The following is a 57,671-nucleotide window of genomic DNA, read 5'->3' as shown; positions in this document are numbered from 1 at the left end:
GAGCGTGGTGGCTTGTGCCGGGGCTGGCCGTCATCGGGTCGCTGTTTTCGGCGGCCTATTCCTTCCGCCTGATCAGCCACGTGTTCCTTGGCCCAAAGCGAGACGATTACCCGGCCAAGCCGCATGACCCGCCGTCGGGTCTTTGGCTGCCGCCCGCATTCCTTGTGGTCCTTGTCGTTCTGATTGGTGTTGCGCCGTTTCTGGCGGAACCGCTGGTGCGCCTCGTCACGGCGTCGGTCATTGGCGACGCGGCCGAAATGCCCACCGCTTACCTCAAGATCTGGCATGGTTTCGTTCCGGCCCTCTATATGTCGATCGTTGCGGTTGTTGGTGGTTTTGTTCTGCTGAAGTTTTACCTCCCCGCCCTCAAGTTCTGGGATTCACTGCCCCGGCCCGAGGCCAAGACGATTTTCGACGCGATCATCGCGGGTGCAGTGAAGCTGACGCAGGTTCTCATTCAGGGATCGCATAACGGGTCGTTCACGCGCTATGCGGCCATCGCGGCGCTGACGATTGTCGGGGCCGGTTACTATGCCTGGGCCACCGGTACAGTGGCTGCGGCGACGTACAGCATGCAGCCCGTGACACCTGTTTTGGTGGGGGGCTGGGTGATGCTTGTCGCAGCAGTCTGCGCCTTGGTGTTCCTGCATCGCAATCGGCTGTTGTCGCTGATCCTGATTGGTATCGTGGGTTTGATGGTATCGATCGGGTTCGTGTACTTCAGTGCCCCCGACCTTGCCATGACCCAGATCACCGTCGAGGTCGTCACGATCATCCTGCTGTTGCTTGCGCTCAACTTCCTTCCGAACAAGACACCGGTCGAAAGCTCCGTTCTGTTGCGCGTACGCGATGCAGGGATCGGCGTGATTGCAGGCCTCGCCGTTATGGGTCTTTCGTTGCATTACCTGTTGCGAGATAGTGTGGCCCCATCGATTTCCGAATACCACCTCGCAAATGCTTACAAGGGCGGCGGCGGAACGAACGTCGTCAACGTGATCCTGGTCGATCTGCGGGGCTTTGATACCTATGGCGAAATCATCGTTTTGGGGATCGCGGCGCTTTTGATCTACGCGTTGACGGAAACACTTCTGGGCGGCCCCGTGCGCGCGCGTCTGTTGAACCGCGAACCGGATCAGCCGCGGTCGGGCGATATGCACCCGATGATGATGGTTGTCCTGACCCGCGTCCTGATGCCTGTGGCCCTGATGGTCGGCTTCTATATTTTCCTGCGCGGGCACAACGAGCCGGGCGGCGGATTCATCGCGGGGCTGATCGTGTCGATCGCGGTGGTGATGCAGTACATGGCCAGTGGTTCGAACTGGGCTTCGGCGCGACTGCGCTATCCGTATCATGGGATCATTGGTGCGGGGGTCTTGATTGCGGGGCTCACCGGGATTGGTTCGTGGTTTGTGGGCAAACCTTTCCTGACATCGGACTTTACCTATGTGCGCATCCCGCCCTTCGAAAAATTCGAGCTGGCCACCGCCGCCCTGTTCGATCTGGGTGTCTTTCTGGCCGTTGTGGGCGCTGTGATGCTGTCACTGGAAAGCTTTTCGCGGCTGGCGCGTCGGTCGGAAGTGCCGGATACCGATTTCCCGATGGATATTGACCCGTCACGGGATGATGGTGATGACCCCAGTCAGGCCACTTTGAAGGGGGGCGTGTGATATGGAATTCCTCGTCGCTTCTGCCATCGGCCTGTTGACGGCTGCCGGGATATATTTGCTGCTTCGCTTGCGCACCTTTCCTGTAATCTTGGGAATTTCGTTGCTGACCTATGCCGTCAACGTGTTCCTCTTTGCGTCGGGGCGACTGCAGGTCGGCGCGCCGCCGATCCTTCAGGATGGTGTCTCGACCTATACCGATCCCCTGCCGCAGGCATTGGTGCTGACGGCCATTGTGATTTCCTTTGGGATGACGGCCGTGGTGGTGATGATCGCGCTTGGCGCCTATCTGGGGTCGGATGACGACCATGTGGACGATCCGGTGGACACGTCTAATACCGCCAAGGAGGAGCCGAAATGACCCATTGGATCATCGCTCCCATCATTTTGCCGGCCATCATGGCCCCATTCATTATCCTCGCGGCACGCTACCATCTGGGCATTCAGCGGGTGTTTTCCGTTGTGGGTGTTCTGGCCATTATCGCGATTGCGGCGGGTCTGGCCTGGCAGGCCTCTGATGGCACCGTCATACTGTACCAGCTCGGGGATTGGGCGGCGCCCTTTGGAATTGTGATTGTCGGCGACAGGCTCTCGACGCTGATGGTCTTGCTGACATCGATCCTGGCCCTGTTCGTACTTCTTTATGCGATTGGTTCGGATTGGGATACGCGCGGGCGGCATTTCCATGCGCTGTATCAGTTCCAGTTGATGGGGATCATGGGCGCCTTCCTGACGGGTGACCTGTTCAACCTGTTCGTCTTCTTCGAAGTCCTGCTCATCGCATCCTACGGATTGATGATCCACTCGGGCGGCGACGCGCGTCTGAGGGCTGGGGTTCAATACGTGTTGTTCAACCTGATCGGCTCGACCCTGTTCCTGTTTGCGCTGGGCGCGATCTACGCCGAGACCGGGACACTGAATATGGCGGATCTCGCGCAGCGGGTTCAATTGATCGATGAAACGGCTACCGTCGGTATTCGGGTCGCTGCCGTTCTGCTTTTGCTGGTGTTCGCGATCAAGGCGGCTGTGGTGCCGCTGCATTTCTGGTTGCCGTCCAGCTATGCCGAAGCGCCCGGACCCGTGGCCGCCCTCTTTGCAATCATGACAAAGGTCGGTGCCTACGCGATCATACGGGTCTATACGATGATCTTCCCGCCCGATCTTGCTGTGACGCACGGCTTGCAGTCGCATTGGCTTTTGTGGGCCGCTTTGCTGTCGCTCTTGGTTGGGGCCTTCGGCGTGTTGGCGGCGCGCAAACTGGACAGGCTTGTGGCGTTTTCCGTCATTGGGTCCATGGGCATGGTCATGGTGGCCATCTCTCTGTTCACACCGGAGAGCATTGCGGCGGCGCTGTACTATATCGTGCACTCGACACTGGCGGGTGCCGCGCTGTTCCTGATCGTAGATCTTGTGCGCACAGGGCGCGCCAATCTTGTTCTGAATGCGCAGGCTCCGGTGTCCGGCGCGGCTTTGACAGCCGCTGTTTTCTTTGTCGCGGCCATTGCGATGGCCGGTCTGCCGCCACTTTCGGGGTTTATCGGCAAGCTGATGGTGCTGAGTGCAGCCTATGAAAATGCGAACATGGCGTGGGTATGGGCGATCATTCTGATGTCCAGCCTTTTCATCATCGTTGGATTTGCCCGTGCGGGCAGCGTCGTGTTCTGGAAGGCCCAAAGCGAGCAACCCGCAGAGGATGACGCGCCTTTGCAAATGCCAACCACGCTGTCTTATGTTGCGGTGGCCGGCCTGTTGTCACTGCTTGTGGTGTACACTGTGTTTGCGGGGCAAGCGCATAGATATATGATTGCGACATCCGCACAGCTCTTCTCCCCGGAGCCTTACATCGAAACAGTTGTCGGCACGCCGGGCAAATTGAGCGAGTACGATGATGAGAAGGAGGATCACTAGCATGGCCAAGGCATTCAATTGGCTTTTGCCACACCCCCTGCTGACTCTACTGCTTGTTGTGGTCTGGACCCTGTTGCAGAACGACGTCTCTGCCGGGATGGTGGTGTTCGGCGTGATCCTGGGAATAATCATTCCCCAGATCACGGCAGCCTGGTGGCCGGACAGGCCGCAAACGATCCGTCTGGGACACATGTTCTCCTACGCGATGGTTGTGTTGTGGGACATCATGGTTGCAAATATCGAAGTCGCCAAGATCGTGCTGACCGTCCCAAATTCCGAATTGAAACCGGCATGGATTGCCATTCCACTGGATCTCGTCCAGCCCGAAGCAATCACCGTCCTGGCCGGAACGATTACGCTCACGCCCGGTACGGTCTCGGCGGATCTGTCGGACGAAGGGCACAGTCTGTTGGTTCATGTGTTGCATACGGATGATCCGGATGCTGTCCGGGATGAAATCAAAAATCGTTACGAACGCCGCCTCAAGGAGATTTTCGTATGAGCTTTGCCCTTGGCTTCATGAACATAGCGCTCGTTATTTCGTTTGTCGTGGTCATCCTTGCGCAAATCATGTCGATGATCCGGCTGGTGATAGGGCCGGGCACGGGCGACCGGATTCTCGCGCTTGATACAATGGTCGTGAATGCGATCGCTTTGGTTGTCTTGCTGGGCGTAGCGCAAGGAACGCGGATCTACTTCGAGGTTTCCTTGATCATCGCCATGCTTGGCTTTGTGTCGACCGTTGCCTATGCGCGATTTGTACTACGGGGGGATATCATCGAATGATCCTGGAATTCATCGCTATCATAATAGTTGCATTGTGCCTGTTGATCGGGTCGATTTTTTCGCTCGTGGGGGTGATCGGGCTTTTGAAATTTGAGGATTCAATGACACGGCTGCACGCACCGACCAAGGTCGGTACAATTGGCGTTGGCGCGTTTCTTTTGGCCTCGATGGTATACTCTTCGGTCTATGGCGGAGGCTGGTCGATCCAGGAACTGTTGATCATGAGCTTCTTGTTTGTCACCGCACCCATTTCGGCCAATTTCATTGCGAAGGTGAACATGCACAAGCGAGCCTGTGAAACGCCGCCACCCCCCGTCAACGACGAAACCTGGGCCACGTACAAAGTGCCGGAGGACAATTTGCCGGAACCGGATACAAAGTCGGCATAGGGTATTTTCATCTGCACGCAATACCGTTGGGTTGAGTGTCATTTGTCACGGCGCCCAATTTTCGCGAATTGCGTTTATCTGTCTTTGGCCTTAGTGCAGCAGTGCTGGACCGAGTGAAAGACCGCTATAGATGAACATGCTCAAGATCGTTGCCGTCCCGATGCACAAGGAAGGCCGGAAGTTTGTGGCGATCTTTGCCGCTATTTCCGTTGGCCTGTTCTTTCTCTGGGAGCCCCTGTTCTGGCTGGGGTGCGGGGTGACGGTCTGGTGTTATTATTTCTTTCGCGACCCGGTGCGGATCATTCCGCAAGATCCGAATTTAGTCATCTCGCCCGCAGACGGTATCGTTTCGCTGATCGAAGACGTCGTTCCGCCCGCTGATCTTGATCTGGGTGACGCGGCACTGACGCGCGTTTCGGTCTTTATGAACGTATTCAATTGCCACGTGAATCGCGCGCCCGTTGCAGGCACCGTGACCCAGATTGTCTATCATCATGGCAAGTTTGTGAACGCGTCATTGGACAAGGCAAGCGAGCATAATGAACGCAATGGTCTCAGCATCGAAACGACGAGTGGCGCGCGCATCGGCGTGGTTCAGATCGCCGGGTTGGTGGCACGAAGGATCGTATGTTTCGTGAAAGTGGGGGATCCTGTGGGTGCGGGCTACCGCTTTGGCTTGATCCGTTTTGGCAGTCGGTTGGACATTTATCTGCCTGCGGGCGTATCCCCGCTTGTGGCTGTCGGGCAGACCGCCGTGGCCGGCGAGACCATCCTTGCGGATCTGGCAGCGCCCCAGAAACAACGCATCGGTGTCGCCGAATGAACGAATCCGCCCGTATCAAACTGCGCCATATCATCCCCAGCGTCGTAACCGTATTTGCGATCTGCGCTGGTTTGACGTCGGTCCGGATGAGTATGGAAGGACATGTCGAGGCAGGGCTCTATTTCATTCTGCTTGCTGTGTTCCTTGACGCGGCGGACGGAAAGCTTGCTCGGTTTCTCGATACCGCCAGTCCATTCGGAGCCGAGCTTGATACGCTGGCTGACTTCTTCAACTTCGGGATTGCGCCGGGGATCATGATCTACCACACCCTGTATCAGGGTACCGAATATGCAAATCTGGGCTGGCTTGCGACGCTTGTACTGGCCGTGTGCTGCGCGTTGCGGCTTGCGCGGTTCAACCTGTCGTCGAAGGGCGAAGAGGTTGCCTTGAACAAGGACAACTTTTTTGTCGGCGTGCCGGCCCCGGCCTTGGCGTGTCTCGCGCTTATGCCGGTGTTCATGCATCTTTATGGCTGGGAGAATACGGAGCTTCCGCTGCTGCGGGCGGCCTATATTATCGGTGTGGGGCTTTTGGCCGTCAGTACGGTTCCCACGTTCTCGATCAAACATGCGTCGATCAAACGGTCCCATCTGCCTATGGCCATTGTTGCCTTCGTCTCGCTGATTGTCTGTTTGATGGTCTATCCGTGGCCCACTTTGATCGCCGGAAACATCTGCTATCTCATCTCGCTGCCGCTTTCCTACCGCGCACAGGCAAAACAGGCCAAGGAACTGAGAGACCGGGATACGCGCGCTCCGGATTGATGCTTCGGGCCGTTTACCGGCGGGGCAATCTTTTGCTTAAATCCTGTAGCGCGGCCAGGCTTTCCTGGGCCTCCTTCAGCACCGTCTCAAACCGTTTCGCCGCCTCTTGATCCTTGACCGTTTGCTCTTTGAGGCGATCGGCTGCCGACTTGAGCACCTCGCGATTGTCGGGCAGCGACTTGAGGGCCTGCGTGATGAATTGCCGGTCCGCCAATTTCTCGAGCGCTTGTTCCTGTCGGTCCAGCGAAGTCCGAAATCCGTCTTCGATACGACTGGCGAGCAATTGCAGGCGCAAACTACTCTCCGCCACGACACCTGAGCCATCCGCCTTGGCCTCTTCGACATCTCCCTTGACCTTGAGGCCGGTGATCCGGGGTACTTTGATGGCCGAACCGGTCCGAAACCCTTCCTTTTTCGAAAGCCGTGGATTGGCGGCAAGCAGCGCTTTTTCCGCCTTGCGTTGCATCAGGTCCGCATTGCGTCCTTCGATGGCGTAAATGCGTTTGGCCAATGTGGCGATTGATTTCTCACGCCCGAGTTTTCCGATCATTGTCGGCATGGGTTTTTCCTCCGGTCAGGTTCTGACATTCAGTGGGGCAAAGGCTGCAGGCATTCCACCCGGTTCGACAAGGATACGGCCCGTCGTGATATTGCCCACAGGCGTCGCGGCCCCCTCAGATCCGGTAACAATGCGCATCGAAAGAAGATCGGTCGTGTGCACAACGGTGTTGGACGATACCGCAACCCGCGGTGCCCCCAGCAGGACAATCTCCGACACCCCGCCACGCGCCTCAAGAGCGACCTGGTTGTTGGAAAACGTGATACCGCGTGTGCCGGGATCAAACAGGCTGATCATCGCGCCAGACAACAGCCTGGCCGCACGGGTCTGATTTGCGGTTACGGTAATCTGCGATGCGACTGAGGGCAACAAAATCGCAAGGTCCGTCGCCGAGGCACGCCATGTGCGTCCCTCAGCGGCGAAATACACTTCTGCCGTTGCGGCCCTGCCCGGCAGGCCTGACGTGAACCCCGCCGACGCAACGCCCAGATCGCCGCTTGTGGGCAAATTTGGCGTCGGGTCACCGATGATAATGGCACGCCAGTCGACGGTACCTTCCCCTTCCTCTAGCGCTCCAAATATCCGATTTGCGTTGATGTTGATCCCGAGGAACGGTTGACGGGCAAAAATACCCATCGCTCTGCTTTCCGGTTGGCCGCTGCCGATGTCTGAAATCACGTTCGAACTGATATCGACGCTGCCCACGGCCTGCACGACGATGCCGCCGTAGATCTGACCGGAGAAACCGGCGTCGCCGACGTTTCGGACCGAGTTTCCCACAACCTGACCCGACTCGACGCCCGTGAGGCCGATCCCAATACCGAATTGCGCGCCTTCCGTGACGCCGACCCGGTCGATCGCATTGTTGTCAACGGCCAGGTGCCGGATCGTCGTGCCTGCATCCGTCAAAACGCCTGCCTGACCGATGTCCCGGATAATGTTGCGCTTGATGAACATCGTATCATGCGCGCCAGAGATCCGGATGCCTGCTCCGGCAACGCCAAACACCGTGTTCCCGATGATCTGCGCGTCTCCGATCAGGTTCGGGACCAACGGCGCGGCCAGAACCAGCCCATCGCCTACGTCTTCGCCCCCGGTGAGTTCACAGTCTTGCACGCGCAGGGTGCCTGCGGACAGCAGGGCCGCGGTCTCGCCCGCGAAGATAGTCGAAGCGTCGATGGACAAGGATGCCGCAGGTATTTCGGCAATCCGGATGCGCAATCCGCTGCCAATCGACAGGATAAGGTTACGTGACAGGACCGTCGCCGCGATGCTGATGGCCGCGCGGTCGAAAAGTACGCCAAGACGTCCGCCGAAGAGAATGCAATCGAGAACACGGACCTCGGCCAGCGCGACAAATTGCAGATCGCCATCCTGATCGAGCCCGTAAGTGGAGCGTGACCCCAGCGCGTGCGGTGCAATTGAAATGCATTCTTCGATCTTGGTGCCCACCTGAACCCCGTCGATGGCGATGCCGAAATCAAACCGATCAGAAGCATTTCCTGATGCGACAAGCACACCGATCTGGCGCAAAGCAAACAGGGTTGTATTCACACCTGTCACCCCGTGCACGGGTGGCGGTACGTTGGTTGGCAAATTGCCGGGCTCGGCTATGACCGTAAACCGTTCCAGCTTGATATCGTTTGACGATTCAACCTGAACAGCACCTCCGACGCCCTGGTAGCCCAGCACTGTCCCAAGCCCCTGCCCGACAAGCCGGATCGCATTGCGTTGTCGGATCTGCACGGGTTGAGACAGCGCATAGAAGCCAGCTTCCAGACAGACAGTCCCACCCAGATCGCCAACCTGAGCGATTGCGTCGTTGATCGTGAGCTGCCCCGAATTGTGAAGCTCGGCTGTGACGCAAACCGTGCAGGCGCAGCCTTCACCGCCTTCCGTCACCAAGGGGGGCCAGAAGGTACGACAGTCATTGATGCCATTGGGCGTCAGGATTGCCAGCCGTGCGTAGTGTCGTTGGACACCGTCTGGCGGGGCGTCCCGCAGTATCTGGATTTGGGTGCCAGCCGTGCGTGCCCAAAACCGCCAGTGGTCGATCTCTCGATAGGTTCCGGGCCCGGGTGCCGTGGCGAAAGAGACCGTGATGCCGTTTTCGAGCACGACAGCCGTCCCGTCCGCGGGCACCGGGATCAACCCGTCCGATCCATCGGCATCCAGATCGATCCACACCGTTTCGTCAGCCAGCCGGATGACGCCTTGCTGATCCCAGCGGATCAGGCGGGTATGACGGGATGCCAGCGTGTCATCCGCTGCACCGGAAGGGATCAGGTCGGCCTCGATGGGGCCTTCGAATTCGATTTCGCGGGTTTCCGGGTCGACATCTGCAACCCGCAGCATCTGGCCCGAGCGGTGATTGAATTCCCGGAGGTCGTCGGTGACCTCAACCCAGTCACCGGGCGCAAACCGCAAGACTTCATCGCGACCAATGCGGCCCACCGTCACGCTTTCGCTGTCGGCTGCAATTGCCTCGATGGAGGACTGGACCGATGCGTTTTCGCGGCTGAACTTGAACCCCCAGTCACCCTGGCCGGGTGCGTCCCCACTCCCGTCATTATTGTGCCGTGCGTGGATTTCAACGCGGTAGAATTGATTTTCCAGCCCGGTGTACCCTTCGGTTGGCGGGACAAGGCAGGGGTCTTCGGGTTCTTCGACATCGATGGTGTCGGTGGTCAGCCGGGCCGTGGAAGGAGCCGTGGTTTCGGTCCAGCCGATCAGGTCATCGTCCGGTGTTGAACAGGTGGCTGTCGTCCCGACATTGGGCAGGATGCGGACCTGCCAGACTGACTGCTGGCGTGTCGTCGTGTCAACTCCGCCAAGGGCCGGGTCCAGCAAATCGGGGGCCTGTATCGGCGTGACATCCCGTTGCCAGCCTACCAGATAGGCCAGATGTGTTCCGGCATCCGGCATCGGCGCGGGTGTTGGCCAGTAAGGTTGCGCATTGTAGGCGATATAGTCGCCGGAGGGGCGCGCGATCATTTCGTCCAGCACGCCTTCGGGGTCGGGCACACCGGCCTCTGTTGCCGGGCGCGCCCGGTCAAAGACAGGGTTTGGCGACGCGGCATCATTTCCGAAGAAATTCGCCCGCCCGTGGTTCTGATACAGAACGCCGTCCAGATAAAAGTGGCCTTCGCCGACCTCGATCCCGCCAGCCCCGAACCGGATATCGAAACCGCGTGGTGTTTCACGCGGCACGACCGCGCAACCGATTGTATCCACCGTTCCTGCGCGCATCCGCCGTTCGAAGATTGCAACCATTTCGTTCCAGTCGCTGTCCAGGACGGGCCGTCCCTGTTGAAGGAAAACACCGGCGTAGTCCCGCAAGGCGTCGAAGCTGTCTTTGCTGTAGTCACCACTCATGGGATTGCTCCTTCAATCATCAGGTTTCATAGAAAACACCGGCCTCAAGACCGAAGCGCAGGTATTCTTCTATACGGATACGTAGGTTGGCCTCGCGCTGCGGCGCGGCAAGCAGGTGGTAGGCGCCCATTTCACCTTCGTCCGAGGCGCCAGACCGGATCTCCGGCGGTGTGGCGGGGCGAAGCTGAACATAGGCGGGGTGCGCTGCCGATTGCGCGACAAAGCCCGGTCGCATCGAGCGTATGACGCGCGTGGCGATCAGACGACGTTGAGCTTGGGTGACAGGACTGCCTTGTTCGGCCTCGGTGGCGGCGACGGATTGATCAATCGCCAGCTGCGGCTGACACCGATACCGACGCGGGGTGAGAGACCCGTCTGGCACAAAGCTGAAACGCATGCAGCCGTCCTGCCGACGCCGGGCACGGATCGGCGCTTCGCCTGCGGGCGCGCGGGCGTGCAGAATGCTGTCGGACACCAGCGGGAAGGCGCGCGCTGTGATCTGGCCCAGCACTGTCGAGGCGATGATTGTGAGCGCACCGGCAGGATCGTCCGCGCCGGCGGGGCCAGAAATCGCGAGGCCCTGCGCAGTTTGGCGCGCGTTCAGCGCAGCGGCATCCACAATGCTGTCACGGATCGTCGCATTCGTGGTTTGCGTCATCCGGATCGGGCCGATGATCGACCGGTCGACCTCAAGCTCGACGCCCGTTGTCGAAACGGACAGCGACACAGCGCCCGGCGCAGCAGGGTCGCCTGCAGGTGTGAATGAACGTCCGGGGATAAGCATGACATGGCGCAGCGTCACGGATTTCGGGCTGTCTCCGGTGGCATTTGGCGCAATCGAAACATCCTGACCATCCACGACCACGCCATCCAGCGTAATCCGTGCATTTTCCCCGCCCGCAATCACCACGGTCGCTGGCGGGCGAAGGATTGGGCGCTGCCCGTTTTGGGCGCGTAGAATGACCTCGGTATCCGCCGCAGCGTCAATTGTGACTGCCTGCTCATATACATCCGAGTTGATGATCTCGACGATGCCGCCCGTGGGGGTCACATCCTCAATGGCATCCTGGATCGTGGGATGATCGAGCGTTGGGCATTGGATCAGTATCTGACCGGGGTCGCGGGTCAGCGTGGCTGCGCGATTGTACTGCCCGCCGCCGATTCTTGCAGGAAAGCCGACACGGAAGCTGGTTCGTAATTCGCCGCCCTGATCCCCGGGGAAAGAAATCCGGCCCAGTTCCGTGTCAACGCGTACAAGGGGCAAGGCCCCGGCAGGGTGTGGTGCGTGATTCCAGCCTGCTCCTTCATCGGACAGGTCACAGGCCACAATCTGCGTCACCGGTACCGCCACGTCGTCGACGAAGATTTCAAAGGCACGTTCCGGTCCGTACCAAAGTGCGGGTGCTGCATCCAGCGCCCGGCGGGTGATATCACCGGGTACATGTTCGGGGCGTGAGATCGACGTGATTGTCGCCTCTGGTTGGGGCAGGTTAACCAACTGTCGGGGCGCGCCCAGCGGGTCGAACAAAAAGCGCCGCGCGTCCACGCGCGTTGCGGGCATCCGCACGTGGTCCATCGGGATCAACCGCCAGAGGAACAGGCCGATGTTCGAGAAGTTGTGTTTGCCGCCGATGCTCTGGCGCGCTGTTGATTGCTGGATCGAACGGACATCAACTGTGTGCGACACCCGATCAAAGGCGCGTCCCAAAGGCTCAAGTGCGAGCGGATTGCGCAGATCGGGACATGCGTGATGGTCAGCGCGAATGTGGTTCGTGTGTTGGCAGGTTGCGGTCGTCTGAAAGAATTCGACCACATGGGCAGGCCAGCCGGTAACATCGCGGGCCAGGGCTTCGAGAACGGCGGCTGTGCCTTTGCGGCGGCGATACCCAATGGTGTTGGCCACCTCGGCGCGGTTCCCGACGTCCGTGCCCTCGATCTGATAGAGCGCCCGGTAACCGATGGTGCAGCCGATATAGGGCGCGGCCCAATCCTCGCAGGTTTCGATAAAGAGGTTGTCGAACAACTGTTCGATATTCTCCTCGACCACCGCCCCTTCGCGGGCAAGGACGGCGACCAGTGCTTCAAGCGGCCCGCCCTCATCTGCATCGCGCAAACGGTGCACGGCGGGCAGTAATTGATATAGGTTCTTCGGGGTAATCCGGTTCATGCCATCACCTCCAGTTTGGCGAGGGGGCCTGGATCGAGCGTCAGGATTTCAGCAGGCAGCAAGGTGCCGTCTGAGCCCAGCCGTCCGGTTTGCGAGATCAGTCGGGCATAGGTGATGAACGGGTTGGTCTGCGGCGCAGTGCTGCGCGAGAACCGGTCAATGTCCACGGCCTTGACGCCGTCGACCCGGTGCGCCGATGCCGCGACTGCCGACAGGCTTAGCACTTGGCCAAAGTCGCGCGCCTCAAAGGTAAAGGCGGTACGCAAATGCGCTTCCGTTGCCGCGAGCACGGTGTCGGTCTCATAGGCCCCATCCACCAGTACCCGAAGACCAAGTTTGAACGTTGCAGGTTGGTACGACAACAGGTCAACCGCGACCAAAGGATCGCCGAGTTCGCGGAACGCGCCAAGCAGGCGTGTGTGCGTCGTCGAACCCGGGGGAACGGTTGCGCCATTGTGGCCTGCCACGGTCACGACAATGCGTCGCGTTTCGCCTTGCCAGACCCAGCGCGCCTCTGCCTTGGCGATGCCGGGATAGCCGAGCGCGAAATCGCGGTAATCGGTCAATGACACGACGCGGCCAAGTGTGAGGGTGTAGATCGGCGCATTGCGACGCGCATCACTGGCACTGACCGGATCGGCGCCACCCGTTGCCGGTATTGGGTTGTCTACGTCTTTCATGCCGAGCGGGCGGTCGAGCAAGAGTTTCAACTGCCCCGGTCGCAAATTGCCTGCCGCGCCAAGGCCACGCGAATGCTCCGCAACGATATTGTCGCGCCCTGCGCCGGGGCGGGCCCCGGAAATCCCGTCGCCGAATGTGACCACTGTTTCGCCTGCATCGGTCAGCGCCGTCTTGAACACGCGTTCTGTTGGGCCGCGTTGATACAGGTCGGGTACTTCTTCCCACTCGACGCCGTCCACACGTACCGAAAGCGTCGAGGCGACCCCGCTTTCAGTGGTGGCAAGACGATGTGTGACGGGCGCTTGTTTCAGCAGGAACTTCTGGAACGGTTGCGACGGATCGCCATGGCCCAGAATTTCGGTGACTCCCTCCCCGTGGGCGGCGCGGGCGACATTTGCGTGGATGGTCAGCCTGCTCCGGTCAAAGGCGGCGTTCAGAGGGGCCGTCAATACGAGTTGAGAATGGGCCGGGCCCAGTGCGAACACCTGCTCCAGAATGGCTGTTTCGACGATTTCTTCGGCCGCCTTTGGAGCGGGAACCGGTTCAAAGGCGGTTTGCGGTGCGACTGTGGTCCCAACGAAACCCGTTTCATCACTTATCCGGAAGATGTAATTGCTCCCGTCTGGTTGCGGTTCTGCCATCAACGTCACGATCTCTCCGCGAAGGACAGCACGGATTGCCCCATCATCGGCAGTGATCGAAATGATCTGCGCGGTGACCTGCAAGTATGGCCTTGGTCCGCGAAGTATCAGTTTGCGGCCCTTGGGCAGGCCATCTGCGCGGGCACCGAGTTCAATCGCGTTTCCAGCCACCCAATTGACAAGCGGCTTGTCGGAAATGGAAAGCTCCTGACTGCCGCCATAGGCAGAGATCCCGCGATAGACGCTCAGCATCAGGGCCAGATTGCTGCCGTTGGTGTCCAGATCAAGCCGCAGCGCCTTGCCGCTGATGGCATAATCCGCCACCGCCTCGTCCCGCGTATCCTGAATGCGGAAGGGTTGTGTCACGCCATTGGGCGATTCCAGCACCATCCAGCTTCCCGCAACAAAGCTCTTGTAGACGTTATCAAGGTGCACCGCCGGATCGCCCGGAAAGCTGAACGTCCAATCGGACATATCGATGCCGCTGCTATCATCAAAGCCGAAATTCTCGCGCTGATCCTCGCTCAGAACCAGAGGATGTGGCGCGTTGAAGCCAAACAGGGATACCCGGTCACGCAGGTGGAACAGTTTCAGACCTGCCGTGGGTCCGTTTGCTCCGCTGTCCACACTGTCGAGCGGCGCGTTCCACCGGATCAGGGTGCGGGTGCCGTCGGCATGCGGTGACACGGCGGTAATGCGTCGGCTGTCCCACAGCATGCTGTCATCGTCGCTGCCTGCAAAGTCGCTGTCCCAGCGTTCGCGACTGACGAACAGGATCAGATCACCGACTTGCAAGGCGGGCGTCCCGGTGAGCCACGCAAAACTGTCACCATTAGCGGGCAGTATCGGACGCGCTTGCCTGGGTTTCAGGGCATTCCAGGCGACCTGCGCTTGCAGAGTTTCGATGGTTTCGAAGACCTGCGCGTCTTCCTCCGGGCCGGGCTGGGATTGCACGCGGGTACCCTCCGGCACAGTGAGGTTGGCCACGTCCGGCGCGGCACTTGGCGGGTCTTCCATCAAAATGACAAGGTCTGTTTCCGCCGCAGCACCGGGATGCAGGCGGTACCCGATCAGCCGCGACAACTCTCCGACAGACAGGCGTTCGGTGGCGGTGCCCATATAGGCTTCGTTGGCATAGCGTTCCTGATAGAATGTCAGCACGTCACAGGTGGCCGCCCAGGCGTCGATCAGAGCAACGGAAAAATCGTCGTCCTCGCGTGTGCGCAACCGCCCAAGAGCGGGATAGGCGGAGGACGCCAGACTGGTGAGCATCGACGCCTTGAACCGGGCGTGATCGCCGACGCGAAAGGCAATCGCCGACAGGTTGGGCCGGTTATCCGTCGGTTGCAGCGTCGCCAGCGCTGTGCCCTCGCAGCACCCACAGGTGTCAGGCGCTTGGCCGGGATCGGGGTGGCCGATGCGAATGGGTCCATTGCTCATTTGCCACCTCCCATATGTATTTCGAGCGACCCGCGTTCAGGAAAGTTCGGATCGTTCTCAAGCTGCGCGATCTCCAACCGCCTGAAGGTCAACAAGCCGTCTCTGAGGGGGCCGAGGCGTGTCGTTCCTCGTCTGCGAAACCGTTTCGCCTCGACCGAAGCCACGCCTTCGATGGCCATAACCTCGACGTAAAGCGCCGACAGATAGACAGGTGTCGCGAAGGTGAGATTGTCAGGGTGAAAGAACCCGGAGGAGCCATCGGGGTTTCGTACCGCCGACAGAGCGCGCAATACATCGAGCCGCACCTGAGATCGGAAGTGATCCGGGTGAGCACAGACAAAAAGCCCGATTTCCAACGGAACAAAACGCGGCGCGTCGATTTCCAGATCGTAGCCTGCCATGCGCACGGTTGTGAGATCTTCGCGCAGCTCGTCTTCGAATTCGGGGGTCACGGGGCGATTGCCAAAGCGGTCAACGGTGACAAAGACAGTGTGCCCGTGTCCATTCCAGCGAAAGGTTGCCGCCGCGCGTTGCACATCGGGGTGACGCTGGGCCATGTCCGCATAGTCCTGCGGTGTGACGGCCCGTTCCTGTCGACGATGGGCATGGGGTGCGGCCTGCCGCACGACCTCCATCCCTTCCGGGTCCGTGCCGCCGGTCGCAGGCAACGGATTGCGTACCGCCGAGACTTGCGAAATGCCTGTAATGGCATGCGCAATGGCGTCTGCGCCCACGTTGCCCCTCCGCCCGTTGCCCACCCGGTAAGATGCAATGAAAGGATGCCCCGAGATCGGACGGCGGCCATTCTGATCATCGCCAAAGCGCAGCTGCGCGATCCCGTCCGCTTCGGTTTCGACAACAAAATGGGTGCTTTCGGGCATGGATTGCAGCAGGTCGGATTGCGCACTCCACGGGTCCTGCGCGGGGGCGACACCCGAGAGCAAATCGACTTTGGGTCGTCTTGCCATCAGCGAAATACGCATGGTCGCATAGGCGGATGCAGGCGGCGCCTCGGCATCGTATTCCGCGATCATCGACACGGGCCCTTCGGCCAGCTTCGGGCGGAACCGGGGTGGCACGGTGCGCGGCTCTGGACGGTCGCAGGCGGCAGCACTTCCATCCGGCACCAGTTGCAGATGCGGGGCAGGTACCGTGCCCAGATTTTCATCCCGGATCGTCATCCCGTGATCCGCCAACAGGATGTTGCCCAAAGCATGTGATACGTCGCGTTGCAGGCCACCGCCCACGGTCTCATCCCGCTCGGACGAGATGCAAATCGAAAAGGGCAGGGCGTCTTCTTCGGCCCAGCGGATCTCGGTAATATCGGCCCCTTCCAGCGTGTCGGTCAACCCGGCCTGAACCGCCGTCAGCCGGACTGCGTGCCGGATGTTGGGGTCTGCATCCGCCGCGCGGCCTGTGCGCGGGCCAAGCCGTTCTTCGAACACCAGAACGTCGCCGACGGAAAGCGAGGTGAGGTTTCCACCAAGTGTGGCGCGGGTTGCGCCTTTGGGCAGACAGCATTCGGCATCGGACCACTCATAGAATGGGATGCTGTTCTGCGCGATGAACAGGGTCTTTGCTTCGAGGGCTTCAAACACCAGCGGCGATAAATTCAGCGCATCACGCACATCGTTTGGATCCGTCAGCGCGGGATCGAACCCCGTCAGGCGGGTCAGAAACTGCGAGCCCATTGGAACCGTGACGCCGTCTGCGGTGGTGTCCAGATGTACCCAGGCGCGGGCGTTTGCCCCATCGTGCATGTGATAGTCCACCAGCCGTGCATGACGACGGACGGAAGATCGGCGGCGTGCCGTTGCAAGATAGGATTCCGTCGCGACGGCGTCTTGTGCATAGGACAGGCGGTCCGCCGTGAAGGCGAGCGCTTCGACCAATGTGACACCCAGATCTGCGGGCGAGCGTTCGCGCCAGTCGGGCATGATCTGCGCCATGCGGCCCAGCATCAGGCGGCGGAAACTCTGGTAGTCTTTGGCAAGATAGGAGATCGAAGGTTGTTCCGGCTGTTCTTCGGGGCAGGATTGAACGGGCGCGCAGTCGAAATCCGAGGCGCACTCGATTTTGAAGGAAAAGTCGATTTCCGACAGGACGCGGTCGATGCCAACCGGGGGCGACAATGCTCCGGCCGAGGCCACCAGCCGCAACGTATAGCTGGCGTAGTCGCCCCAAGACGAACTGCGCAACACCAGCACCTGTTCCGGATCGGGCAGGTTGCCAAGCCACAGCACCAAACCGGGTTCTGCCAATGTCGGGTCGGGGGCATTCGCCGGGATAATCCATTCAATGGTCACATCCGTGATCCGCGCGCCGCCCGTCAATTCGATATTGTCGAGCGTCAGCGCTGGAGCATCACCCAGAAATCGCAACAGCAAGGTGCGCTGGGCAGGTGTGTCGGCAGGTGCTTCGCTGTCCAGCACCTCGATGAAATCGATGCCGTTGATATCCATGCCGCCTGCCATCTCGGTCAGGATGCGTTCGCGCCGCCGGGGATCACAACATTGATAAATCATGCGGCATCTCCCAATCTGAAGCTTGCGGAATTGAGTGCGCCAGAGCGTAGAATCCGGTAGCTGATCTTGATGTAGATGGCGGCATCCTGCGGCTGGGCTGTGACCTCCTGCACCTCGATGCGCTGGCCGAGGTATTGTTGCAGCGCGCCGCGGATTGCGAATTCGGTGGTGGCCACCTGTTCGACACTGAGGGGCGCAAACAACAACTGATAGATGCCAGCGCCAAAATCCGGGCGGTTCACCCGTTCGCCGGGATTGGTGAACAGGATCTGTTCGATCAAGTCGCGGATGTGATCGGTCTCCGAGGTTTCGGAGGTGCGGTCGCGGCCGTCAAAGTGATATGGGAAATCAAGTTGCATTATTCACATCCCGACCACACGTGTCTGGGCCTGCACGGGGATCAGTGGCGTACTGGTCGGCGCGCAGATCGACACCGAGGATTGCAGAACGGCAGGCTGGCCTTCGATCAGTACCCGCGTCGCGGCCACGATGAAATTTGCCGTCAGACAGGGGCCATTTCCGGCAGGTGGCACAAAGGGGCAAGCCGCGACCGTCCAAGGCGATGCCTGCGTGACGGCGGGCAACCCGTTCAGCAATACGCGTGCGGATGGCGCCGTCGGAATGGCCTGGCCGCCATGAGAACAGGTGACGGTCGCGCCAAGGTGCAAGATCGGGCCTGTCATACAGTTTATCCTCCTCAGATCACGGTGAGCGCACCATTGTTGACGGTGATGGTCGGGCCCGCCATGACAATCGAAGCGCCCCGCCCGTTCTGGATGTAGATGCCGGTGTCGTTGACGATAAGCGACGCGCCCGTCGCGGTTTTCAGAACGATGCCGCCGGTTGGGCCCGGCAGGTCGGTGATCGTGATCCCGTTTTGCAGCGTCGTCTGCATCGTGATCGCACTGACACCGGGTGGGGTTTGCAGATGCAGGGCCGGAATTTCTGCGGCAGAGCCAAAAAAGCAGCCGGTCCAGATGGGATAATCCGGGTCGCCACGTTCAAACTCGATCCAGACGCCTGCGCCGATGGGCGGCACCGCGATGCTGCCTGTTTGAATTCCTGCCATCGGAAAACAGGGCATGCACCAGCTTGTCAGCGCAATCTGACTGACATCCGGCACGATGGCCTGGATGCGCCCGGTGTTCATCGGATCGACGTTGTTGACCACCGTGCCGCGATATTTGCCAAGGTATGTTTCGGTCATGCGGGCACCGATGCACGGGCTGGCAAGAGCCCGCTCCTTTTCAATGTGAAGCTTTGTTTGTAGCTGCCGCGTTCGATCTGGTGGCTGACGCTGTCGATGTAGTGAACGCCGTCAAAGGCCTGACCGCTGCCGCGCACGCCAACCAGCCCGCGTGCGCGCAATACGCTTCCGTATCTCAATACATCAATTGTTCCGCTTCCCCGGATTGCGTCACCCTTTTGCGCAGCGCGGGCAAAGCCGCGCACCAGTGCTTCGGCGGGGTTCAAGCGTGCGGTGCCGCGCAGACGTGTGATCTTGGGTGGCAACGGCGGTACCAACCCAAGTGGCGGGCTGAACGGCACCGAAGACGGGATCGGAATGGGGATCGGTGCTTTGGTCAGCGCATTGTGGATATAGACGACCGGAATTTCGACTTCTTCCTTGTTGAAGGAAAAACTGAGTGCCTCGCAATTCGTCGCAAAGCCGCTGTCTATGGTCAGCGCTGGTGCAACAGACCCGATCCGGATTTCCGGCCCCCAATAGGCAATGGATGTCGCGGGTGCAGGTCCCGGTTTCATAAAGAACGTGTAGCCGGCCTCATCTGCGAGCATCCGAATATAGTCCAGATCGGTATCTTGGTGGCGTGGTATCTTTTCGGTCGGCAAAGGCGGGCTTTCAAGGCTAGGGATCACTTGTGGGATGACACCCAGCCACGCGTATTTCGCCAGGATCAGGTTCACACGGGCAAAGGGTGGCATGGCGGGGTAGGGGATCAGTCCGGAAAAATCCACGGCGGCCATTGTTGCTGTCAGGTCCTTGCCCTTGACCGACAAGGTTCCGGGTTCCCCGCCCGCACCGGGGCTCAGATCGGTCTTGGTGACAACACCGTTGATCAGTGAATGCGCCTGTCCGCCAATCGTCGCCACAAGGGCCACCCGCAGGATTGGCAAAGCGCCACCCCCGGCCAGCAAGAACAGGGTATTGAGCGGCGAGTCCTTTTCCAGCGCGAAGGTAATGTCAAAGCCCGATTGAACAGCGCCCGAATTTTCCTCGACGCTCACCGATTGGATGGCATCCACGACGATCCGTGGCACCGGGATCGGGACACCCGGACCGACCATCAGGGTTATGTCGATGCCCTTGATCATATGTCTTCCTCGGGGCCGGGGACGCCCTGGGGCAAGGTGAGGCGCAATTGCGTTCCAGTATCTTCCAGGTCTTCGGGCCAGATGGCGCGATTGGCGTCGCAATGCATCCAGAACGCTTCCGCATTGCCCGTTGTTTGGGCGGCGATCTGATCCAGTCGCTCGCCTTCGGCCACGGTGCGAAACGACAAGGTGGCAAAGCTTTCGGGTGGCGGGACAAAGCGGCGGGAGACGTAAGGGACCTGCCGCCCATCGGGGGCGGTGAATGTGCGCCGGGGCAGCCCGAAATAACGGCTGTCGGGGGCGAAATCGGTTGTATCGACGATCCCTGCTTCGAACATGGCCTGAATGGGGTTTTTCATGCGAGCCCTCCTGCACCAAGGGTTTCAAGCCCCCCACCGATGGCTTTTGCGGCAAGTTGTTCCTTGGCCTGAAGATACGCCATGAAGAGCCCGCTGCCGCGATGATTGAAGCCAAGATCGTCAACCGACAGCACCCGCAAGGAGACGGAAACCTTGGCCCGGACTGGGTTGAGATTCGCGTCAAAAAACTCTTCGCTGATTTTGAGCGAGGTCAGGCGGACGGGCATGATGCGGTGCGCGCTCCAGACGAACAGCGCGAGCGGGGTTTGCGCAGGAGCGATCGAAAATGTACCCGCTGACGCCTGCGCGTTTTGCTGTTCCAACTGCGCAGTCGTGGGGTAGAGCATCGTTTCCAGTGCGGACAAAGTGGGAAAAATACCCGCCGACGTCGCGTTTGCGTTCTTGTCCGGGAATTCGAGCTGATCGGTTGCATCGATGACGGCATCGAACTTGATGGTCTCGACAGCGGGGCCCGTCAGGCGCAAAGGCTGTGACCGGTTCGGTTCGTCCTGTACGGTTTGTGCTTCGATCTGGCGCGTGAGGGTTTCAGGCGCATATGGCAATGATATGATACGATCGACCGCGCCGCTTTGCGGCGAGACAAGCACCAGCCCGGATCGAATGAGCCGCGGAGAGTTGGGGAATCCGGTCATCGTCTGTCTTCCTTGATCATTGTATCGATCCCGCGGTGCCTGCCACAGCGCCTGCTGCCGCCGCACCCGCCGCTGTTGCGGCAGCGGCAGCCCGTTCTGCCAGGAATGCTTCGAGTGTGATGCGACGGCCATCTGCGGTACGCACCAAGAGAATGCCACCTCGGGTCGCCGAATTCGCGCCTCGGAAAATGTGAAAGATCCGATAGCCTTCGTCGCTCCTGAAGCCGAAAACGGTGGTGCCGTTTGACCGTGTTTCCTCATAGATGAAACGGATCGTAGGATCGCCGACCACGGCCTTGAGGTGATCCGCTTCGGCTTCATTACCCAAGCGGTGTGCCCGGTCGAACCCACCCATATTCGTGCCGATCTTGCTGGCGTAATCGGGCACCTCATTCCGCTCTGTCAGGATGTGGATCATGTTCATCCGGAAGCTGACGTCATCGCTGGCCATCATGTCGTCCAGATCCATGTAGCCCGTGATGAAACTGTCTATGAACAGGTTGGCACCGCCCACCCGGCCCGAACTGTTGATCAGTCGCAGTGGCAGCGTTTGCGGGCCGTCGATGAAAGAGATCATCCGTCGGTCAAAATCCTGAAGTTGCGGTTCATCGACGACAATATATTCGAGGACCCGACCGTTCAGCGTGTAGCTGATGGCAGGAGACTGGGCGTTCAGCCTGTCCACCAATTCCTGGGCCCGGTCGAACGCGCTTGCCTCGCCCCGCCCCGGCGGGCGCAACTCGACCGAGCGGCGCAGTGTCTGGCCATGACCTTGTTGCAGGGTGTGGGTCAATTCATGCGCCATCAGGCGACGGCCTTCATGGGTGGAGGGTTGATATTGCCCCGCCCCAAAAGCGATGTGGTTGCGCAATGTGTACGCGCGTGCCCCGATCCCTCTGGCGGCCTGTGCCGCGCCCTTGCCGGTGTGCAGACGCACCTGCGACAGGTCGCGACCAAAGCGCGGTTCAAAGTAACTGCGTTCGGATTGGCTCATTGGCTGGCCTCCGGTCGAAACAGCGGCAGCAGCGGCATTGGTTCCAGCCGATATCAGGCCCGGTCCGGAGGGTTTGGCCTGCAAAAGCTCTTCTTCTTCCTGCTCATCGGATTCGCGTTGGATGATGTCGGGTTTCATCTGGATGGTGTCGACCAGCCCACGCGGAAGCTGATCGCTTTGCGCACCGGCGCTCTCAGGGGTCCTTTGGCTGGAAACAATATGGTCCGCGACGGCGTCGGCCTCGCGTTCGTGCGCGTCGTTCACACTGCCAAGCCGGACATTCATGTCTGGCCCGAAAGCGGCGTTCCTGGAGGGCGCTGCAACCGTTGGCGTTGCCGTGTCGGATATATGCGTTGCGGATTTCATTGGTTCGCTCGACCCCTTTTTGCACCGACGTTTGGCAATGGGCGGCGCGGGCGGGCAGGTGACATGTTCATGACGACACCGCCTTTATCGTCGCGGCGGCGATACGCGTGTGAAGCGCGCCGCTGCCTTCGGAAAGGGTCGCTTGTTTTTGTGAATGGTGACCGCCATTTCCAAAAGCCGATGCCCCTTGTGTCGCCAGAACCCGGCGCACTTCGTCCAGCAGGGCCGCTTGCAATGCAGCGCTTTCAAGGCCGGGTTGATCCGAAGTTATCCGGTCGATCCGTACGGTGACGTTTGGGTTTTTCTGCGTCATGAGAATGATCCTTTTTCGATGGCCGTAACCGGCTTTCCGAGCTTGGCGTATTCGCGGAAAGTGGCGCGTCGGATATGGGCCATGGTGACAGGGCCATGGGAGCCGGCAGCAAGGTAGGATGCATTGAGAGCGATGGATCTGATCGAACCACCCGAAATGGACAGCCCCGCGAGGGCGTCGTAATCCAACGCCTCAAGGGGTGTCTCGTTTGGAAATATACGTCGCCAGATATCTGCCCGTGCGCCAGTGTCGGGAAATGGAAATGTCAGAACGTAACGCAAGCGACGCAGGAACGCGGTGTCCAGCGCCGATTTCTGGTTCGTCGTCAGGATGGCGAGCCCGCGATAGGACTCCATTTTTTGCAAAAGGTAGCTGACCTCGACATTGGCGTATCGGTCATGGCTGTCCTTGACTTCGGATCGTTTTCCGAAAAGCGCGTCCGCCTCGTCAAAAAGCAATACCGCGCCCCCATCTTCTGCTGCCGCAAAGATGCGCGACAGGTTCTTTTCCGTCTCGCCAATATATTTGCTGATGATCTGGCTGAGATCGACGCGGTAGAGGTCAAGGGACAGGTCATTGGCCAACACTTCGGCGGCGAGCGTCTTTCCGGTCCCCGAGGGGCCTGCAAACAGGGCGGCCGTTCCCAATCCTCGGGGGCTCTTGTCGGCCCAGCCCCAGTCATTGTTCACACGCCATGCATCCCGCACTTGGGCCGCGACGTCTTTCAGAGCCGATATCAGGCTGTCTGGCAAGATCAGGTCTTGCCATTCGGCAGCGCTTTCTACGCGGTCGGCGAGGCCGTTCAGGGCGCGGCGCCCCTGAAGCCGCGCCGCGTGCCAGAGCGCTGCGCCAAGATCATGTGTCGTCATGTTCGGATCAGGAGTGCCGACCATCGCAACAGAGGAATTGATAGAGGCGGGATCCAGCGAAAACTGCCCGGCCAGAGCATCGACGGCGGGGCCGAGCCTGTCAGCGGTTTTCCGGCCAAGCGCCATGCGCCAAATGTCCCGCTGGGACCCGATTGTGTGGGGCGCGAGATCAAGTCGCAGCCGCGGTGTACGGTCTGTCAGTGGCGGGTCGTCCGCGATGATAATGGTTGGCCCGGTCAGACGATCGGCCAATGCCGCAGCCTTGGATACATCATCCGGTGAGGTTTCAATGATCAGCGCGGCGCCGGACAGCGCCAACTCGCGGTCAACAAAGAGCGCAAGTGACTTGCTCTGGCTCCAGTCAGTGGGGATGTCACGTGCATGCAGGCGGAAAAGATCCAGTCCAAATTCTGAGGCAACCTCGGCTGCGACGCCGCGCTGTGACCGCCTGTCCTTGCCGCCGAGCAGGATGACGGGAAGCGGATCGCTGTTTGACCAACTCCGGGAAATGGTCTCGATTACGGTGCCGAATGACGCCGACGGCGTCGCCAGTTCGTCAAATCCGATCCGTTCGAGCAACCCGGTCAGCCGCGCGTCAATATAGGTGTTTCCAAGCAGGGCCTGCACGATCCGTTCATCTACGCGTATCTCGCGCTGACGCAACGGACCTTGGCCTGTCAGGTCGATCAGGTGCCAGTGTCGTAACGGTGCCTCGGGGCAAAGCATGTCCCAGACGTCTCTGCCAAAGAGCCGGAGCGCGATGGCCACCCCAACACCGGGTGAACCTGTGATCGCGGTGACCTGTTGCGCGAGCGTGTCGCTCAGCTCGCACCCGACGGCAAGGACAAGCAATTCGGCTTCTGCGTCGCTCAGCCCAAAGATCTTGCAGAGCCGGGGCAATGCGGATGTTTCGGACGTGTCAAAGGCCGTCAGGCGCTGGTCGCCTGCCAGCGCCTCAAGCCGCGCCGTCACTTGCAAAAGCAGCGCATCCAACCCTTCGCGGGGTTGCGGGACAGTCATCCCGTGTGTGTTTTCGAAATGCGTTGTCATGGTACCGTCACCGTTTCCAGACGGGGCGGCGTCGTGCTCAGATCGATGACCGGGCTGTCGATGCCATCAACGCGCAAGCGCACCGGAACGTCCGAACCAGAGGTAAGACCGGCAATGGTCGCGGTGACTTCCGTTTCCGGGGCAGCCGGCGAGGACAGCACTTGCATTTCCTGTCCTGCAAGGATCGCGACTGTTTGACCGGGTCGGATAGGTGGCGCACAGGTCATCGTGATGTTAACGTCAGGCGGTGCGGCAAGCACAGACGGCGTTGTGGCCGGAGCCAAGGCCAGCGGCAATCCGTTTGAGACCTGTGCGCGGCCGTCAGCCTGGCGCACGGTGACGTCGACAGCATAGGCCCCGATCCGCCAACTGGCCGGATCAAGGACTGTCCCGATTGCCGGATTTCCAGGGGCGAGCGGGGCAATGCCCGGAAGCGTGACCAGCAAGCGGGTTGGCGCGGAAGGGGACATAGGCGCCATCTCCAGTGTCCGCGTGCTGCCCGGTTCCGTGAAGCGCACGATCACCTCGGTTCCGGGGCCACCGTCGAGCTTGAAACCGGTGATCTCGATCTGTCCACCAAGGCGCATGACGGGATGGTCGTCCACAGACCGGATGCCACTGATCGTGGGCACGGAGGTCATGACGTCGGGACGTACAGAGACGCCGGGATCGCGGCCAGTGGCAGGGTCGCGCAAACCGCCGCGCGACAGGACCGGCAGGGTTGGACGTACCGGGATCTCGCGCTCGATCAGGACAAGGGAAACGTCATAGGCAACTGTCGTGCGATAGCTGGCCTGAAATGCCGTGAAAAGCTTGGACATATCGTCCATTGAGAGGGTCCGGGGCGTAACCTTGATCACTTCGATCTGATCCGCAAGCTCAGAGGCGCGGAGCGTATCGAACGCGGCCGGAAGGATGTCGTCAATCGCCGCAAGCTCAAGTGCCGCGCGGATCCTGTCGCGGCCGAAAATCGCCGTTTCGTGGAACATCTGCATCGCATAGCCCAGCAGGATTTCCGCATGCAGTTCTTCACCGGCAACCGCCGTCAGCATGTAATGGAGATCCAGAGCCAGACGCGGGCGTTGCGTGATCCGTCCGGCAGCGTCGCGAGTCGGCAGATCGGTGTTCCGGTAGGCCTGGTTTTGCGACAAACGGTAAAGAAACAGGTTCAGCTGTGCGGGTTGTTCATTGCTGTCGCTGACGATGCGATCCGGGGGCAGAGCTGTCACGGTGAAGTCCGCCCCCAGCACCTGCGACACGTCACCATTGACCAGCGTGTCGTTGAGCAGATCCTTCAAAAGCTGCGTCACTGCGGCGATGGCCAGCACGTTGCTCATGATCCGCGCCCCCGAAGGTAATCAGAAAGTGACGGCAAGTTGCGGGTTCTGGGGGCAGGGCGTTGCGGCGCAATCGTCTGGGGCTGTTCAGTGCGGACATCAAGCTGTCCGATATGGATGGTAATCTCCGGTGCTGCCGCTTCGGTTTGCGCGGCCGCATTTGACGCAGCCGCCCGGTAGGGAGCTGTCGGCGCCTCACGTGTTTCTACGTTGCCGGTTGCATCGTGCGTGGTCGTCTCCAAAAGGGGCGGCGGCGGGGGTGTCGCCTCGAAGGGGGTGTCCGTGTGCGGACGATCTGCCCCTTGATCCGCCTCTGTCTTGAGTGGAGGGCTGGTCACCGCAGACCTTGTCGTTGTTCTGGCTGTATTTGGACTGTGTTTCGACAACAGCGGAGCAGGTTGAACGTGGTCCTGCAGGGGGTGCTGCTGTTTTGATTGTGCTGGCAGGCTCCTGCTTTGGGGCGCGGACGTCTGTGCTTCACGGGGATCAGGGGCTGCGGCCGGAGCTTTGGCTGCAACGGCGCCGGGCTCCGAATTGATCATGGCTTGAGGCATGGATGCCGGATCGGATGGAGCAACGGAAGGCTGCGATTGGGCTGTCGCAGGTGATCGTACCGGCGTATCTTGCTGGATTTCCTCAAATCCGACATGCCCGCCAGACGTTTCAAACAGCGAGGGCAGTTGCGGGCGAAGCCCCGTCGTTGGCGCGCCGGTTGCGCGCGCAATCAATCGTTGAAACGCGCCCGCCATCAGCTGCGCACCCGTTCAAGATAGAGGGCACGGCGGGCCGGGCTCAGGGATAGGATATCCGCCTCGGACCACCCAAAGGCGGCGGCAAGGTCTGCCACTTCGCCCAACAGCCTGTGCGTGGCCGTGCTGATATCGGCCCAGATATGCGCGGCAACATCGAGCGTTTCGGTCCAGTCGTTGGCGCACTCGGCGCATGTGATCTGTGTGGAAAGCTCGGCTGCGGCGGCAAGGTCCTCGGTCTGTTGACCGATGTCATCCCTGTTGACCGCATCGATGCCAAGCCGCGCGCGCAGCGTCTCGAACACGGCGTCACCTTGCAATTCGGCCACGGCGGCAAGGTCGCGGCTGGTCAGCGGCCGAGGATCGGTTTCCTGCCAATTGCCCTGCGCCAGCGCGTTTGCGAGATCATTCGCGTTCAGGTCCATCGCCATTTCCGCTTTGCATTCCGGACACGTTGCACGCGCGGGCATGACGGCACCGAAACTGTTGGCGCGGATCGCGAGCAATCTGGCGTCACGCTCGGCAAGAGGCAGATCGGCAGGGTCGCAATCCTGCGCAGCTCCGGCGGCCCACAAGATGGCCAGAGCCCGGTCAAGCGGCTGCCGTGCGGCACCGGTTTCCCACGCCGCAAGGATGCCGGATGTCGCCAACTGATAGCGCATGTCCTTGTCCTCGTCCTGCGCTGCACGTTAGATGCGGCGCGTTCTCTGGCGCATTACAGCGTCGGTTCTGCGGGTTCGTTGACATCCGTGTCACAAATCCAGCCTTCGTTTTCCAGTTTGATTGATTGGATCGCGATCGCGTTTGCATTGGCGTCCAATTCGGGCAGCGCCTGAAATTCAGAGACCCAGCAGCGAAAGACCTGATAGGCAATCGCAAGCTGCCCGGCCTCGTTGTACATCTCGATGATGATGTCCTTGCGGAAATCAGCCAGAGAGCTCTCGGCGCCCAACCCTGTCCCGTAATTCCAGACCTTGTTGGCCCATTGCTCGAATTCGAGGTCATGGGTCACCCCACGCTCAAGCATGATGGGTTCGTATTTGGAGCGACCGGGGGATTTGCGGCCTGTCGACGGATCCCCGCCGACGCGGTGTTCGACCACCTCGGTTATCCGCTTGAGCGATCCAACCTTGGAAATGCCCGCAACAAATTTGCCGTCCCAACGGACCCGGAATTTGAAATTCTTGTACGGGTCAAAGCGTTGCGCATTTACACTGAATTGAGCCATGTCTTGACGCTCCTCTCCCTAGGTTGGGCTTTGATCCGCGATTTGCTGGATTGAAATGACGACGAATTCTGCGGGTTTGAGCGGTGCAAAACCCACCTGAATATTCACGATGCCCAAATCGATATCGGCCTGCGTTGTCGTTGTCGCGTCGCACTTGACGAAATAGGCATCCTTCGGCGACGCGCCCTGAAAGGCACCCTGGCGGAACAGCCCGTTCATGAACGAGCCGACAGCCAGCCGGATTTGCGACCAAAGCGGTTCGTCATTGGGTTCGAACACCGCGAATTGGGTGCCGCGATAGAGGCTTTCCTCGATATAAAGGGCGACCCGCCGCACCGGTATATATTTCCACTCGCTGGCGCGGGCATCGGCCCCGACCAAGGTGCGCGCCCCCCAACTGACGGTGCCGTAGACCGGGAACGAGCGCAGGCAGTTCAGGCCCAGCGGGTTCAGCACCCCATTTTCGGGATCGGACAACACGTAGTCGAGAGCCTGCACGCCGTTCAGGCTTGTTTCGATGCCTGCCGGGGCTTTCCATATCCCGCGCTGATTGTCCGTTCGGGCCCAGACCCCGGCCATCAAGCCGGAGTTTGGAAAGGACCTGAGCCGCCCGTTTTGCAAAGGGTCAGCCAATCGTACGCGCGGGAAATAGGCAACCGAGTTGGTGCTTTTGACAGAGGAGTTGGCCGCATCCGTCGCCCAATCCCGCGCTTCGTCAAGGGAGTCGATCAGGGGATCAATATCGACGATGATCATGGACCGGCGTTCTTCGGCATAGGCGATGGCCGTGCTCAGAACCGCGATGTCGCTGTTCCCGGGGAATGCCATGATGTTGATGTTATCTGCGTCTTCCAACGCGTAAAGCCCGGTTTTGGCCACCCTGTTGCCAGTATAGAAGGCCGCGGAAGTTGGCGGAATGCCATCACTGCCGCCTGTCCCTGCGGCTTGCGCCGCCTTGCTTTGCCCGATGCCCGGTTGATAGGCCGCGATGTTGACGAAATCGACATCGGCTGCAGAGAGGTTCAATGCATCTGCTCCGGCGCCGCTAAAAGTGAACCCCAGGCTGGGGACCGCATCGCTGGGGGTAACCACAAGCGCATCATCGATCACATTCACCCGTGCCCCCGCAAATGCGGCAATACCGCTTCCGGCAAGCCCGGCCTGAATTTGCGCACGCGCCTGACCCAAAGACGTCGGAACAGGGGTCAGTGGGATTGCCAATGTTTCAACAGGTGTTCCCACGACCGCCCCTGCGGCGTCCAGATCAACAAGCTGCACGTTGACCGGATCATTGTCGCTGATGGTGACGGCGGCGAAATCGTCGATCCGTCCGCCTGTCGTGCCGGATGCAGCGGGCCGGGTTTCCTGCGCCCCTGCGACTTCGCGCCCCCCATTGATGACGCCAAGGCCCAACAGAGCCGCCGCATTCTGGCTGGCAGCATTGCGGAAGGAAATGGACGATCGCCGCCCGGACGTTCCCGACACAAAGGTGAGAACACCAGCGTCGTTGGTATGGGTCACGCCCGCGACACCGTCCAGCGCGTTGATCAAAGTCTCTATGCGCCCGCCCAGAGCATCGACATCAACCAGTTCGTTGGCCCCGTCGAACAGCCGGATTTCTGTCACCGGTCCCCCATCCACAGAGACGTTCAGCCGCCGTGTGTCTTCGGTCAGGCCGGTGACATCTCCCGGGGTGAGGGTGACCGAGCTTGTCGCCGTGGCGTTCTCGGTGCCGGGCAGGTTGGCATCGGTCAACTCCACCAGGTCCGATGCTGCGTTGACGACTTCCCGTGCGTATGTCGCCGCTCTGTCATTCATAGACAGGTTTCGGTGGGTTTCACTGCGCAGGGGAACAAGCCGCCCGTTGCGCTCGCCCAACTCTGTGATCGACAGGTTGAAAGTGTTGACCGGGTCCGCCGTCGCGTAGTCGACGTTGAGCATCAGGTTATTGCCCCAAATGCCCTCACTGGAGGCGGTGACGGTCAGCGTCACGGCTCCCGCAACTGTCTCGAGACCGACGGAAGCCGCCAAGGCGTTTTCGGCCACCCGGACGATCCAGCAGGTTCCGCCGCCATTCAGAAAGAAATGATTCACCGCATAGGACAGATCGCTGTCCACATGCAGACCGCCAAAGGTGCGTTCGAAGTCTCCGTAGTTGAAGATTTGTCGGGCTTCGTCCACCGGTCCGCGCGACGTGTAGCCAACGAACGCACCGATCGATGTGGGAACACCGGCAATCGCGCGCGCGCCGCTGGGTATTTCTTGGATATAGACCCCCGGGTAGGAGACGGAAACGGGCATGATCAGAGCTCCTTATGGATGAGATGCGCCCAGTGCGCAGATACCAGCCCCGGAGAGATCGAAAGCAGTCTCTCCGGTGAAAGATGCATTATGGAAAGGCGACGTGTGTGAGGCTGCTACTTGGAAACGAGTACAGGATTATGACTGCTTTGGCCGACCGTGTTACTGCCCCGGTTGCTGCCCCACAAAATCCGCACGCGTCTTGGGTGCCGCTCATGACAAATTACCTAGCTGTAGAGCAGCTAAGCCACTCTAATTTATTGGAAAAACTTAAACCTATATACAAGCAAGGGTTGGCCATCGTGCGATTCGAGTCAAGGCTGGTCCCGATTTTTTTGACGGAACATGTGCGGGTTTTCGCCAAGAGCGTGTAAGGCGAAGCGCATGATTTTGGCACGAAAATGACCAAACAAGGGCGGAGAAAAGATTCCGAACCACACGGATGTGTGTCAGATGGGCCATGGTCTCAGCTGGAGAGAAGCGACCCTGACATTGCACGGGGGCGCGCTTGTCCGTGCGTCTTTGCACCGCGTTTCAATGCAGGATAATCCAATGTGGACGTGCTTAGGTATCCACTTGATCCGACAACAGAATTGCCAAAAATTTCGTGGATTCGAAACTTGCGAGAACGATGGCAAGAACCGCAGTCATCGGAACGGCAAGGATGGCCCCCGGAATACCCCAAAGCGCGGTCCAGACAGACAAAGCGCCAAGCACGACGACTGGACTCAGGTTGACCTGGCGACCGATGAATCGCGGTTCGATCACGCTCCCGACAAGAAACTGGGTCACAATCAGAAAAGCCCCCAGCGACAGGGTAAGCGGCAACGACACGAATTGTGCAAAGGACAAGACAACAGGAAAAAAGACGCCGAGATACGAACCTACGTAAGGAATGTAATTGAGCAGTCCGATAACCACGGCCCAGAAAAAGGCAAAATCGACGCCATGCGCCCACAACATGACAAAGGAGACGAGTCCAAGCAGGATGTTCAACAGCGTTTTCGCGGCAAGGTAATCCCCGACTCTGCTGTTCATTTTGCCAATCAGTTCGATGGCTTTATTTGCTTGTTCTTCGTTCGGGAAGGCCGCCTGGAGTTTGACTTGGAAGCCAGATCGTTCGCCCAGTAAAAAGGCGGAGTATATCACGATCAGAAAGACCATCGCGCCGACATTCGTGAATCCGCCAAGCAGCCCAAGCAGCACAACACGCAGGTCGAAAGCATCGATTGTGACGGCCCGTAAGTGTCGCCAAAGCTCCTCTTGATCCAGTTCATACTTCTCGGCGATGCCGATCAGAAAAGCGTCGATATTCGCTTCGTAGATTGGTGCCACCGATGCGATTTCCCGCACGGTGGCAGCTGCCAGGGCCGCGAACAAAATGAAAGTGGTGCCAAAAATGATCGCCAGAAAGAGCTTGATCAGGGCCAAAGGCACAACGCTCATAAATCGTTGGCGATGTATCGCGTGAGACGCCGACACCAGAACGTAGACTGCGATTATCGCGGCCACGATCGGAAGGATGATGGGCCGCCCCACGAAAAGTAACCAGCCAACTGAAACCATGAGGAAAATGGCGAGCGCGAAGTTCAGCAGTGGCGCATCTTTCATGCAGGTAACGGGCTCCAGCCTGACGAGGACGGGTTAAGCGCCAAAAAGCACGTCGTCCATTGAAACCTGTGTATTGAGGTTGCGCACACAGATCAATCAAACTGATGCAACTGGCAACAACCGACATTCAAGTCTGTTGTCGCGGCAGAGCGTAAGCGGGTTTGGTGGCGCCTGAAACTGCACAAAAAAGGCCCCGCAGCGGTGCGGGGCCTCAATACCGTTAACCACTGACTGGTTTTTGTTTATCCGAATACCTCTGTCAGCGCCTTGTCGACTGCGTTGATGATCTGGTTGATGTCGTCCTTGGTCGCGATCAGTGCGGGCGAGAAACACAGCGTGTTGTTCTTGCCGGGCAACGACCGGTTGGTCGCGCCGATGATCACCGCCTGTTTCATGCAGTGGCCTACGACTGCTTGCACTTTCTTCTCTTCGGCGGGGTCGCGGCTGTCGCGGTCGGCAACCAGTTCGGCGCCGAGGAACAGACCCTTGCCGCGCACATCGCCGATCACTTCATGCTTGTCCTTGAGCGCACGCAACTGGTCGAGCATGTATTCGCCCATCAGCGTTGTGTTTTCGAGCAGGTTCTCGTCCTCGATGATTCGCATGTTCTCGAGCGCCGCCGCTGGCCCCGCCGTGCACCCGCCAAAGGTCGAAATATCGCGGAAGTAGTTCATTTTATCGCTGGCATCGTCCTTGAACAGGTCAAAGACGGCCTCGGTCGTGGCAAGGCACGAGATTGCAGCGTAGCCTGACGCGACGCCCTTGGCCATTGTCACCATGTCCGGCTGGATGCCGTAATGCTGGTAGCCGAACCAAGCCCCGGTGCGGCCCACGCCACAAACGACCTCGTCGATGTGCAAAAGGATGTCATATTTCTTGCAGATCTCGGCGACCCGCGGCCAGTAGCCATCGGGGGCTTCGATCACGCCACCCCCTGCGGTGACCGGTTCGAGGCAGAGCGCGCCCACGGTGTCCGGGCCTTCGCGCAGGATAATCTCCTCGATCTGGTTGGCGGCCCACTCACCGTAGTTTTCGACCGGCGCGCCGTCTTGTTCGTGCTTGCGGTATTCAAGGCAGTGGGGCACGCGGACGAAACCGGGTGTGTAGGGGCCGTATTGCGCGTTGCGTTCATCCTGACCACCGGCTGACAAGCAGGCGATTGTGGTGCCGTGATAGTCGCGGTCGCGGTAGAGGATCTTGTGTTTCTTGCCGCCATATTTCTTGTGCGCGATCTGGCGCACCATCTTGAAGGCCTTCTCGTTCGCCTCGGAACCGGAGTTGGCATAGTAGATGCGGCTGAGGCCGGGCATCTTGGTCAGCAGTTTTTCAGCGAAAAGCGCGCCGGGGATCGAACCTACTGTGCCGCCGAAAAAGTTCATCTTGACGACGGCGTCGCGCACCGCGTCGCCCATGGATTCGCGGCCATACCCTACGTTGACCGTCCACACACCGCCCGACACCGCATCGATATGTTCGATGCCTTTCTGGTCCCAGACACGCAGGCCCTTGCCTTCGACAATGATTTTCGGATCGGCACCGGTGAAAAACGGCTGGTGCTGGATCAGGTGATGCCAAACATTTGCGCGGTCTGCTTCAACAACGCGACTAATATCGTTTTCAGTGAACGTGCCGTCCATGTCGTGAACCTTTCGATGTGATGGGGTGCCAATGAAATATGACTCGATTGGCCTTCTGCCGAATACGTTTGATCAAATTCTAGCCAGCACAATAGGGCCAGATCAATGGTGTAAATAAAGCCAGATAGGTTGGCTCCATGTGCCTGGAGGGTCTGTCTTTCAGATGATTCTCTTTGTTATTATAGCTTTGTCTTGCATTTCAAACTTCCAAAGCTTGACTTCGGTACGTCGGAATTGTGACGTTTATTGGTAATAAAGATTGATCCGGGGCAGATTATCGGCTCGGATCACGCGAGTGCGCGGCAAACGCGCGCCATGAGAGGCGGCATACCGCCCGAAATGATCAATTTATGCGCTGCAATTCAGACTGCGCGCGAAACACGGGAGTATCTATATATGACGTTCAAATCCAAGCTGATGGGTGCAGTGGCAGCCACTGCGGTTCTGGCAGGCGCACAAGGCGCGATGGCACAGGAAATCACGGTTGGTTATTTCCTCGAATGGCCGATGCCGTTCCAGTACGCCAAGGAAACCGGCATGTACGAGGCTGCCATGGATGGCACCACGATCAACTGGGTCAGCTTTGACACCGGCACCGCGATGAGTGCTGCGATGGCATCGGGCGACGTTCAGATTTCTGTCAGCCAGGGTGTGCCGCCATTCGTCGTGGCCACCTCGGCCGGGCAGGATATCCAGATCGTCGATGTGGCTGTATCCTACTCCGAGAACGACAACTGCGTTGTGGCCTCTGCCCTGGAGATCGACAAGAATTCCGCAGGCGAGTTGGCGGGCAAGAAAGTCGCCGTTCCTCTGGGCACGGCTGCACATTACGGCTTCCTGAGCCAGATGAACCACTTTGGTGTCGATCTGGCCAGCCTCGACATCGTTGACATGGCACCTGCAGAAGGTGCCGCGGCGCTCGCGCAAGGTGCTGTCGATATGGCATGTGGCTGGGGCGGTGCGCTGCGCCGGATGAAGGAAAGCGGCAACATTCTGCTGACAGGTGCGGAAAAACAGGCATTGGGCATTCTGGTGTTTGACGCCACAACCGCTCCTGCCAACTTCATCGCCGAAGACGGCGCATTGCTGTCGCAGTTCCTGGCCGTCACCGCAGAAGCAAACGCCATGTGGAACAGCGGCGAACACACCGCCGAAATGCTGCCCGTGATCGCGAAAGACGCCGGTATGGACGAAGCCGCGACAGCAGAAACACTGGCTGGCTTTGTTTTCCCAAGTGTCGAAGAACAGCTCAGCGAAGCATGGCTGGGAGGAACGGCCCAGACGTTCATGAAGGGTGTCGCGGACGTGTTCGTGGCCTCCGGCTCCATCGATGGCGCGCTGGACAGCTACGCAGGTACGGTCAACACTGGCCCGCTGTCAGCGATCCAGTAAAAAACAACGGGCCCGTGCGGTATGATCCGCGCGGGCCACTTTACACCAGAGGTGGGGTAAACCCCGCCCTATCGGTTGCACGGCGCTTGCCAAGACAACCAAAAACGACAGGTGGGAACCTATGTCCGGACTTTCAATCCAAAACCTTTCGATGCGCTTCGACCTGCCCAACGGGGGATCGGTTCAGGCGTTGCAAGACGTCTCGCTTGACCTCAAGGCGGGCGAGTTGCTGAGTGTGCTGGGCCCATCGGGCTGCGGCAAGACCACCCTTTTGAACATCGTGGCCGGATTTCTGGCCCCGACCGGCGGCAAGATGATCCTCAACGGGCACGAGATCACCGGCCCTGATGCGGAACGCGGTATGGTCTTTCAACAAGGGGCGTTGTTCGAATGGATGAGCGTCCGCGAAAACGTTGGCTTCGGTCCGTCGATGAAAGGCATGCCCAAGAACGACAAGGCCGAGATCGTCGATCACCTGCTTGATGTCGTCGGTTTGCGGGACTTCAAGGAAAAGGCCGTATATGAATTGTCGGGTGGGATGCAGCAGCGTGTGGCCCTGGCCCGCTGTCTGGCCAATGACCCTGACGTGATCCTGATGGATGAGCCGCTGGGCGCGCTTGACGCGCTGACCCGCGAAAAGATGCAGTCGCTGGTTCTGAAATTGTGGAAAGAGACGGGCAAGACCATCATTCTCATCACCCATTCGGTCGAAGAGGCCCTGTTGCTGGGAGAACGCTTGGTGGTCATGGCCCCGCGCCCGGGACGCATTCACAAGGAATACCGTCTCCCCTTCGCCGAAATGGGTGTCGGAGAGGATTTGCGTATCGTCAAGAAACACCCGGAGTTCGCCGTACGGCGCGAGGAGATTTTGGGCATGATCTGGGATATGGAAGAAGAGATTATGGGCCGCACGGAGGCCGCATCATGATCCCGTTTCTGATTTATGTCGCGATTTTCGTGGTCGCCTTCTTCGCCGTCAAAGCTTTCGCAGCCCGCACCGCGGTCAGCGATTACGGCTCTCTGAAAACAGTCACCTTTGGGGATGAAAGCGCGGTCAAGCCCAGTCGGGCGGCCAGCTTTGTTTCCATTCTGTCGATCTTCTTCTTGTGGGGCATGTTTACCGGTTCTGCCTTGCTGCCGGGTTTCTTGCATGCGCCAGGCCCGTTTCAGGGCACAGGCACCTTTGAATATACCGTGCAGTCCGGGAATGAACGCGACACAGGCACGGTAACTGTCGTCGTCCATCCGATCGATACGCCGACAGAAGCCCCAGAGGTTGACCCCGGCGACGGCTGGGCCAAGAACGATTCCATCGCCATTGGCATGTGGCGGTCAGGCCTGTTGCGCGTTGACCGGAACGACGAACTGGGCCGTGGCGAAGGCGCTGAAATCGTAGAGATCAACGGCGCCAGCGTGCAACCGGGCGACACCGTGGATGTCGGCTGGGGCACAGTGACCATCTCGGACAAGGGCACGCCGAACATCCAACCCAACAAGGGCTGGCAGATGGAGCCGATCTGGTTGCCGTCGCCCGAAGCGGTCGTCACACGTGTCGGCGAGATTGCCAGTGAAGGCTTCCGGGGGTCGACCCTCTGGGAGCATCTGGGGTTCTCGCTCTTCCGGGTCATTGTCGGCTTCTTCTTTGGTGCGTTGGTGGGTATTCCACTGGGCTACGCCATGGGCCTCAGCAACTGGTTCCGCGGTTGGTTCGATCCGATTGTCGAATTCATGCGCCCGGTGCCGCCACTTGCTCTGATCCCGCTGGTCATCATCTGGGCGGGCATTGGTGAGACGGGAAAAATCATCCTGCTCTTCCTGGCCGCCCTCTGGATCATGGCCATTGCGGCGCGATCCGGGGTGTCTGGCGTCAAGATATCCAAAGTGCACGCGGCCTATTCGCTGGGGGCCAGCAAAGCCCAGATCATGCGTTACGTCATCGTGCCCAATTCGCTGCCGGAGATTTTCACCGGTGCGCGGGTGGCGATGGGGGTCTGTTGGGGCACGGTCGTTGCGGCTGAACTGGTCGCTGCCGAACAGGGTGCCGGTATGATGATCATGGTCGCGTCCAAGTTCCAGAACACGGACATTGTCATCATGGGGATTATCCTGATCGGGATCATCGGCTTTGGCATCGACATGCTGATGCGCTGGGCCGAGCGGATCCTCGTGCCCTGGAAAGGCAAGGGTTAATCGCCCGAATCCAAGGATGCAAAGCGGCGCCTTCGGGCGCCGTTTTCGTTTGAACGCAATTTTGGCAATCGGATGGCGCATCGCGATTGCGCTTTGAGAACGTGCGCTTCTGCCTTAGGTTGAACCTAACTAAAAGGTGGGACCCATTGTGGAAAACCGAAGCGACAATAATACGCCATCCCGCACGGAGATTGATGACCTCAAAACAGAAATAAACCTGTTGAAGCAAAACCTGCCGCGCCGTGGCCGATCTTTGGTGGCGCGCGTGCTTAGTACAGTGGGCGTGATCCTTGTGGCATCCGCCCTCGGCTTTGGCGCGCTGACGGCCGCCGGGGTGGATGCGCTGCGCATTGACGAACAGGGGAATGTTCACATTCTCGGTGCCGTGACGATTGAGGGCGTTGCGACCGTCAACTCTCTGACCACGCAAGGCGAAGTATCGGCAGGCACGATCACCGGCAATACGGTGACGTCCGAAGGTCTTCTGACCGCACGCGCGGGCCTGACCGCAATCGGCGACACCACCATGAACGGCATGACTGTCAGCTCGGATGGCAACGTCAGAATTCCCGGAAACCTGACAGTGGATGGCTTGAATGACAGGCTGTTTTACACGGCGACAGAGGTTGGCGTCTCGACGGATATCAGCGCGGCTGATCTGGCGCGCCTGTGCGGGGACGGGGACGGATGCGAGGTCAGACTCGCGATGTTCGACTATGATACAGTCGAGAGTGGCCCGGCGTCCGTCGTAACGTGGTTGTATTGCGACGCGGACTGCAAGCATTGGCGTACAACCACACAGCTTCTTTCAGAAGGCAGCAGTGTTGGTCCGCAGGTTGGCGGCACAGACAACGACAATGTCATCAAACACGTTATCAACAAGTGGTCGTGCTATTTCACCGACGGAAAGTATGAAAGCACGACCGTCAACGGTGATACGGCTGTCGGCTTTGGGCTGTTGCTGTGGACGCAATTTCCAGGCAGCCGGTGCACCATCGCGATTATCGACTGAGGAGTCGGCATGGGCCTGCTGCCCTAGGCCGGAGTTGAGCCTGCGTCGTCTATTGGAACTGGCGTTTGCGCGCGTAAACTGGCCCTTCGGTCCGGCATCCGTTGCCTTTCGTGGGACTGACCTCGCTGTCTTTGTACTTGTAGTACATGTGATAGGACTCCGACCCGCTGCAAACGTCTTTTGCAAGGCGATAATTGACCGTTGCATTTTGTACGTTGAAGCCCGTGTATTCCCGCGTCAACGCGTCGCCCGAAACCCAGAGGGATCCACCTAAATAATACGGGGTCACGGTGCTGCCATACGGGCCGTCACCGGTCATGTATGGCTCGGTCATCAACCTCAAACCTTTGTTCCAGGATGAAAAATGTAGCTCGCGAAAGCCTTTGTTCCGAACGATTCCAAATTCAAATTTCAACACGTCGGCATCATTCACCTTCTTCATCGCCGCCGCGACGTTGGGGGCATATTCAAACCATTGCCCGTCGGTGATGTTTTTGGTCAGTTTGGAATTGAGCGCGGAAATGTCCGATTTCAGCCCTTTGACCTCGTTCATCAGGTCAATCAGCGCCTGATCCAGATTGTCTGCCTGAATTGACCCGGCCTTAAGTTGCCCCGAAATGGTAACGGTGCCGTCTTGGTCAATGTTGATTGCTTGCTGTGCAAATATAACGGTGGGCAATGCCATGATCACCGCAGCCAATGCGTTTCCAAAACGTGTCATGTTGGATGTTGTCCTCTGGGTTGAGTCTGACGGTCTGGTTCAAAGATTTATTGGAACAGTCGTTTTCGAGCGTAGACCGCAGGGCCCGGCCGACATCCATTGCCCCAGATGGTTTGAATTCCGGTGGACTTGGACTGGTAATATCGGTGCAGCACCTGGGTGTCGTTGCATGTCCCTTGGTCTGGGTCGTTGGTGCCGACAAGCCATGCTGCTCCACCCAGACTGAAAGGTTGCGTGTCACCTATAAGAAACGGGTCTGTCATTGCCCGCAAACCGCCGTTCCAATCGGAAAAATGCAAGCCACGCGCGCCGACATTGCGGTTTGTGAGAAACTCGTAGGTGTTTGTGAGGCTGTTATCGGCAAGCACCTTGTTCATTGCGTCACGCATGTTGGGCGCAAAAAGAACCCAGGTCTGGCTTTCCAGAATCAAGGCGTTCTGCGCCTTGATATCGGCAAGAATGGCATTGAGGTTGTCGGCCTGGACGTTTTTTGCGGTGAACGTCCCGGTGACCGACGCGTCGCCTGTGATTGCGACATTGCCATCCGGGTCGATTTTCATTGCAGGTTGGGCAATGGCCGACGTCGCGATGGTCAGGACGAGGAAGGCGATTGCGATTTTAAAGATGTTGGTCAAGGTTGTCCCCCTTCGGAAAATACGGGATGCCGTCTTTTGTGGCCCGACTGTCGTAAATGATGAACTTGGTTTCAACATTAGGATGAGACATGAAGCCGATATACTCCACAGACAGCGCCAGTCCGGTCCCGTTGAAGTTCGACATCCGTTCGGAATGTATTGAAGAACTCAGCCGGTCGCCGTCTTGAATATCGAACGATGACCGCTGTGCCGTGCCACCTGCGGTTACTTGTCCGCAAGGAGCGATACAGATCGCTTCGTGACCATACGCCGACACCGCAGCGACGAAAACTCCAAATGCCACCGCCATCGCTGTCTTGGAGAAATAGAGGCTCTCAACATACTCCAAAATATGGCTTTCTCTTTGTAAAAAAAGGAATTTTCAATTCAGAAACTCCCCGGATGACGTCTTGGATGGCCAAGGGGGGATCTTGCGAAATTAAGGCGGGTTACAATTTCATAGCTCGAACGCTGCGTTAAATGTGCTTGTAAATCAACACGTAAATTGTCTTGCAATATGTCGAGCCCACGGTACGGTTCACCTTAGACGGGTTTTTATTCTTGTCTTGATTGACACGGGAATCTCATTTTGCGCGTTATTTTTTGTGTGACTTCGACGCTGAGAGCCATTGAAAACCGGCAGTGGGAAAATGCCGGACCCAAGTTTTGCACATCCGAATGCAAAAGGGCCGGAACACGATCAAGGTATGTGCAAACGAACCGCTGTCGGGGCGAATTGATCTGCCGGTGACGACACATTCGGGCGCAGCAAGCGGCCAGTTCGAATTGCGAATTGGAACGGCTGACATTTGATTTCTGATCTGGGTTTTACGACCTTGGTCGGATTGTTTTGGAATTGGGTTTTGATATGTCTTTAGACGCTCCCGCCTCGGGATTTGGCGGCCCTGTCCTCGAAGGTCTCGATCCGCGCCTTGGCGTGTTTGGCCAGTTGCTTGGATTGCTGAATGATGTGGGCGACGATCAATACACCCTGAACGGCGAGTGGTTCAAAAACCCCATCGAGCCGATCCAGTCGATGGTTGAGAAAAACCCCCACGAACTGCTTACTGTCATCATGTCGTTTCTGGGCGACCAAAAACCCAGCCCGCTTGACGAAAAAGGCGGCGAATTCTGGTACGCGATAGAGTATCCCAAAGACGGCAAGCAAGTGCCGACGGGCATGAGCCTGGTGGCCCGCAAGGACGATAACGCCAGCCGCATTTCGTTGGGCATTGCATATGATCCCTTTGCCTCGACTGACGCGGACAAGACCCCGCTGTTTGCTATCCACCTATTGGCCCAACTGCCCATTATCGATCTGGCGAAACGGAGCTTTTTGTTGGGTCAGGCAGATCAACCTGTTCAGCTTTTGACCCAATTGCGGGGCGCTGACGGCACTCCGTTTTCGGTGGCCAACGGCTCTGTTTCAGTGTTGGGCCTGGATATCGTCGGTGACCTTTTCACAAACAAATCACCGCAAGTGCAATTCCTGCTGAAAGATTTGGTTCTGGGTGGTGCGGACGTGCACGACCTTGACGCGATCGAACTGATCAAGGACCCCAGCACTCTGTTGGGCGACGTGTTCAAGGCGTTGCTGATCTATGCCTTGAATGCCGCGACGGATGCCGCAGCCAAAGGCATGTCCGACAAGGACAAGGTCATGGTCGAGGCCATGGAGCAGGGTGTGTTGTGGCTGCTGGGCCTGCCCTCTCGCAAAAACCAAGCCTCGGCGATTCCACCGATGGACTGGGCTGCGCTGGTCGGCAGTGATTTCGGCGCCGTCTGGGAAAAATGGTTCCTGTCCATCGTCGATGACGCGGCTCTGTTGCGCCAATGGCTGCACGGCATCTATTGCATGGCACAAGGCCTCGATATCTATGACCGCCAAGGCGATATCGACAAGGACATGCATGGCGCGGGCACGCTCGAAGATCCCTTTGCCGTCACCTTTTTCGATGGGGGCGACAGCAAGCCCAGCTTTGAATTCACCCTTGCCGTCGACGGCAGTTCCCCCATCGAGCTGACCCTTGGTGCGCGGATGTCTGCCCCAACCAAGAAGATCGAAGGTCTTGATTTTGGCCTGTCCGGCAAGGCGACGCTGGCCAAGATTACCCTGGGCGGATCCGACCCGGTGACCATCCAGCCCAGTTTCGAGATTTCGGCCACTGCGAACCGCCCGGACAACACCACGCTTTTCACCTATGACGACAAGCAAGACCCGGCCTACAGCATCGCTCCGACCCGCTTTCATATCGGGTTGAAAATGGATGCAGGCGCGCCCGCCCCGGTGCCTTTCGGCGACTTTGAGGAAGGCGACAAGAAAACCTTGTCCCTCGTCACAATGCTGACCCGTGGCACAGCGGAATTCGACATTTTGGAACTGCTGCTTGACAAGCTGCATGATGACGGCGTGTGGCAGGCATTTTTCAATGAGCTTATTCCGCCCGACTCCGGTTTGACCTATGGCAAGGGCGTATTTCATTATGCGTTTGATACGGTCATCCAGGACCGCCCGGTTACGGTTGCCCTCAGTGGTGGCAAGTCTGGCGACGCCGGTATTTCTGTAGACGCCGATGTCGGTCTTACTGTCGACCCGCTGAACCTGGGTTTGAAAACCGGGCTGCGGGTCAAGAACGTGACGAAACCTACGTCGCCTGTGTTTACCTTTACCGCCGATGCTGGTGGTGGCACGGCCAAGGACGTGCCCCTGCCCAAGCTGACGGCAGATCTGGATGACAAGCCCGCGTTTACCCTTGTCGGCGAATTGCCGATCAAAGGGTTCGAGGACGCGCCCATTCGCTTTGGTATGGTTCCGCTGACGGGGTTCGAGGACTTTACCGCCGAACGCCTGATGCCGATGCTGCAAGCTGTTGTTCTGGATTTTCCAGCGGTCAAGGCGTGGTTTGAATCACCCATCACCCAAAGCGTCCAAGACTGTACCTGGGCCGCGATCCTGATCGAATGGGGGTTTTTCGTTGAGGTCGACGATGCGCCCCGGGCGGATGACGTGTCCCTAGCCGCCGATCAGACCAAGGCCCTGCGGTTGCCCAGCCTGCCCGACTATTCCATCGACTTTGCCAAGCTCAAGGCCCTGAGTCCGGTAGACTTTTTCAAAGCCGCATTGTCCAAATATCTCGCCGAAATCGACGAACAGATATTGTACAAGATCGGCAAGGATGACGGCCTGTACCTGACCCATGCCAAAGGGTCTGCCGATGAAGGAGATGAGGGTAAAAAGGGCACCGAGCGTTATGGTTTACGCCTCGCGATGAAGGATGTTGTCGTCGCGGGGGACAAGAAGAAAGACGACGACAAGGACGAGGCGGGCAAGGCCGCTACTCAAAAAGATGGTAGCAAAGACACCGAGGATCCACCCGAAAAAACCAAAGTCATCCTGCAACTTGGCAAGTGGATGTCGGACGCCGAAAAGGACGCCAAGACGGCGGGCGATGAAGGCGCCAAAGACGCACCCGAGGAGGACAAGGCTGACGGCGAAGACGCTGCCAAGGAAAAAGGCGGCAGCGAGACGGACAAAGACAACTGGTTGACCAAGACCTGGGGCGACGCCAAACCCGACCCACCCAAACGCGGTATCCACCTTGATTTGATCAAGATCGCAGATAAAAAACCCGAATTTGACCTCAAGCTCAAACTGGTCAGTGTCGGTCTTGACGTGGAAGGTAACGACAAGAACCCGCTGTTTGACATCAAGGGTTACAAGGCTGAGGGCATGCAGGCCCGCGTCTACTTCAGCGACGTGGACGGCCCCGTCAAGGTTGGCGGCGGCGTCCGGGTCGAACGGGCCTCATTGCCATTGGGGCCCGCGAAACAGCCCGAAGATGGCACAAAGAACCCTGTGGCCAGTGGCTTGCTGTCCTCCGGTGACAAGGATGCCAAATCCGGAAACAGTAAGGCCAAAGATGGCAAAGAGGTCGCCAAGGGCGATCCGGTCAATCCCGAATTCGGCGTTCAGATTGCCTATTGCAACGACTTCGACGCCGAAATCCTCAATGACGATCCCGAGGCGGGTGACAAAGTCTGGATTCCTGTCGAAAAATCCTTTGGCCCGATGTTCTGCCGCAAGGTCGGTCTGGGTTTTGACAGCGAACGCCATCTGTTGGTGGGCTTTGACGGGTCGGTCGAGTTGGGCCCGCTGGGCATCGACCTGATGAATCTGTCGGTGGGTATCCCACTGACGCATCCGCAGGATATCAAGGATTACACGCTCGACCTGGGCGGTCTTGACCTTACCTTCCAGGGCGGGCCGGTAGAAATCAGCGGCAGCTTCCTTGAAATGACCACCAAGGTTAAGTCGCCCAATCCGCCCCCCGCCGAGATCGACGTGGTGCAATATACCGGCGCGGCGCTGATCAAGACAGAAGTTTTCTCTCTCACGGGTCTTGGTTCCTATGCGTCGATCGACGGGTCGCCGTCGATGTTCGTCTTTGCCGTCCTCGACAAGAATCTGGGCGGACCGGTGTTTTTTAATGTCACGGCACTGGCGGCGGGTTTCGGGTTCAAGCGCAAGCTGCTTTTGCCCTCGATTGATCAGGTGCAGGAATTCCCACTGGTCAAGGTCATTTCCGACCCCAGCTATATCGCCAACGCGGATGACCCCGAAGAGGCGCTCAAAAAGCTGAGCGAGGCGATTCCGCCCGATCCATCATCCTATTGGCTGGCGGCCGGCGTCCGCTTCCGCTCGTTCGAGCAGATTGAGACGGTTGCGCTACTGGCGGTGACATTCGGGACGGATTTGAGCGTTTCGGTGCTGGGTCTGTCCAAATTGTCGGTGCCTGCGCACCTCAAAGCGTCCGAAAATCCGATCTGCTACGCCGAACTGGCCCTGCGTGCCGAGTTTAACCCGGCGGTGGGTGTATTATCGGTCGAGGCGCGTCTGACCTCGAATTCCTATGTTTTTGACAAGGATTGCAAACTGACGGGTGGGTTTGCCTTTTTCACCTGGTTCAAGGGCGATCATGAGGGCGATTTCGTGGTCACCCTTGGCGGCTATCACCCCGATTTCAAACGCCCCGATCACTATCCGGTCGTGCCCCGCCTTGGGCTGGACTGGAAAAACGGCGATATCCGGATCACCGGCGAATTGTACTTTGCGCTAACCCCGTCCTGCCTGATGGCGGGCGGCAAACTGGCGGCAGTTTACGATATCGGTTGGGCCAAGGCGTGGTTCGTGGCCTATGCCGATTTCATCATCAGTTGGAAGCCGTTCTTTTACCGCATCCGCATCGGCGTGAGCATTGGTGCCAGCGCCACGGTGCGTGTCGATCTGGGCCTGTTCACCGTTTCGATGACCTTCAAGTTCGAGCTGGGCGCCGATCTGCACATCTGTGGACCTGACTTTACCGGTGAAGCACGGATCAAATTCTATGTGGTATCCTTCACCGTGCACTTTGGTGCCGATGGATCTGCCGAACCTGCCGCCATTGACTGGCATGATTTCTCCAAATCCTTCTTGCCAAAGCATGCGGCTGTCACCTCTGTCGTCTATGCCGGTGGCCTGCTGCAGGAATGGGACGACACGGACAACGACCGCAAGATACCGCTGGTCAATGCCCAGGAACTGGTTGTGAACGTACAAACCATGGCACCGTGTACCGATGTCAGCTACCTTGGTAAAACGACTCCTGGTGGTGACGATTACAAGAGCAAGCTGGGCATCAAGCCGCTCTATTCCAAGACACTCGATTCGCCTCTCAAGGTCCGGATGGCCAGCGATGTAAGCGGCGATGTCGATCCGGATCTGTTCGAAGTAAAGGTCATCCGCAAGGGTTTTCCCGATGCGATGTGGGGGCAGGGCAAGCCTGACCTCAAGACGCCCGGCAGCAAGCTGTTGCAACAGGTACCGGCCGGCCTTTCCGTGACCCTGAGCGAAAAGGGCAAGCAGTCTCAGGTTCGCCACGGCCTCCCGGCGATGGAAATCCAGGCCTTTGCCTATGAGCCGATCGACAAGTCGATCTTTTGGGGCGACGTGCCCACCCCGAAACCGGTCACGCCCAAAGGGAAAGAAAAGACATTTGCCGATATTATCACCAGTTCGGCGCGCGATCCGATTATGGACGTGCTGAACGCCTGTACGCCGCACCCGCTCAACAAGACCGACCTCACCCTCACGGCAGACCGGGCGGAAACCATATACCAGTCCGAGCCGACTTATGCGACGCTGGGCCAACCCTTGCCGGCGGAGCGTTAAGACATGACCAAAGACAACCCGCCCGCCGATCTGCCACCGCTGGTTGCCGGCCAAATCCGGTTCTATCAGGCGTCTCCGCCTGCGTTGCCGCCCGGAGATTACAATATCAACGTCGATCAGGTTCTGACCGGGGGCGGGCAAGGGGGTCTGCCATCCGCAAAGGACACGTTCGGCCAAGACACCCCCTTTGCCATCGTTGGTCCGCGGTTCACCCTGAAGCCGACGGAAGTCTATTCGGTCTATCCGCCCAAAGGTCATTTCGGCCCGTTCGACAACGCCCTGCCGCATGTGGTCTTTACCCGCCGCACCCTGCCATGGGAGCGGTCGCTGAACCCTGCCGATCCGTCGCAGAATTCCGAATTTCCGGTGCCATGGATGGCCCTGATCCTGATCAGCCCCGATGACTTCGCAGCCGAAACGACCTTGCCCGAAGCTGTCGCCAAAGATCGCAAGCCGGGCGACATGCCAGCGGTCAAAAGCCGTACGGTGGGCCAATTGTTGAACCCCGGTGATGGATTTACAGGGCCCAAGGGCATCAATCTGGATTATGGCCAAAGCGAGGGCGACCTGTGCAACACGCTTGACCTGCCGGTGAACGTCTTTACCCAGATCGCCCCCAGTCAGGAAGACCTGCCTTTTCTCGCCCATGTCCGCGAGGTCAAGACCGGTGGCAAAGAGACGCTGTCGCTGAAACAGGATGGCTGGTTCACGGTGGTGCTTGGCAACCGTTTGCCCCAGACAACGACAGCCAGCGAAGGCATCAAGAACCGTGTCTGCCTGGTCTCGCTGGAGGGGTTTTCCGATCATTTGCCGGTCGTCGCGGAGGATGGCACGCCATCGCTGCCGAATACGGACGGTGCGCACACGGTGCGCATGGCCGTTTTGGCCAGCTGGGATTTTACCTGCTACGGGAACAATGACTTCAAAGTCAAAATGACCCAGATGGACGACCGCTCGCTCTTGTCCCTCAATGCGGTGCGGCCCGAAGGGAACGATCCGGCGATCAAGGCGGTGCAGGGGGCCTTTGCGCTTGGCTACGCGCCCCTGAACCACACCACGCGTTTGGGCGAAAAGACGGTGTCATGGTATCGCGGCCCGATGATCACGCTCCAGATGGACATGCAGAGCCCCTATGCCTTCATCCCGACTGCGGATCGTGCCCTGCGATACGATGCGACGGGCATGTTTGCGACCGAATACGCCTCGGCCTACGAGTTGGGGCGCATGCTGGCCTTGCAAAACCGTGGCTTTGCCAGTGCGATGTACCGCTATCGCAATTCGGTCAAAATGGCGCTGGATGCCGAAAAGAAAAGCGCCGACATCGCGGCCGGTTTTTTCGTGCAGCCTCTGATGGGCAAGGACGGCACATTGCAAGACGCCGTTGCCAAGCTGTTTGAAAACTCGAAGGAGTGGGGATGATGACCATGCCGCGGCCCACCCCCGGATCGGAGACGCACAATGGCCGATAATCCAAGCTATCCGCCGCTGCCCGAGGTCGTGAAACGCTTTCTGGGCCGGTCCGTCCTGATGTACGGCGTCCCGTTCAGCTATCTCGTGCCGGATGTGCACATGTTGCCAATGGAGTCGATCCGTTTTTTCTATGTCGATCCGGGCTGGATCGCGACTTTGGTGCAGGGGGCGACCAGTGTTGGGCGCCCCACACCGGACGACACCCCGATGGATAAGTTCCTGCGCACCCAGGCATTGCTGGATGCGCTTGCGGAGTCGCTCTCTGTCCGCGAGTCCGGTGCCGGACATGACGAGCCCAAGGCCACCGATGCCCACTGGCCGTTGACCGGTTTTCTGATGCGGTCCGAAGTGGTTGCAGGCTGGCAGGGGCTGGAAATGCGCGCCTATTCCGAACCGACGGCGGCAGCACCGGACGGGGTCGAAATTGCGCCCCTGCGCATTGACCGGCTGGCTCCCGATATCATGCTGTGCATCTTTAACGGCAAAGTCGATCATCTGACCCTGAAACAACCGCCAGAGGGGATGCATTTCGGTTTGTCGCCGGCGCGTGGGGGCGCATATGCCCGCCTCAAGCTGCGCAATTTGAACGGCACCGTCACGGTCACCCGTATCCACGGTATCCTGGACAACAAAAGCGCCAATGCCCACGCCAGTGTCGCCACCGCTTATGCCGGTGATGCGCATTGGTCCGGCGGCTCTTTGAACCCGGATCAATTGCTGGCTTTGACCAGCGGGTTTTCGGCCACCACCATGACCTGGGATTACGCCATTGCCAAAGAGCAGGTGGCGTTTCTGAGCGCGGGACCTGCCGATCTCAGCTTTATTGCGAGGATTAGTGTGCCGAACGCCGACCCCAAGAAGCCGCCGAGTGTGAGCGAGATGCATCTGCCCTTTACCGTCAGCCTTGAGGGGGGCGCACCACGGATCGTGCAACAGGGCCACCCGGAAAACCGCAGCGCCGAAACCGATATCCCGCCTGGTGAGTTTTTTCCGACCTGTTTCAACACGGGCATTCAGGCCCCGATGCGCAGCCCGGTGAACGGGTCGACAACGCCGACACGGGTTTTGCGGGTGTCCAAGATGGCGGCCGCCGTTCAGGCCAAGCTGGCCGCTCATGGTCAGGATGTAAGCAAATTCACCTCAGCTGAATTCGGTGTGGAAATGGTGGAAAGCCCCGGCTTTGTCACCTTCAAGTCAGAGATATCAGGATGAACGGTTCAACCGGAACAGGCTGGCTTTTGGCCCCGATGGAGCTTTCGGCGCTGGTGGTAGGGCAGAATGCGGGCGCAAAAGGTCTTGTCTGGTCCGATCTGACGCCTGGCTATCAAGACATCTGGAGCAATTTGGTGACGGCAGGGCCCCAGTTGGTCGACATGTTTCCACAGGGTGGCTCGGCTGCTCCGCCAGACGGCGGCGTGCATCTGCATTGGCTGTTGCCGCAGGCCTTTGGACACGGCGTGCCGTCGAAAGAACATGGGGGCCTCGATTACCCCCACATTCCAAATCGCTGGCTGGTTCGACGTATCCGCTACAAGCGCGGAACCGATGAACATCCTGAAAGCAACGAGGTCAAGGACACCGCCAGTTGGATCATTCAGAGCGATTTCCTGCATGAAATGAACCAAGACAAGGTTGCCAGCGGCGCGGTGCCCTTTCTGAACGAAAACAGTGACAAGCTTTTTGCCAGCGTGGGGCAGGCGACGCCTTTGCAGGACTGGACAGATGCGCCTGCGAATTACAGGCTTGAGTTGAAGGCGCTGGGATCCGGCACTGCCGATTTTCCATCCAGCTATCCGTTGTGCAAAAGCGTCCTGGGCTTTCATGATCCTGATCCGGCTTGTGGGGCAGAGGGTGATTGGGATGTCAGCTATGTCGTTTCGGGGTGGTGTTCCGACGCGACCAAGGATTTGCTTTATGGTGTGACCGAGGACGATCTGGCAAAACGTCTGGCCGAGCTTGAATTCAAGATCAGCGAGACGGGCGCCAAACTGGGTCTGATGAACCGGGTGCTGTGCCACGGTGCAGCAACACGGGTCAAATGGAACGTCGATCATTTGCATGTGCCTTTGTCTGAAGTGCCCTGCTCTGACGCCACGGTGTTTGTCGGCAACACATCTGGCGAGGCATTGGCCACCATGCTGGCCCCCAAGATGCATGTGGATGGTGCGACATCTGCCGATCTGGAACGTATTCTGACCGCGTTCCACTACGACATGCTGGGCAGCGACCAGAACCTGCAAGATGTGGATGCCGAACTGCATCGCCGCCGATTTACCGATCAGGCCAGCGAAGACAGGTTTTCGATTGACGCCAAACGCACTGTAATCCCGGATCAAGGCGTGTCGGCATCTGCGCCGATGACGGCGGAGCCGCCGCGCCCGGTGCAGGTGTTACCCAAGAAAACCGCAACCGATCTGCGTGCCTTGAACACGCAGGCCAAGGCCCATGCACGGGCGCAACGCAATCTGGCCCGAACGCGCCAGACCCTGTTCACCGCATGGATGCGTTGGGCCACGAATTACAACCACAAGGTCGCGTCGGACCCCGATCTTGCCGAAGCGGTCGCGGCGGCCCGGAAAGCGGTTGGTGTTGCCGCCAAAGCCGCCGATGATGTGCGCACGGCCGTAGATGCACAGGAAACGGCGCTCAAGACCCAGCTCAAGAATACTTTGCCCGACCTCGAACTGTCGCGCAGCACCGGCACACCGTTCCATCATCCGGCGGACCCTGCCATTCTGGTGACGGGCAAGAATTTCGAGGCCAGAAACGTCTATAACCAGTACCTTCAGGTGAATGAACTTCTCTGTCGCCATGCAGGCGAGGTGATCGACGGGATCGAAGGCGTTCCGCCCAGCGTGGCAAGTGCCGTCGAAGTATCGACCCGCTTCTTGTTCCCGCTTGATGACCTGACCCCCCTGCCGCCGCTGGCGGGTGCACCTTATGCCGATCTGTTGAATGGAGTGCTGCGCGAAACCCTGTTGCTGGATGTGGTCGATCCGCGGGCACGGGATGCAATGCCACCGATCGTGTCGGCCATTGCCAAACGGATGTTCGCGTTGAGCAACATTCAGAACCCGTCCGATGCTGGAGTGAATGCACTGTCCACTGGCATCATGCGCCTGCTGGAGGGGGGCGATCGGTTGCCGAACCCTGACCTCAAGCTCAGATTTGCAGCCTTGACCGACACGGCCCCGGCGATAGTCCCGGACTCTCTTGGTTTGAGACGTTGGACAGGCAATCCCTGGCGTCCGCTGTATCTTGTTTGGGAAGTTGACTGGAACCCGCAGGCCGGGTTGGGCGGCGACGCCCCCATCCCCGGCAACTGGTCAAGCTGGGAGTTGAACGACAGCGGCAATGATTTCGAAATTCCGAAAGATCTGGCGGTCGAAGCCACGCCTTATACCTACAAGTCCTATACGATGCTGGCCCCCAACGCCGCCTTTGTCCTGCGTCGGCGTCTGGAAAAACTGGTCGAGACCAAGGCAAATGACAAGCTCAGCCAGATCATCTCGGATCTGGACAGTATGCCGGTGGTGGCCCAATCCCTTGGCGGCTTCCAGGAAGCGCTGGGCCAATTGATGCAGGGCCTGCAACTGCCCCCGATCAATCCCGAATACCTGAACGCCAATCTGCCCAGCACATTGCCGAAACTGGACCCTGTTGCGGACCGCATTGACGGGTTTGAGGCCCTTGATCCGCAAAACATGTATGCGCCTGCACTGGACCGCGACGGCACGCCGTTGCATCCGTTCCAGCCGATGCGCGCGGGCAAGATGACCATCCGGCAATTGTCGGTGGTTGACTCCTTCGGTCAAACCCGCGTGCTGATTGATCCCACACGGGCCACTGCGCGTGTCGTGCCGTCCTTCGGATTGCCCACACCCGAGGATGACACCCCCGGTGTCGTCCTGCCGCCCCGTTATCTGCAACCCGCCCGGATAAACTTCGAGTGGCGCTCAGCCGAAGATGATGATCCCGTTGGCACGCCCCTGTGCGGTTGGATATTCTCAAACCATCTGGATCAAAGCCTGATGATCTGTGACGCCAAGGGCACATTGCTGGGCGCGTTACAACGCATCATTCGCGCTGCCGGTGCAGGCGGCAGTGGTCAGATGCGCGAGCAGTCAAACACCGGGTTTTTCTGGGTGCCCGTACCCGGCACCGACACGACTGCGGAAGCGATCGAAAACATGGAACTGCATCGCTTTGTCAAAAGGGTGTTGGGCTTTAACGGAGACGAGGCGCGCGATTTCCTGACGTCCATAGCGGCAGCTCAGGCCGAGGCCGATATCACGGTGGAACATGATCCACGGCTGTCGATTCTTGTGGGCCGACCTTTGGCGTTGGTACGATCGCTCTTGGGGATTGAACTGAACGGCGATCCCTATCGTGACGTCGCAGGCACCGACGATGCGGCCACCCGCGACATTGCCGCGGTGCAGTTCCCTACCCGTCTTGGCGGCAGTTCCGACACGGCAGGCGGTCTTTCGGGGTTCATGCTGGAAGACGACGACACCTATTACCCGCGTTTCGGCCTTTCAGGCCAAAGCTTTGACGGGTTCCAATATGGGAAGGAAATTCCACTGGACGCGAAGACCTCCGTACCGGTGACCTTGCTGATGGACCCGCATGCGGCGGTGCATGTCAGATCCGGTATTCTACCGCGCCGTTCGCTGAACCTGCCGGAGGATGTGACCGCCGGATTGTCGTCGATCCGCGATGTGTTCTTTCAAAGCGCTCCCATTCTGGGACCACCGGGGGCACCGCGCTTGCCTAATCCGTCGGATGACTACGGCAATTGGTCGTGGGCGGCGCGGCCTCAGGTCACCCGCTGGCTGGAATATCCCGAGATCACCGATCCCGGCGACCGTGGCGGTTTCGGAACCGACCCGCAGCAATTGCAGGAAGGGTGGCTCAAGCTCAAGATGAACCCTGTTGCGGTCTCTGCATTCTGGGTCAAGGAGGGGGCCGTCACGGTTCGGCCCGGCACCAACATTACCCTTGGCTGGATGTCGGATGGGGCGGACAAGCTGGTGTTGAAGGCCAGCAATCAGCCCGACAGTCTCGACGAATTTACCACGCAGGATGGCGCGACCCTGCCGACAGAGTTCAAGTATACTGTGACGGAAAAGGTCACGATCACCTTGACGGCATCTGATCGCCAGGGAAACCGCAGCATCAAATCGCTCGACTTAGACGTGGGCAAGGAAACCTAGACCATGGCCGATGATACGTTGGACGTTAATATCTCGTCCCAGGAAGTCCGAATGGGGGCGCCGGAAACATCGATTGTATTAGTGGATATCACCAATACCAAGACCTCGGATGTTGCCGAGGTTTTGTATCTGTCGATTCCTCTGGGCTTTGTGGATCAAAAACATGTCTCCCTGATTGGATTCGGCCCGGCGGCCCTTGCGCCGTCCGGCCCACTGGCACACCCGCCTGCGGGAATGACGCGGTACCAACTGGGATCGGCGCGCGGCGTTGCCTTTGGCAAGGGCGCGACGATCACCCTGCATCTGTCGCATATCACCGCAGTGGCGGCGGGTTCGTATACGATGCAACTGCAATGGGGCCCGCGCGGCGGTGACTTGAAAACGGTTGACCTGAACATCTCCGTTCTGGGCGCGGACGATGCGCCCAAGATCGAATACTTTACCGCTAAAAATTCCGTCGTGACGTTGCGCACCAGCAGGATGCCTGTGGAACTGTCGTGGAAAACCAGCCCGAAATCAGTGGTCGAACTCTATCGCCTGAACACCCTGCTGTTGCCGAAATCGGGTAGCCGATCGGCACCGACCACACAGAATGATTATCCGGACACCGACTATGGCGATGCAGGTCTGCAACCCTACAGGCTGGAAGCGACGGAAGATGGCAAGACCATCAGCCGAACGATTTTCGTGCGGGTTCAGAACTCCGGTTGGAACAAGATCGCCTGCGATCAGGGCGCGCCGATGAACATCCTGTCGGATGGGGGGAACCGACTGTATGGAATTTTCAATTCGTTCAAGGGCTCGGCCATCTATCCTTTGGACCCCAGCACCGGGTCGATGGGCACGCAAGACCAGATGTGTCCCAACGGTGCTGTTCCCGACGCGATGGAGAAAAGCCCTGCGGCTTTTTTCCAAAACAAGATTTTTCTGGTGGGTGGCAGTCAGGTGGATGCTTCGTCCTTCTCCAATCAGGTGCATTCCTATGATCCGAAGACCCGAAAATGGGAGGACCAGTCGGAAGGTATCACATGGCCTGCCCGGATGGGACATGCCATCACCGCCTATGCCAATCGGCTTTGGCTGACAGGAGGCGTTGATGAGAACGGCAACACGCTGGACGATGTCTACTTTACGACGGACGGCAAAACATGGCTTGGCGCCAAAGAGGTGAAGGCCCAGGGTTTGCCTGAGCGGTTCATGACGCTGCCTCATGAAATGTGTTTTCATGCCATGCAGGGCTATTCTGTGGTGGCCGGTGGGCAATGCATCGAAGCATTGTGGGTATACGGGGGTTTGAATACACCCTTCGGCTCACCTTATACCAGCATGTGGTCCACACGGTTGACCGGTGGGTGGGGCGAGATGAAGTTCTTCATATCCACCAGCGTCCAGTCACCCGACCCTGGCTTCGGCGATCCGTTCGGCGCCGCGATGACCACGGCGCAGAACGAAAGCAAAGAAGAAGAGCTACGGGTGATCGCCACTTATCAGCCCAAGAATGCAGACCTCAATTCAGGCATGTATTCCTTGCAAGGTATGAACCCTGCGAACCTGGTCAAGAACGGCGATAACCTGTCGAAACAGGCAGTCTGGGCAATCAAAAGCAGCACGATGAGCACAGCGCAGCCGTTTCGGCTCTGTGCCGCGACGTTTGGGAACTACATCTTTGTGCAATCCATTCTAAGCGATCTGGCTACGGATACGCTGACTTTTCACGTCACATGACCTTGCAGTCGGAGAACGCCAAAATGGCCCTTTTCATTCGGAAAATTTGCATCAGCGTCGGTCTCTTGCTGGCAGTTCTGATCGGCCCCGCCGCCTTTGCCGGAGCGGTTGCAGTTGCCGTGATTCCCGCCACCGTCACCGGAGATGGGGCGCATTTTACCGTCGAGACGGACTCCGCAAACGGCGTCAAGATCACCTTTGACATCGGCGCCATACCACCCGGCGTGCAGCTTGAGAGTGCGGTGTTGCGCATCGTGCCGACCGGCCCGGATGCAAGCGCGCAGTTCATTCGCATTTTTCGCGATGGCGATCTGGACAGCTCGATCGGCGCGCTGAACGTTCCTACTGCCGCGATCCCGGTCACCTCGACCGGCACCGGCCTGTTGGCGGCGCTTTCCGAGCGTCCCGAAAGCCTGAATGTGGTGTTGAAAAGCGACTCTGTCCGATCGACGCGGGAATATTATTCCTTTGCCGACAGCAACGCGTCGAACCGGCCCCGGTTGATCGTGACCTGGGCCGACACGAGTCCGGCCATGACACGTAACGGCACGCAGCTGCGCTATCGTGGGTCCCCGGATGATGCGACGCCGTGGACGTTCAACGCGCCGGATGGCGCTTTGTTATCCGTCCTGTTCCCGCCTGCACCGACCGACATGACGGTGCTGACCGGGCCCGCTTTTGTAGGCGATACCGTGGTGTTCATGGCCAAGGACAAGGACGCCACGAAACTGTGGGGGATGAGCGCAGATGGCGCTGTCGCCTGGAGCTATCCGAACGCCAACGCCGCGGCCTTACCTGACACCAGCTGGAAATACCTGCGACTGGATGATCTGGGCAACCTTCTGGCATTCCGTAATGATGGGCATATTACGGTCTTCAAGGATTTTGGCCCCGATGGTCCGACCGCCATCGACACGCGCGCCGTGCCCGAGATCAATGTGTCCAAGCGACCGGTGATCAGCGCCGGTGGTCTGGTCGTCTTTCGCAAGGACCAATCCAGCGATACCCAACCGGGCAATTATATCTATGCCCTCAGCCCTTTGCCGGGCCTCAAGACGCTGTGGCGATCGCCTGCGAATGTCGGTCAATCCACTGCGCCCGTTCTCAGCCCGCGACGCGGCCAGCAATTGGTCTATGTGATGGGCAAGGATCAATCCGCCGGTTTGTCGATTTTCGACAACACCACAGGCATACAGCCGGTGCCTACAGGCTATCCCACAGGCAGCGGTCTGGGCAATTTTGCGCAGTTTCACCCGCCCTTGACTGTTCTTGCCGATCCCAGTGCCGAAACCCCTTCTGATTGGGTTTATCTGTCGGCCTTTGGCGAGGACTCCGGCATGGTCAATGGGTTCTTTGACCTGGATAAGCCGGGCACGCCCCAGCGTTGGAACGCCCCGCAGGAAGGGCCGGTTTCGCGTTGTGTCTCTCCGCTGCCCGGCGACGGTGTCGATCCGGTTGTGTACTGTGTGCAGGCCGGTCAATTCCGAGCCTATGCACATCAAAGCGGCGATCAGATTTGCGCATCGGACGCCAAACACGGCAACATCGGCGCAACGTCGAACCTGATCGTCGATGGCGCTGGCAGCATTTTCTTCTGGCAGGAAGATGCAGGGGAAAGCGGTGTGTTGCGTGGTTTTGATCCCAAATGCGAGATGCTGTTTTCTCAACCCCTGAACGGCTTGCCCGCAAAAACGGACGGCATCGAAGTTATTGATCTGCGCGTGGGTGCCAATGGTATCATCTATGCCTACAGCACGGCCCAGGTATTCGCCATTCGTGTGACCCAGCCGACACAAGACCCAACAGTCCTGGCACCCGACACCCAGTATTTCTCCAAGGGAGACATGTCCGTCGCCGCGCTGACAGCGCCAGCCGACAGCACCGTATCGCTCTATGCGGATGGCACGATTGATCTGGGGAATTTGCAGGTGCCCGCAACCGCCGATGTCACTTGTTCGGCACGTCAGGCGGTGTCCTTTGACGCCGGTTTTAGTCTGGCGCTGGGGGCGACGCTCCGCTGCGGGATCAACAAGATGACAGCCAAGCCGACGCCTTGATCCCGTTGTCCGGCTTTTGGGCCCTGAAGAGTTGCGCGCAGCGCCTCATCCGCGCTTACGTCGCACCTCGCCACGATGGGCGCGCGTCATTTGGGTCCGACGATGGTGGGCTCTGCTGTCAGGAGTATATTTTGCCTGTCTTCGGCCATCAGCGAACCGTGAAGCATCACATCAACCTGGCGTGAGTTATCCAATACCACTTCGAAAACATCGCAATTCAGAATGTTGTCGTCCGATGATCACATGCGACAAAACCCCGCCCTAACGCTGTCAATCTGGCAACGCGTACTGCAAATCGTTCCGTCTGGCTTCGAGAATAGCGTCATTTTCCGTGACCTGCTCCCGATTGAGTCGGGTGTTTATTGCTAGCTCTGTTCAGGTTTTCGTCCTTCTTTGACCGGTTAGCATATTCCGCCGGTGTCAAGCCAGCGAGGCTTGAGTGCGGGCGTTGCTGGTTAAAGTCGGTGCGCCATGCCGTCACCAGATTGCGGGCATGGCGCAGGTTGTCGAACAGGTGCTCGTTCAGGCACTCGTCTCTCATGCGACCGTTGAAGCTTTCCACAAATCCGTTTTGCAACGGCTTTCCGGGTGCGATATAAGGCCAATCAACGTTACGATTTTCCTGCCATTTCAGGATCGCATTTGATGTCAGTTCGGTTCCATTTTCGCTGACCACCATGCAGGGGTAGCCACGTATCTCGGCAATACGATCTAGTTCGTGGGCGACACGTTCGCCTGACAGTGAGATGTCGACAACAGCGGCCAGACATTCCCGGCTGAAGTCATCTATCACGGTCAGAATGCGGAACCTGCGGCCGCAGGACAAGCTGTCAGATACGAAGTTCAGGCTCCACCGTTTGTGGGATGGCCATTGGCGTCCTGCTCCCGACTGCACGCTTGCGACCGCCCCGTTTACGAATGGTTAACCCCTCTTCACCCCGCATTCCCCAAGTGGATCTCTGATTTCGCTGTCTTGAACGTGATATTTTCTATATATATCATGGCGTTGGTTGCTGCGGAGGATGTGTTTCATGGATCACCCAGAGGGTGCGGGCTTGCAGCGGGCAGATCGTGTGGATTTTGACCCTCGCGTGCGGCTGGAATTCCGGGGCGCTCAGCTCAGTTCGGATGGCGGCCTTCTGGTGATGCGCGAGCTTGATGACGCGCTCGGTCTGTCCAATCTGGCGTCTGCTGCCCTGTGCGATAATCGCCGTGGCAAAAACACGATCCACCGGCTCGACGGGCTGTTTCGGCAATCGGTCTACGGCCGGTTGGCAGGATACGAGGACGTCAATGACGCCGACCGTCTCGCGCTCGATCCCGTGATGCGCCAGGTTGTCGGTGGCCGTGCCGTCGATGCGCAGGCCGCATCCACGTCGCAGATGGGCCGGTTCGAGACCGAGGGACTGGCGACCGCAGAGAACCGGGCGGCTCTGTCTGATCTGAACGGCCAATGGATTGACCGGTTTCATGACCGCAACGGGCTGAAGTATATTGTGCTGGACATGGACAGCTCGGTCAG

At 58.9% G+C, this 57,671-nt stretch carries 43 protein-coding genes and 1 pseudogene (1 of these 44 running past the window's edge); 19 read left to right on the top strand and 25 right to left on the bottom strand.

The window, feature by feature from the left end; all coding sequences use genetic code 11:
- The 8 genes from LC354_RS07990 to LC354_RS07955 form a co-directional block, all read left to right on the top strand.
- Positions 1-1,667, top strand: the 3' portion of a protein-coding gene (locus LC354_RS07990; RefSeq protein WP_223422729.1) for a monovalent cation/H+ antiporter subunit A. It extends 1,213 nt beyond the left edge of the window; 1,667 of the gene's 2,880 nt are visible here — the last part of the coding sequence; its start codon lies beyond the left edge, outside the window; it ends in the stop codon at positions 1,665-1,667.
- Position 1,668: 1 nt separating this feature from the next.
- A complete protein-coding gene (locus LC354_RS07985) occupies positions 1,669-2,025 on the top strand; it encodes a Na+/H+ antiporter subunit C (RefSeq protein ID WP_223422727.1) in 357 nt (118 codons plus the stop codon).
- A complete protein-coding gene (locus LC354_RS07980; protein WP_223422725.1) occupies positions 2,022-3,572 on the top strand; it encodes a monovalent cation/H+ antiporter subunit D in 1,551 nt (516 codons plus the stop codon). The genes LC354_RS07985 and LC354_RS07980 overlap by 4 nt, the downstream gene beginning before the upstream one ends.
- Position 3,573: 1 nt before the next feature.
- Entirely contained in the window at positions 3,574-4,074 is a 501-nt protein-coding gene (locus LC354_RS07975; RefSeq protein ID WP_223422723.1) for a Na+/H+ antiporter subunit E, read from the top strand.
- Positions 4,071-4,358 (top strand): K+/H+ antiporter subunit F, encoded by a 288-nt coding sequence (locus LC354_RS07970; protein WP_223422722.1) that lies wholly within the window; start codon positions 4,071-4,073, stop codon positions 4,356-4,358. Before LC354_RS07975 ends, LC354_RS07970 begins: the two co-directional genes overlap by 4 nt.
- On the top strand, positions 4,355-4,747 hold the full coding sequence (locus LC354_RS07965; protein ID WP_223422720.1) for a Na+/H+ antiporter subunit G: 393 nt from the start codon (positions 4,355-4,357) through the stop codon (positions 4,745-4,747). The genes LC354_RS07970 and LC354_RS07965 overlap by 4 nt, the downstream gene beginning before the upstream one ends.
- A gap of 130 nt (positions 4,748-4,877) precedes the next feature.
- A complete protein-coding gene (locus tag LC354_RS07960) occupies positions 4,878-5,570 on the top strand; it encodes a phosphatidylserine decarboxylase (RefSeq protein ID WP_223422718.1) in 693 nt (230 codons plus the stop codon).
- Positions 5,567-6,334, top strand: a complete 768-nt coding sequence (locus tag LC354_RS07955) for a CDP-alcohol phosphatidyltransferase family protein (RefSeq protein WP_223422716.1) — start codon at positions 5,567-5,569, stop codon at positions 6,332-6,334. Before LC354_RS07960 ends, LC354_RS07955 begins: the two co-directional genes overlap by 4 nt.
- Before the next feature lie 13 nt (positions 6,335-6,347).
- Here LC354_RS07955 and LC354_RS07950 read toward each other — a convergent pair whose 3' ends face one another.
- The 21 genes from LC354_RS07950 to LC354_RS07850 form a co-directional block, all read right to left on the bottom strand.
- Positions 6,348-6,893: a hypothetical protein gene (locus tag LC354_RS07950; RefSeq protein WP_223422714.1), complete on the bottom strand. Its 546-nt coding sequence runs from the start codon at positions 6,891-6,893 to the stop codon at positions 6,348-6,350.
- Between the two features lie 15 nt (positions 6,894-6,908).
- The gene (locus LC354_RS07945) at positions 6,909-10,268 is read right to left on the bottom strand and encodes a DUF6519 domain-containing protein (protein WP_223422712.1); all 3,360 of its coding nucleotides are present in this window, start codon (positions 10,266-10,268) and stop codon (positions 6,909-6,911) included.
- A gap of 19 nt (positions 10,269-10,287) precedes the next feature.
- Positions 10,288-12,435, bottom strand: coding sequence for a hypothetical protein (locus tag LC354_RS07940; protein ID WP_223422710.1), 2,148 nt, complete (start codon positions 12,433-12,435; stop codon positions 10,288-10,290).
- Entirely contained in the window at positions 12,432-15,197 is a 2,766-nt protein-coding gene (locus tag LC354_RS07935) for a baseplate J/gp47 family protein (RefSeq protein ID WP_223422708.1), read from the bottom strand. The genes LC354_RS07940 and LC354_RS07935 overlap by 4 nt, the downstream gene beginning before the upstream one ends.
- A complete protein-coding gene (locus tag LC354_RS07930) occupies positions 15,194-17,722 on the bottom strand; it encodes a putative baseplate assembly protein (RefSeq protein WP_223422707.1) in 2,529 nt (842 codons plus the stop codon). Before LC354_RS07930 ends, LC354_RS07935 begins: the two co-directional genes overlap by 4 nt.
- On the bottom strand, positions 17,719-18,081 hold the full coding sequence (locus tag LC354_RS07925; RefSeq protein ID WP_223422705.1) for a GPW/gp25 family protein: 363 nt from the start codon (positions 18,079-18,081) through the stop codon (positions 17,719-17,721). Before LC354_RS07925 ends, LC354_RS07930 begins: the two co-directional genes overlap by 4 nt.
- 3 nt (positions 18,082-18,084) lie before the next feature.
- On the bottom strand, positions 18,085-18,405 hold the full coding sequence (locus LC354_RS07920; protein WP_223422703.1) for a DUF4280 domain-containing protein: 321 nt from the start codon (positions 18,403-18,405) through the stop codon (positions 18,085-18,087).
- A 14-nt stretch (positions 18,406-18,419) separates the two neighbouring features.
- Positions 18,420-18,929: a phage baseplate assembly protein V gene (locus LC354_RS07915; RefSeq protein ID WP_223422702.1), complete on the bottom strand. Its 510-nt coding sequence runs from the start codon at positions 18,927-18,929 to the stop codon at positions 18,420-18,422.
- Positions 18,926-20,056, bottom strand: coding sequence for a hypothetical protein (locus LC354_RS07910; protein WP_223422700.1), 1,131 nt, complete (start codon positions 20,054-20,056; stop codon positions 18,926-18,928). The genes LC354_RS07915 and LC354_RS07910 overlap by 4 nt, the downstream gene beginning before the upstream one ends.
- Positions 20,053-20,415, bottom strand: a complete 363-nt coding sequence (locus tag LC354_RS07905; protein ID WP_223422699.1) for a hypothetical protein — start codon at positions 20,413-20,415, stop codon at positions 20,053-20,055. The genes LC354_RS07910 and LC354_RS07905 overlap by 4 nt, the downstream gene beginning before the upstream one ends.
- Positions 20,412-21,068, bottom strand: a complete 657-nt coding sequence (locus tag LC354_RS07900; protein ID WP_223422698.1) for a hypothetical protein — start codon at positions 21,066-21,068, stop codon at positions 20,412-20,414. The genes LC354_RS07905 and LC354_RS07900 overlap by 4 nt, the downstream gene beginning before the upstream one ends.
- Positions 21,069-21,084: 16 nt before the next feature.
- Positions 21,085-22,428 carry an eCIS core domain-containing protein gene (locus LC354_RS07895; RefSeq protein ID WP_223422696.1) on the bottom strand — a complete coding sequence of 448 codons (1,344 nt, stop codon included), beginning with the start codon at positions 22,426-22,428 and terminating at the stop codon, positions 21,085-21,087.
- Positions 22,429-22,495: 67 nt separating this feature from the next.
- Entirely contained in the window at positions 22,496-22,741 is a 246-nt protein-coding gene (locus LC354_RS07890) for a hypothetical protein (RefSeq protein WP_223422694.1), read from the bottom strand.
- The gene (locus LC354_RS07885) at positions 22,738-24,660 is read right to left on the bottom strand and encodes an ATP-binding protein (RefSeq protein ID WP_223422692.1); all 1,923 of its coding nucleotides are present in this window, start codon (positions 24,658-24,660) and stop codon (positions 22,738-22,740) included. The genes LC354_RS07890 and LC354_RS07885 overlap by 4 nt, the downstream gene beginning before the upstream one ends.
- Positions 24,657-25,997: a DUF4255 domain-containing protein gene (locus LC354_RS07880; RefSeq protein WP_223422690.1), complete on the bottom strand. Its 1,341-nt coding sequence runs from the start codon at positions 25,995-25,997 to the stop codon at positions 24,657-24,659. The genes LC354_RS07885 and LC354_RS07880 overlap by 4 nt, the downstream gene beginning before the upstream one ends.
- Positions 25,994-26,746, bottom strand: a complete 753-nt coding sequence (locus LC354_RS07875; protein WP_223422689.1) for a hypothetical protein — start codon at positions 26,744-26,746, stop codon at positions 25,994-25,996. Before LC354_RS07875 ends, LC354_RS07880 begins: the two co-directional genes overlap by 4 nt.
- On the bottom strand, positions 26,746-27,408 hold the full coding sequence (locus tag LC354_RS07870; RefSeq protein WP_223422687.1) for a T4 family baseplate hub assembly chaperone: 663 nt from the start codon (positions 27,406-27,408) through the stop codon (positions 26,746-26,748). Before LC354_RS07870 ends, LC354_RS07875 begins: the two co-directional genes overlap by 1 nt.
- Before the next feature lie 53 nt (positions 27,409-27,461).
- Positions 27,462-27,974, bottom strand: coding sequence for a phage tail protein (locus LC354_RS07865; protein ID WP_223422685.1), 513 nt, complete (start codon positions 27,972-27,974; stop codon positions 27,462-27,464).
- Positions 27,975-27,992: 18 nt separating this feature from the next.
- Positions 27,993-30,275: a phage tail sheath C-terminal domain-containing protein gene (locus tag LC354_RS07860; RefSeq protein WP_223422683.1), complete on the bottom strand. Its 2,283-nt coding sequence runs from the start codon at positions 30,273-30,275 to the stop codon at positions 27,993-27,995.
- A gap of 564 nt (positions 30,276-30,839) precedes the next feature.
- Positions 30,840-31,886 (bottom strand): AI-2E family transporter, encoded by a 1,047-nt coding sequence (locus tag LC354_RS07855; protein WP_223422682.1) that lies wholly within the window; start codon positions 31,884-31,886, stop codon positions 30,840-30,842.
- A 242-nt stretch (positions 31,887-32,128) separates the two neighbouring features.
- Complete coding sequence (locus LC354_RS07850) at positions 32,129-33,523, bottom strand: aminotransferase family protein (RefSeq protein WP_223422680.1); 1,395 nt, start codon at positions 33,521-33,523, stop codon at positions 32,129-32,131.
- 396 nt (positions 33,524-33,919) lie between these two features.
- On the opposite strand from LC354_RS07850, the gene LC354_RS07845 reads away from it, so the two are divergent.
- From LC354_RS07845 to LC354_RS07830, 4 genes are all read left to right on the top strand, one after another.
- Positions 33,920-34,915 (top strand): taurine ABC transporter substrate-binding protein, encoded by a 996-nt coding sequence (locus LC354_RS07845; RefSeq protein WP_223422678.1) that lies wholly within the window; start codon positions 33,920-33,922, stop codon positions 34,913-34,915.
- A gap of 121 nt (positions 34,916-35,036) precedes the next feature.
- On the top strand, positions 35,037-35,843 hold the full coding sequence (locus LC354_RS07840; protein ID WP_223422676.1) for a taurine ABC transporter ATP-binding protein: 807 nt from the start codon (positions 35,037-35,039) through the stop codon (positions 35,841-35,843).
- Positions 35,840-37,105, top strand: a complete 1,266-nt coding sequence (locus LC354_RS07835) for an ABC transporter permease (RefSeq protein WP_223422674.1) — start codon at positions 35,840-35,842, stop codon at positions 37,103-37,105. The genes LC354_RS07840 and LC354_RS07835 overlap by 4 nt, the downstream gene beginning before the upstream one ends.
- 148 nt (positions 37,106-37,253) lie before the next feature.
- Positions 37,254-38,117 carry a hypothetical protein gene (locus LC354_RS07830; RefSeq protein ID WP_223422672.1) on the top strand — a complete coding sequence of 288 codons (864 nt, stop codon included), beginning with the start codon at positions 37,254-37,256 and terminating at the stop codon, positions 38,115-38,117.
- Between the two features lie 49 nt (positions 38,118-38,166).
- Here the strand turns inward: LC354_RS07830 and LC354_RS07825 are convergent, their stop codons facing one another.
- From LC354_RS07825 to LC354_RS07815, 3 genes are read right to left on the bottom strand one after another with little or no spacing between them, the layout of a single operon-like run.
- Positions 38,167-38,838, bottom strand: coding sequence for a hypothetical protein (locus tag LC354_RS07825; protein ID WP_223422670.1), 672 nt, complete (start codon positions 38,836-38,838; stop codon positions 38,167-38,169).
- Positions 38,839-38,885: 47 nt separating this feature from the next.
- Positions 38,886-39,473, bottom strand: a complete 588-nt coding sequence (locus LC354_RS07820; RefSeq protein WP_223422668.1) for a hypothetical protein — start codon at positions 39,471-39,473, stop codon at positions 38,886-38,888.
- Positions 39,457-39,822: a hypothetical protein gene (locus LC354_RS07815; protein WP_223422666.1), complete on the bottom strand. Its 366-nt coding sequence runs from the start codon at positions 39,820-39,822 to the stop codon at positions 39,457-39,459. The genes LC354_RS07820 and LC354_RS07815 overlap by 17 nt, the downstream gene beginning before the upstream one ends.
- Before the next feature lie 519 nt (positions 39,823-40,341).
- On the opposite strand from LC354_RS07815, the gene LC354_RS07810 reads away from it, so the two are divergent.
- The 6 genes from LC354_RS07810 to LC354_RS07785 are packed head-to-tail and all read left to right on the top strand — an operon-like array spanning position 40,342 to position 56,149.
- Positions 40,342-45,681 (top strand): DUF6603 domain-containing protein, encoded by a 5,340-nt coding sequence (locus tag LC354_RS07810; RefSeq protein WP_223422665.1) that lies wholly within the window; start codon positions 40,342-40,344, stop codon positions 45,679-45,681.
- Positions 45,682-45,684: 3 nt separating this feature from the next.
- A complete protein-coding gene (locus tag LC354_RS07805) occupies positions 45,685-47,100 on the top strand; it encodes a hypothetical protein (RefSeq protein ID WP_223422663.1) in 1,416 nt (471 codons plus the stop codon).
- A gap of 39 nt (positions 47,101-47,139) precedes the next feature.
- A complete protein-coding gene (locus LC354_RS07800; protein ID WP_223422661.1) occupies positions 47,140-48,363 on the top strand; it encodes a hypothetical protein in 1,224 nt (407 codons plus the stop codon).
- Positions 48,360-52,367, top strand: a complete 4,008-nt coding sequence (locus tag LC354_RS07795) for a hypothetical protein (RefSeq protein WP_223422659.1) — start codon at positions 48,360-48,362, stop codon at positions 52,365-52,367. The genes LC354_RS07800 and LC354_RS07795 overlap by 4 nt, the downstream gene beginning before the upstream one ends.
- A gap of 3 nt (positions 52,368-52,370) precedes the next feature.
- A complete protein-coding gene (locus tag LC354_RS07790; RefSeq protein ID WP_223422657.1) occupies positions 52,371-54,092 on the top strand; it encodes a kelch repeat-containing protein in 1,722 nt (573 codons plus the stop codon).
- Between the two features lie 23 nt (positions 54,093-54,115).
- Positions 54,116-56,149: a hypothetical protein gene (locus LC354_RS07785; RefSeq protein WP_223422655.1), complete on the top strand. Its 2,034-nt coding sequence runs from the start codon at positions 54,116-54,118 to the stop codon at positions 56,147-56,149.
- 322 nt (positions 56,150-56,471) lie between these two features.
- Here LC354_RS07785 and LC354_RS07780 read toward each other — a convergent pair.
- Positions 56,472-57,084: pseudogene (locus tag LC354_RS07780) on the bottom strand (integrase core domain-containing protein); the annotation flags it as partial.
- Between the two features lie 96 nt (positions 57,085-57,180).
- On the opposite strand from LC354_RS07780, the gene LC354_RS07775 reads away from it, so the two are divergent.
- Positions 57,181-57,671: transposase (locus tag LC354_RS07775; RefSeq protein ID WP_223422653.1), on the top strand; the 491-nt coding region annotated here is incomplete at its 3' end.

Origin of the sequence: Tateyamaria pelophila (genome assembly GCF_019966495.1) — a bacterium.
Classification (GTDB): Bacteria; Pseudomonadota; Alphaproteobacteria; order Rhodobacterales; family Rhodobacteraceae; genus Tateyamaria; species Tateyamaria pelophila.
This window is presented reverse-complemented; position numbering and strand designations above follow the sequence as displayed.

Coding starts and splice junctions, on each gene's coding strand:
- LC354_RS07970 (WP_223422722.1), top strand. CDS start 4,071: ATGAGCTTTGCCCTTGGCTTCATGAACATAGCGCTCGTTATTTCGTTT.
- LC354_RS07980 (WP_223422725.1), top strand. CDS start 2,022: ATGACCCATTGGATCATCGCTCCCATCATTTTGCCGGCCATCATGGCC.
- LC354_RS07940 (WP_223422710.1), bottom strand. CDS start 12,435: ATGAACCGGATTACCCCGAAGAACCTATATCAATTACTGCCCGCCGTG.
- LC354_RS07900 (WP_223422698.1), bottom strand. CDS start 21,068: ATGACCGGATTCCCCAACTCTCCGCGGCTCATTCGATCCGGGCTGGTG.
- LC354_RS07855 (WP_223422682.1), bottom strand. CDS start 31,886: ATGAAAGATGCGCCACTGCTGAACTTCGCGCTCGCCATTTTCCTCATG.
- LC354_RS07800 (WP_223422661.1), top strand. CDS start 47,140: ATGGCCGATAATCCAAGCTATCCGCCGCTGCCCGAGGTCGTGAAACGC.
- LC354_RS07885 (WP_223422692.1), bottom strand. CDS start 24,660: ATGACAACGCATTTCGAAAACACACACGGGATGACTGTCCCGCAACCC.
- LC354_RS07795 (WP_223422659.1), top strand. CDS start 48,360: ATGAACGGTTCAACCGGAACAGGCTGGCTTTTGGCCCCGATGGAGCTT.
- LC354_RS07915 (WP_223422702.1), bottom strand. CDS start 18,929: ATGACCGAAACATACCTTGGCAAATATCGCGGCACGGTGGTCAACAAC.
- LC354_RS07860 (WP_223422683.1), bottom strand. CDS start 30,275: ATGCCCGTTTCCGTCTCCTACCCGGGGGTCTATATCCAAGAAATACCC.
- LC354_RS07870 (WP_223422687.1), bottom strand. CDS start 27,408: ATGCGCTATCAGTTGGCGACATCCGGCATCCTTGCGGCGTGGGAAACC.
- LC354_RS07955 (WP_223422716.1), top strand. CDS start 5,567: ATGAACGAATCCGCCCGTATCAAACTGCGCCATATCATCCCCAGCGTC.
- LC354_RS07935 (WP_223422708.1), bottom strand. CDS start 15,197: ATGAGCAATGGACCCATTCGCATCGGCCACCCCGATCCCGGCCAAGCG.
- LC354_RS07930 (WP_223422707.1), bottom strand. CDS start 17,722: ATGATTTATCAATGTTGTGATCCCCGGCGGCGCGAACGCATCCTGACC.
- LC354_RS07840 (WP_223422676.1), top strand. CDS start 35,037: ATGTCCGGACTTTCAATCCAAAACCTTTCGATGCGCTTCGACCTGCCC.
- LC354_RS07910 (WP_223422700.1), bottom strand. CDS start 20,056: ATGATCAAGGGCATCGACATAACCCTGATGGTCGGTCCGGGTGTCCCG.
- LC354_RS07905 (WP_223422699.1), bottom strand. CDS start 20,415: ATGAAAAACCCCATTCAGGCCATGTTCGAAGCAGGGATCGTCGATACA.
- LC354_RS07835 (WP_223422674.1), top strand. CDS start 35,840: ATGATCCCGTTTCTGATTTATGTCGCGATTTTCGTGGTCGCCTTCTTC.
- LC354_RS07895 (WP_223422696.1), bottom strand. CDS start 22,428: ATGAAATCCGCAACGCATATATCCGACACGGCAACGCCAACGGTTGCA.
- LC354_RS07825 (WP_223422670.1), bottom strand. CDS start 38,838: ATGACACGTTTTGGAAACGCATTGGCTGCGGTGATCATGGCATTGCCC.
- LC354_RS07850 (WP_223422680.1), bottom strand. CDS start 33,523: ATGGACGGCACGTTCACTGAAAACGATATTAGTCGCGTTGTTGAAGCA.
- LC354_RS07875 (WP_223422689.1), bottom strand. CDS start 26,746: ATGGCGGGCGCGTTTCAACGATTGATTGCGCGCGCAACCGGCGCGCCA.
- LC354_RS07985 (WP_223422727.1), top strand. CDS start 1,669: ATGGAATTCCTCGTCGCTTCTGCCATCGGCCTGTTGACGGCTGCCGGG.
- LC354_RS07880 (WP_223422690.1), bottom strand. CDS start 25,997: ATGAGCAACGTGCTGGCCATCGCCGCAGTGACGCAGCTTTTGAAGGAT.
- LC354_RS07790 (WP_223422657.1), top strand. CDS start 52,371: ATGGCCGATGATACGTTGGACGTTAATATCTCGTCCCAGGAAGTCCGA.
- LC354_RS07890 (WP_223422694.1), bottom strand. CDS start 22,741: ATGACGCAGAAAAACCCAAACGTCACCGTACGGATCGACCGGATAACT.
- LC354_RS07965 (WP_223422720.1), top strand. CDS start 4,355: ATGATCCTGGAATTCATCGCTATCATAATAGTTGCATTGTGCCTGTTG.
- LC354_RS07950 (WP_223422714.1), bottom strand. CDS start 6,893: ATGCCGACAATGATCGGAAAACTCGGGCGTGAGAAATCAATCGCCACA.
- LC354_RS07925 (WP_223422705.1), bottom strand. CDS start 18,081: ATGCAACTTGATTTCCCATATCACTTTGACGGCCGCGACCGCACCTCC.
- LC354_RS07920 (WP_223422703.1), bottom strand. CDS start 18,405: ATGACAGGCCCGATCTTGCACCTTGGCGCGACCGTCACCTGTTCTCAT.
- LC354_RS07810 (WP_223422665.1), top strand. CDS start 40,342: ATGTCTTTAGACGCTCCCGCCTCGGGATTTGGCGGCCCTGTCCTCGAA.
- LC354_RS07945 (WP_223422712.1), bottom strand. CDS start 10,268: ATGAGTGGTGACTACAGCAAAGACAGCTTCGACGCCTTGCGGGACTAC.
- LC354_RS07975 (WP_223422723.1), top strand. CDS start 3,574: ATGGCCAAGGCATTCAATTGGCTTTTGCCACACCCCCTGCTGACTCTA.
- LC354_RS07845 (WP_223422678.1), top strand. CDS start 33,920: ATGACGTTCAAATCCAAGCTGATGGGTGCAGTGGCAGCCACTGCGGTT.
- LC354_RS07785 (WP_223422655.1), top strand. CDS start 54,116: ATGGCCCTTTTCATTCGGAAAATTTGCATCAGCGTCGGTCTCTTGCTG.
- LC354_RS07960 (WP_223422718.1), top strand. CDS start 4,878: ATGAACATGCTCAAGATCGTTGCCGTCCCGATGCACAAGGAAGGCCGG.
- LC354_RS07805 (WP_223422663.1), top strand. CDS start 45,685: ATGACCAAAGACAACCCGCCCGCCGATCTGCCACCGCTGGTTGCCGGC.
- LC354_RS07865 (WP_223422685.1), bottom strand. CDS start 27,974: ATGGCTCAATTCAGTGTAAATGCGCAACGCTTTGACCCGTACAAGAAT.